Genomic DNA, 56315 nt, shown 5'->3' with positions numbered 1-56315 from the left:
GTGGGTGTGGAAGGCGACCCTGGCGCGCGGCAGCCGCTTGTGCATCTCGGCGTGGATGTAGAACGCGGTTGCCTCGGGCACGCCCTCGCCGTCGAGCACGTTGCCGTGGAAGTCCCAGATCAGCAGCTTTGACGCCGTCAGCTCGCGGAACGCATAGCCGTAGGGATTGACCAGGAAGAGATCGTCATGGCCCGGCACCACGGCCGAGAAGTGGTTGCAGATGCCCTCTTCAAACCCGTTGCGCGCAGCCATGCGGAAGCAGGCGGCGAGATCCTCACGCGCGCTGCGGATCGCATCGGTGGCGAGGTCCGGCCGGTTCGAGCGAAACGGAGTCGGTGTGGATGATGAAGAGTGAAGGCTGTGCGCCATGGCGAAGGACACCTTTGTCGGTCGGGAGCTGCCCGCGTTGTACAGGGCCGACGCCTGCGCGTCAGCCCCTGCGGGCGCCACCCTGCCCTTCGCGACCTGCGCAGCGGCTCATTGCCGCCGTGGCACGGCGCCGGCGTTCATGCCGCCGTCGATGACGAGCTCGCTGCCGGTAACGTAGCGCGAGGCATCGGAGGCCAGATACAGGACGCCACTGGCGATCTCCCCAGCCTGGCCGGCACGGCCGAGCGGCGTTGCGACCTTGGCTCGCTCCTCCGGATCGATCGGCGCGTTCTGGCCCGCGCCGGTCGCGCCGGTCGGGATCTTGCCCCAGATCGGCGTGTCGATGATGCCGGGATGCACGGAGTTGACGCGGATGCCGTCGCCCGCGGCGGCGCACTCCATCGCGATCGATTTGGCGAACAGCCGCACGCCCCCCTTGGTGGCCGAATACGCTGACAGCCCTGCCGCGCCGCGCAGGCCCGCCAGCGAGGACATCATGACGATCGACCCGCCGCCGCTCTTGCGCATCAATGGCAGGCAATGCTTGACGGAGAGAAACACGCCGTCGAGGTTGATCGCGTTCTGCTTGCGCCAGTCAGAGAGCGTCATGTCGACGATCGAAGGCACGGCAATGCCGATGCCGGCATTGGAGACCATGATGTCGAGCCGGCCGTAGCGCTTCGCGATCTCGGCCGTGACCTCGATCCAGCGCTCCTCGCTGGTGACGTCCTGCTCCAGGAAGATCGCCTTGCCGCCGGCCTTGGTGATGCGCCTGGCGAGCTCGGGACCGCGCAGCTCGTCGATGTCGGTGGCAATGACGGTGGCGCCCTCGCGCGCGAACAGCTCGACGATGGCCTCGCCGATGCCCGAGGCGCCGCCGGTCACCAGCGCCACTTTCCCCTCAACCTGCCCTGCCATGTTCACTCCCTTTTTTGTTTTTTACCGGGCCTATCTAATCATGGATGGTCCCTGGTCGGGTAGCGCGACGTCGATGACGCGGAATTGTACCCGCTCGGCACCCTGGTAGCGATCGACCGACAGCGATCCCGCGACATGCAATTGCTGGCCGCGATTGGCCACGAGCGCATTGCCGAGCTTCTGGCCGACCGAGCGGAACGCGATGCCGTTGACGACGGCGCCGTCGCCCGACTTGAAACGCAGGCGCAGATGCGCCTGGCCCACTTCGTCGGCGTAGACGAGCTGATGCGCCGGCAGCGCCAGCACGGCTTCCGGATTGCCGCTGCCGAAGGGACCGGCGCGATTGAGCGTGGTCGCCAGCTCCGTCGTCACCGCGCGCGCGGAGACCGCGCCGTCGATGTAGAGCTCGTTGACGTGGCGTGCCTCGGCGACGTCGCGGGCCAGTGCATTTTCGAGATAGGCGCGAAACTCGGCGAGCTTTTCCTTCCGCAGCGTCACGCCCGCAGCCATCGCGTGGCCGCCGCCCTTGAGCAGAATACCGTCGGTGACCGCCTGCCGCACCGCCTTGCCGATATCGACGCCCGCGATCGAGCGGCCCGAGCCGGTGCCGATGCCGCCGGGTTCGAGCGCGATGGCAAACGCGGGTCGCGAAAACTTCTCCTTCAGGCGAGAGGCGACGAGGCCGACCACGCCGGGGTGCCAGCCTTCGGAGGCCGTGACGATGACGCTGAGCTTGTCCTCCAGCCCGATCGAGGCCAGCGCCTCGGCTTCGGCCTGTGCTTCGGCCGCCTGCTCGATGACGCGGCGCTCGCTGTTGAGCCGGTCGAGTTCGGCGGCGATCCGCGCCGCTTCGACGCTGTCGCCTTCGAGCAGCAGCCGCACGCCGAGGTCGGCGCGGCCGATGCGGCCGCCGGCATTGACGCGCGGCCCCAGCATGAAGCCGAGATGCCAGGCCTCCGGCGGGCCATTGAGCCGCGCCACGTCCATTAGCGCGGTGTGGCCGACATGGTCGCGCCGCCGCATCGCGATCAGCCCCTTGGCCACGAAGGCGCGGTTGAGTCCGATCAGCGGCGCGACGTCGGCGACGGTGCCGAGCGCGACGTGATGCAGCATGCCGAGCAGATCGGGCTCGGGCATCTGCGCATTCCAGAAGCCGCGCTGGCGCAATTCACGATTGACCGCGACCAGGGTCACCAGCACGAGGCCGACGGCGGCGAGATGGCCGAGGCCCGAGAGATCGTCGAGCCGGTTCGGATTGACCAGCGCGTCGACCTCCGGCAGCTCCGTGCCGGCCTGATGGTGGTCGATCACGACGACGGACATGCCGATCCGCTTGGCCTCAGCGAGCGGATCTATGCTGGTGGTGCCGCAATCGACGGTGACGAGCAGCGTGGCGCCCTTCGCGGCCAGGCCACGCACGGCTTCGCTATTCGGGCCATAACCCTCGAAGATGCGATCGGGGATGTGGATCAGCGGATCGAGCCCGCAATGGCGCAGATGCCAGGCCAGCAGCGCGGCCGAGGTGGCGCCGTCGACATCGTAATCGCCGAAGATTGCGACCTTCTCGCCGTTGGCTGCTGCATCCGCGATCCGCTTGGCGGCAGCTTCCATCTCCGTCACCGTGAACGGGTCCGGCAGCAGCTTGCGGATGGTGGGATCGAGGAAATCGGCGACGGCGTCGATATCGACACCACGGCCCGCCAGCACCCGCGCCAGCAGTTCGGGCAGCTGGTGCCGCTGCACGATGGCGAGCGCCTTGGCCGCGCCGCGCGCATCGAGCCGGTCGCGCCAGAGCTTGTCGGTGAGCGAACGCGCGACCCCCAGGAACGCCTGGGGCGCTTCGACGGGCAAGGCGGTGGCGGGCGGCGTCATGACGGGCGGCAATCTGTTGAAAACTCGAGGCTTGGGCGATCACGCTAGGCGCCCGGTCACTGGCTTAGGAGGATTGGCCGGGAAACCCCCGCCATTTGCAACGGCCCGGGGACACAAAGCGGTGGATGGCCGGCCGGCAGGCCGGAGTGACTATCATTTAGGCATTCCGCCGAATAGCAAATTAAGCAGGCGTTAGGCGGAATCTTCGAAAAAGAATCGTATTCGATCTGTAAGCGATTGTTCCGGGTTCATTGCAGATCAGGCCTCATTGCCAAGGGAAGTCCCCCGATGTCTGCTGCGCTGGGTCTGAAAGCCAAGCCGATCACTACCGAACCCGCTGATGACGATTCCGATATCTCGGCTCTGATCAACCGCCTCACCGCGGAGGTCAACCAGATCGCGGTCGACAAGACCAAGTCGATCCAGCAGATCACCAACCAGATGAAGATGCTGGCGCTCAATGCGCTGATCGAAAGCTCGCGCGCCGGCGCCCAAGGCGCGGGCTTTGCGGTGGTGGCGCAGGAGGTGCGCGGCGTCGGCCAGCAGGTCGAGACCATCGCACGCGAGCTCGAAACCCAGCTGACCAAACGCACCGGCGATCTCGTCGCCTCGATCGACCGCATGAGCCAGCGCTCGCGCGGCGAGCGCATGGTCGACCTGTCGCTCAACGCCATCGAGCTGATCGACCGCAACCTCTATGAACGCACCTGCGACGTGCGCTGGTGGGCGACCGATTCCGCCGTGGTCGATTGCGCGGCCTCGCCGAGCGCGGCCGCCGTCTCCCATGCCTCGCAGCGTCTCGGCGTGATCCTCGCGGCCTACACCGTCTATCTCGACCTCTGGCTCTGCGACCTCGACGGCAACGTCATCGCCAACGGCCGCGCCGACCGCTTTCGCGCCGTCGGCCAGAACGTCGCCCATACCAAATGGTTTCGCGAGGCGAAGGCCCTGCGCTCCGGCGACGACTATGTCGCCGGCGACGTCGAGAACCAGCCGCTCCTCGGCAATGCGCAGGTCGCGACCTATTGCGCCAGCGTCCGCGCCGGCGGCCAGGCCAACGGCGCGCCGATCGGCGTGCTCGCCATCCATTTCGACTGGGAGGCGCAGGCCCGCGCCATCGTGCAAGGCGTGCGCGTCGGCGACAGCGACAAGGCCCGCGTGCTGCTGGTCGACTCGAATTTTCGCGTGATCGCAGCCTCCGACGGCCAAGGCATCCTCAGCGAGCGCATCTCGCTCGCGCTGGACGGCCAGCGCTCCGGCTTCTACCAGGACCGTTCCGGCACGCTGGTCGCCTTCCATGCGACGCCGGGCTACGAGACCTATCGGGGCCTGGGCTGGTACGGCGTGATCGTCTGCGGGGCGTGAGACTGGGGCCAGCCGGCCTGTCCAAGACAAAACCGTGAAAACAACCCCATGCACAGTAGCTACAGGATTGTTTCCCGACGTTTTTCGTTCGCCATTTGACGCGTCGGGCAAGACAGCGGCCTCCTGCCGTCATGGCGTCGTTCGCAACCGAGAGCGCTAGGCTCTGGCGAGGTCGTTTCCAGCTGCTTGCAGTGTCGCAATTCCGAGCGTCTGCGACGGACGCTCCCCGAACATCGCAAGGTAGTATTGCGAGAACCGTCCGAGCTCGTAGAAGCCCTGCTGCATCGCGACCGCCGCCACGGTCGTCGAGCCAGGAGCGCTCTCGTGCAGGATCGAATGAACGGCGCATAGCCGCTTGTGCCTGAGGAAGCTGACCGGGCCGAGGCCGAACACCTCTTGAAAGGCGCGATGCAAGGTGCGCCGCGATACGCCCAACGCCGCACAGATCTCCGACACATGTACCGGTCGCGTGCCCGCCTCGTCCAGATACTCCTCAACCCGGCGGATCAGCCGCCTTGCCGAGGGCAGCCAGCCGCCATCGTCGGGCGGCAGTGACGACATGACGTTGGCCGCCATGCACTCGACAATCGATCGCTTCCAGAAGTCGGCGCTCGACGGCGTCAGTCCGTATTTGTTTTCGCGCAGATGCGACATGATCCGGATCAGCCGGCGCGAGGCGATCGCGCCGGTCTCGAGGTCCGCCCGGAAATGACCGCGGCTGCGCCAGCTGTCGGGATCGCTCAGCCTCGCTTCGCCACCGAACAGGGATGCGACCTCCGTGAGGTCGAAGCGCATCGCGGCGTAAGCGGATGGGCCGTGAAAGACACCGTCATGCTCGAGCAGCGGCGGAATCACGAGCACATCGTTGAGCTTCATGTCGAACGACCAATGGGCGACGCGCTCTTCGGCGGCGAGCAGCATCCCGACGATCAGCTTGTCGTCGCTGGCGACGCGCTGCGTGCGCATGCCGACGTTGAAGGCGCCGATGCTGAGCGAGAAATCGCCGATGCCGACATGGGACAACGTCCCGCGCAGCCGACCGCGGCCGAGCTGCATCACGTCGACATGCGAGCCGTGGACGGCCTGGTGAAGTCCTTCGAAACCGTCCAGCTTGCGCGAATCAACCAGAAGGAATTGCCCCATGGCTGTACTCTGTTACTGAAGCGCGACAATTCTGCGGCAGGCGGCAGCCAAATACCACCACAACGCGAAGCGGGTACGACAAGCTGACTTCGCATTTCGAGGCAAACACTGTCGAAATCCGGCAGGTAAAATTCACTGCATTGCATCGCAATTCCGTGGGTTTTTGGCGATGGGTCGTTAAGTCTCACCCATTGCCCCTGCGTACTGGCACAAACTGCACATCACAACCGGCCAATCTTCCGATACCGTTTTCAACCTCAGCGAGATCGATCGAAAGCGCTCTGCGGATGGCGGAGTGCACGCGGCAGGGATTTGCCGCGTGCACAAACTCGTGCTCGCGATAGGAAAGAGACACTGACGCAATGAAGCGTCGTGCTCTCCTCCGAGCGCCAAAAAAGAGGGGACCAGACAATGCGTCCAACATACCGGGCAATGGGCCGTCTCCAGCCTCTGCCAAAATCTACGCCGTAGCGTCAGGTGGAAACGCGAGTATCGGAGTTTCCACCATGCTGCGGGCGGATCTGGATCACTGCGAATGGTTGCCGGATGACGTGAAGACCGGCGAAATGGTCTTCATTCCCGGCGGAACCTTTCGCATGGGATCCGACCATCATTATCCCGAGGAGGCGCCGAGTCATCGCGTCGCTGTCGACGGCTTCTGGATCGACCGTACGCCCATCACCAACCGGCAGTTCAAGCAGTTCGTCAACGCGACCGGTCATGTGACCGAGGCGCAAATCGTTCCCGATCCCAGGGACTACCCCGGCGCACTGAAGGAGATGCTGTACGCGGGATCGCTGGTGTTCTCGCCGCTGCCGCGCATCACCGATCTCGCCGACTGGAGCCAGTGGTGGACTTTCCTGCGCGGCGCCAACTGGCGCCATCCCTATGGTCCCGGCAGCAACATCAAGGACCTCGAGGACCATCCCGTCGTCCACGTCTCCTTCAGCGATGCGGCAGCGTATGCGCGCTGGGCCGGCAAGGACCTGCCGACGGAGGCGGAATGGGAGTTCGCTGCGCGCGGCGGCCTGGAGGCGGAGGAGTTCGCCTGGGGCGACGTGCTGATGCCGGGTGGCAAGCACATGGCCAATATCTGGCAGGGAAACTTTCCCGTCCAGAATCTCGGCGAGGATGGGTATGAGCGTACCTCGCCGGTCATGGCCTTCCCGCCGAACGCTTACGGCCTCTACGACATGATCGGCAATGTCTGGGAATGGACCTCCGACTGGTGGTCGGCGAGGCATCAGGTTGACACTGCGAAGCCCTGCTGCATCCCGAAGAACCCTCGCGGCGGGCGCGAGAGCGCAAGCTACGACCCTGCCCTGCCCGACGTCCGGATTCCCCGCAAGGTCCTCAAGGGCGGCTCGCATCTCTGCGCGCCGAACTATTGCCGCCGTTATCGCCCCGCCGCGCGCCATGCCGAACCGGTGGATACCTCAACCAGCCATGTCGGATTCCGCTGCGTGGTGCGAATGCCGATTGGTGCCGAACGCCAACAAGAAGGACGTACTGCAACCTAGGGAGCATCCATGGCGGATGCCGGTGTCAGCGGCGCGCTCCGCGCGTCGGACTATTTCGATACGCAGCTTTACCTATCGGTCGTTGGATGAAGATCATTCGGCTACGTCTTGAGCATTTTCCGGCAAGGCACGGCGGTTACAGGCAAGAGCCTGCCCCATTTCCTGGGTAAGAGTCGCGCCGCATCACTTTCGCGACGCGCGGCGCGTCGACCCTGAGAAGCTCGCGCCCGCAACGTGCCGAGGAGATAGGCCATGAAGATTGTCGTAATCGGCGGGACCGGCTTGATCGGGTCCAAGCTCGTGGCGAAGCTCAACGACCGCGGCCACGAGGCCGTGGCCGCCTCGCCGAAATCGGGCGTGAACGCCGTCACCGGCGAAGGCCTGGCAGCAGCGCTGAAGGGCGCCGACGTTGTCGTCGATGTTGCCAACGCCCCGTCCTGGGAGCCCGCCGCCGTGCTCGATTTCTTCCAGCGTTCGAGCAAGAACCTCGCCGCGGCCGAGGCGGCAGCGGCCGTGAAACATCACGTGGCGCTGTCGATCGTCGGGACCGAACGGTCGCCAGACAATTCCTATTTTCGCGCCAAGCTGGCGCAGGAGACCATCATCAAGTCGTCTCCGGTCCCCTACTCGATCGTCCGCGCCACCCAGTTCTTCGAATTCCTCGGCGCCATTGCGGAGACGGGGTTGAGCGGCAGCAGGATCGTCGTCCCGTCGGCACTGTTCCAGCCGATCGCGGCCGAGGACGTCGCCGAGCGCCTCGCGGAGGTCGCAACGGACCAGCCCCTCAACGGCACGATCGATATCGCGGGGCCCGAGAAGGCGCCCTTTAACGAATTTATCGCACGCCGCCTGATGGCCTCCGGCGACGCCCGCCCGGTGGTGGGCGATCCGAACGCGCCCTATTACGGCGCGCTCATTGACGACACCTCGCTGAACCCGCTCGGCGAGGCGCGGCTCGGGAAAATCCCGCTCGCCACCTGGCTCGCGAACCTCTGAGGAGGACATCCCCATGCGTAGATTGATGATCGCAACGGCTGTCTATGCCGCCTCTGTCCTGGCCGCCCATGCGGCCGAGCCGGCAGCCCCTTTGGCAAAGGTGTCGGTCGTATTCGACCAGCCGCTGCCCAATGTCCCGGGCAAGAGCATGAAGGGCGTGCTGGTCGAGTATGGTCCTGGAGGCTCCTCGCCGGCCCACATTCATGCACCCTCGGCCTTCATCTATGCCACGGTGCTGGAAGGCGCGATCCGCAGCCAGGTCAATGACGGTCCTGCCAAGGTCTTTCGCAAGGGAGAGAACTTTTCCGAACGGCCGGGCGATCGCCATGCCGTCAGCGCCAATGCCAGCGATACCGAGCCTGCGAAGCTGCTGGCCGTGTTCGTGGTGGATACCGCCGACAAGGAGCTGACGATGCCTCTCCCGAAGTAGCGCCAGATTACGTGGCGCGACGCGCCGCCATTCCCGCCGCGAGCAACACCGCGGCGCGGCTGGCGCCGATCGACGCGATGCCCTGGCCTGCGATGTCGTAGGCGGTGCCGTGCGCGGGCGTGCAGATCGGGAACGGGAAGCCGCCGAGCAAGGTCACGCCGCGATCGAAGCCCATCAGCTTCATCGCGATCTGGCCCTGGTCGTGATACATCGTCAGCACCGCATCGAAGGCGCCGCCCTTGGCACGCAGGAACACCGTGTCGGCGGGAAACGGTCCCTCGACGGCGATGTCCTCGCGCTGGCCGGCCACGACCACCGGCGCGATGATGTCGATCTCTTCGCGGCCGAAATTACCGCCATCGCCGGCGTGCGGATTGAGCCCGGCGACCGCGATCCGCGGCCGCGCGAAACCGGCGTTGCGCATGCAGGCGTCCGTCAGCTTGAGCGCACGGAGGATGCGCTCGCCGGACAGCTTTGCGGCGACATCCCTCAGCGGAATGTGCGAGGTGACACGCGCATTCCAGAGATCGCCGAGCACGTTGAATTCGCTTGCGGGGGTCTTCAATCCGGCCACCTCCGCGGAGAACGCAATCTCGTCGTCATAGCCGGCGCGGGCGAGCCGCATCGCCTGCTTGTTGAACGGCGTGAAGCAGACCGCATCGGCGCGTCCGTCGCGACCAAGCTCGAGCGCGTGCTTGTAATTGGCCATGGCGAATTGTCCACCGGCAAGGGTCGCAGCTTTCGGTTCGACGTCCCCGGCATCGAGATGACCGAGATCGACGAACAACGCCTCCGCCCTCGCCGCCCGAAGGTCGGCCCCCTGCTCCACCATGGTCAGCTCCGGCTTGACGCCGGCGACGCGCGCGCCTTCGTCGAAGATCCGGCGGTCACCGATCACGACGATCCGGCAGCGGGCACGAATATCGTCCTGCACCACCAGCTTCGCGGTCAGCTCCGGGCTGATGCCGGCGGGGTCTCCCATCGCCAGTGCAATGAGCGGCTTTGCGGTCATATGGTCACCTTCTGCCGAGCTGTCGCTTGGGTTGTCGTCTCATCGGTGGACGGCGCGGGCTTGCGAAACAGATGCGCAAGCTGCAGCACCAGCGGAAGCAGCAACAGCGCGATCCCGGCCACCACCAGGCACGTCACCAGCTTGTTCGCAAAGAAGATCCCGAGCGACCCCCTGGACATCAGCATCGATTGCCGGAAGGCGTCCTCGGCCTTGTCGCCGATGACGATCGCGAGCACGAGCGGCGCCAGCGGATAGAACAGCTTCTTGAAGAGATAGCCGACGATCCCGAAGCCGAGCATCATGACGACGTCGAGATAAGAGTTCGACACCGAATAGGCGCCGACGACGCAGATGATCACGATCAGGGGCGCGATGATCACGAACGGAATCCGCATCAGGGCGGCAAAGACCGGCACGGTGAGCAGCACCAGCGCCACCGCGACGATGTTGCCGACATACATCGAGGCGATCAGGCCCCAGACGAAGTCCTTCTGGTCGACGAACAGCATCGGCCCGGGATTGAGGCCCCAGATCATCAGCCCGCCCATCATGACAGCCGCAGTTGCCGAGCCGGGAATGCCGAGCGAGAGCATCGGCAGCAATGCGCTGGTGCCGGCGGCATGATCGGCGGTCTCGGGCGAGATGATGCCCTCGACCTCTCCGGTGCCGAAATAGCGGCCGCGGCGCGAGAAGCGGCGGGCGATGCCATAGCTCATGAAGGACGCGGCGGTCGGGCCGCCCGGCGTGATCCCCATCCAGCACCCGATCGCGGCGCTGCGCAGCAAGGCAATGCTGTGCCGCGGCAGGCGGCCGACCGCGCGAAACACCTCGCGCCAATCGATCTTCGAGGAGACCGCGCGGGCGTGAAACTCCTCCTCGACAGCAACCAGCAGCTCGCCGATGCCGAACAGGCCCATCACGGCGACGACGAAGTTCACGCCCTTGACCAGTTCATCGACGCCCATGGTGAGACGAACGCTGCCGGACACGGTGTCGATGCCGATCGCGGCGATGGCAAAGCCGATCGCCAGCGCCACAACGGTCTTGATCGGCGCGCCGCCGCCCATGCCGACAAAGCTCGCAAAGGCCAGGAAATAGACGGCAAAATACTCCGCCGGCCCGAAGGCAAGCGCGACCTGCGCCACCCAGGATGCGAGGAAGGTGATCAGGATGACGCCAATCAGCGCGCCGAACGCCGCCGAGCCGAACGCGGTGGCGAGCGCCGTCGTCGGCCGGCCGTCGCGGGCCATCGGGTATCCGTCGAAGGTGGTCGCGACGGAGGACGGCTCGCCGGGAATATTGAACAGGATCGAGGTGACGGAGCCGCCGAACAGCGCGCCCCAGTACATGCAGGAGAGCAGGATGATCGCCGACACCGGCTGCATGCCGAAGGTCAGCGGCAGCAGCAGTGACACTCCGTTCGGCGCACCCAGCCCCGGCAGCACGCCGACGAGGATGCCGAGCAGCACGCCGACCACCATCAGCGCCAGATGCGGCAGCGTGACCGCGATGGTGAAGCCGTGCAGAAGTTCCCCGAGATTGTCCATCGCGCGCTCCGTCAGTACCCGAACGCGGCGGCGAGCGCGCCGTGCGGCAACGACACCTGAAACATGCGCTCGAACACGACGTAGAGCGCGAGCGCCGTCGCCGCCGCCATAGCCAGCGCACGGGGTACGGATTGGTGCCTGGGGATTGCCAGCACCGCGAAGACATAGAGGGCGGAGGCGACGTACATCCCGGCCAGCGGGATCGCCGCAACGAAGATCGCGGCCGGTACGAACAGGCCGGCAATCCGGCGCAACTCGATCGGCGTGATCGCGATCGGAACATGCGCCAATGTCGCGACCGGCAGCATGCCCCGCACCAGATTGTAGAGACTGCCGACAACGATGATGATCCCGGTCAGGAACGGGAACGTGCCGGAATCGACGCCCGCACTCGACCAGCCGATACCGTTGTCGAGACTCTGCACGACGACAGCGACACCGAAGCCGCCGGTGAGAACGGCGGTCGCCAGTTCGAGAGCGCGGCGCGATATCATCAGCGGCTCCAACCTAACGCGAGATGACGGGATCTCATGGCCTGGCAGGGCCGGCTCACTTGATGAGCCAACCCTGCTCGGCCGCAACCTGCTTGAGGTGCTCGAGATCGTCCTTGATGAACTTGTCGAGCTCAGCGCCGGTCAGGAACGTATCGACCTGCGAAGTCTTCTCGATGTAGTCCTTCCATTCCGGCGTCGCCTGCACCTTCTTCATGAGATCGACATAGAACGCGGCCTGGTCCGGCGTGACCTTGCCGGGCAGCCACACCGTGCGCGGCTGCTCATATTGCTTGATATCGAGCCCCTGCTCGGCACAGGTCGGAACGTCGCTCCAGCCTTCGGTCGCGGTGATCTTGGGACCCTTCGGCAGCCGCTTCGGGCTGAAAACGCAAAGCGGTCGCTGCGTGCCGCCGCGCCATTGCCCGAGGCTTTCGCTCGGATTATTGACGTGGGAGTCGAGATGTCCGCCGGCAAGCTGCACGGCGGTCTCGGCGCCGCTCTTGAAGGGGATGTAGGTCAGCTTCACGTGACCGGTCTTTTCGATCATGCGGGTCAGGACCTCATCGGTGTCCTTTGACTGTGCCCCGCCCATCTTGAATTCGCCCGATGCGGCCGCCTTCAGATAATCCCCTGCCGTCTTGTAGGGGGCATCCTGCTTGACCCAGAGCAGGAACTCGTCCTGCGCCATCGCCGCGACCGGGGTGAGATCGGTGTAATTGAAGGCGACCTTGGAGACGAGCGGTTGCTGCCAGGCGTTCGACGTTCCGAAGATCACCTTGTAGGGATCGCCGGCGGACGCCTTGCCGTAGACATAGCCTTCGGCGCCGCTGCCGCCGCCCTTGTTGACGACGACGATGGGCTGCTCCGTCAGCTTGTACTTGGTGATGATGTTCTGCACGGCGCGGGCGATATTGTCGGTGCCGCCGCCCGGCCCGGCAGTGGCCACGAACTCGATCGGCTTTTGCGGCTGCCAGGCCGAGAGCGCCGGCATCGTGCCGGCGAGCATCGCTGCGGCCGCGGAGAGTAGAAGTGTTGACGTCCGACCCATGATTTCCTCCAGCTTTTTTATGTTTTGTCTTGTCTTTGTCGTAGCGATGTCCGGTCAGGCGACGCGTTCCTCGCGCCGGTCTGGGGCCAGAACGATTGCGCCTTCTTTTGCGAGAGCATCGATCTGCGTCTGGTCGAACCCGTATTCGGTCAGCACCTCGCCTGTATGCTCACCGTAGAGCGGCGCGCCGATGCGCACTTTGCCTGGGGTCTCCGAAAATTTGACGGGCAGTCCGATGGTCTTCACCGGGCCGAGCGTGGAGTGCTCGACCTCGACGACCATCTCGCGTGCCAGCGTCTGCGGATCGCTCAGCGCCTCCAGCATGTCGTGGACGGGGCCGCAGGGCACGCCCTTCTCGTCCAGCGCCGCAAGCCAATGCGCCCGCGACTTCGTGCGGAAGCGCTCGCTCAAAACCGCATCGAGCTCCTTCAGGTTCGCCATGCGGTCGGCGCCGGTGACGAAGCGCGGATCGGATGCAAGCTCGCTCGCACCGAGTGCTTCCAGCATCAACAGCCAGTGCTTCTTGTTGGCGCCGCCGACCACGAGCCAGCCATCGGAGGCCTCGAAGGCCTGATAAGGCGCGTTGAGCGGATGAGCCGAGCCCATCGCGCGCGGCGCGGTGCCCGCGGCCAACGCGATGGTCGACTGCCAGTAGGTCTGCACCAGAGCTGCTTCAAAAAGCGAGGTCTCGACCCACTGCCCTTCGCCGGTCTTGAGACGATGCGTGTAGGCAGCGAGGATGCCCATGCTCGCGAGCAGCCCGGCAGTGATGTCGGACAGCGGCGGGCCGCATTTGACGGGCGGGCCGTCAGGACGCTCGCCGGTAAAGCTCATGATACCGCTCATGGCCTGGGCGACGAGATCGAATCCCCGGCGGTGCTTGTAGGGACCAGTGCGGCCAAAGCCCGACAGCGAGCAGTAGATCAGCGCCGGGAATTTTGCGTGCAGCGCCTCGTAGCCGAAGCCGAGGCGCTCCATCGCGCCCGGCGCAAAGTTCTCGACCAGCACGTCGGCGCCCGCGATCAGCCGCCGCAGCACCTGTTTGCCGCCCTCGGTCTTGAGATCGAGCACAATGCCGCGCTTGTTGCGGTTCATCATCAGGAAGGAGGCCGCCTCGTCGCCGATCTTCGGCGGCACTGAATGGCGGGTGTCGTCGCCATTCGGCCATTTCTCGATCTTGATGACATCGGCGCCCATGTCCGCGAGCATCAAGGTGCAGGTCGGCCCTGCCATGACATGGGTGAGATCGATGACCTTGAGGCCGGCCAGCGGCCCCGAACGGCCGGAGTTCGATTGCGAACGATCGCTCTGCATCGGCCCGTCCTATTCACCGCGCCATTGCGGCGCGCGCTTGGTGAGGAAAGCATCGAGCCCTTCGCGAAAATCCTGGCTCGTGTAACACATCAGGATGAGGTCTTCGCCCTCGTCCCGCGTCAGCCGCCTTTGCAGGCGGGCCACCGCCTGCTTGGTCGCGTTCAGCGTCAGCGGCGCGTGGCTGGCGAGCAGCCGCGCGACTTCGTCGGCACGGCGCTCGAGCGCCGCGTCATCCTCGACGACCTCGCCGAGCAGCCCGACGCTTGCAGCCTCGGTGGCGTCAATGAGACGCGCGGTGAAGATCAGGTCCTTGACGCGTGCGGCGCCGATCAGCGCCGTGAGACGGCTGACATTGGACATCGACAGGCAATTGCCGAGCGTCCGGGCGACGGGAAATCCGATTTTCGCGCTTCTTGTGCCGATACGGAGGTCACAGGCAGCGGCGATGCCGGCGCCGCCGCCGGTGCAGAACCCGTTGATCGCCGCGATCGTCGGCACCCGGCACTGCTCGAGCGTGCTCAGCACCCGATCGATGCGGTTCTCGTAGTCGATCGCATCCTGCGGCGTCCTGAATTCGCGGAACTGGTTGATGTCGGTGCCCGAGGCGAAAGCCTTGTCGCCGGCTCCGCGCAGCACCAGCACCTTGATCGCATGATCGTCGTTGGCCTCCGCGCAGATCGCGGCGAGCCGCTCGTACATCGCGAAAGTGAAGGCATTGCGGGCCTGCGGGCGGTTGAAGGTGATCCGACCAATGCCGTCCCGGCGCTCGAAAACGAGGTCTTCCGCCCCCACCTGCTGGTCCATTTCCTCACGCCTTTCTGCTTTTTTACATTTTTGAATGCAAAATTATCATTTTTCAAGCTGGAACTTGCAATCTTTCACATATAATCTCAGTTTTGAATGCAAATGGACCTCCGACCCATGCTTCACGAGGAAGTTGTCGGCCGTATCCGGGCCATCCTGCTCGACGGCGAAATTCCGCCGGGGGCGCGAATTCCAGAGCGCGAACTGTGCGAGCGGCTGCAGATCTCGCGCACGCCGCTGCGCGAGGCGCTCAAGGTGCTCGCCGCCGAGGGCCTCGTGCAGCTGCTGCCGCATCGGGGCTCGCGCGCGGCGAAGCTGACCGACAAGGACATGCGCGACCTGTTCGAGGTCTGCCAGGGCCTCGAGGCCCTCGCCGGGGAGCTCGCCTGCGAACGGATCACCGACGCCGGGATCGACGAGATCGCCGCCGCGCACGCGGCCATGGTGCAGCATTATCGCGAGCGTGACCTGATCCAGTACTACCGCGGCAACCGCGCCATTCACGAAGCCATCGTCACTGCAGCCGGAAACCCCGCGCTCGCGGGGCTGTATGCGTCCGTGACCGCGCGCATCCGCCGCGCGCGTTACGTCACGCCGATGACGCCGCAGCGCTGGGCGCTCGCCGTGAAGGAGCATGATGCAATCCTGAACGCGCTCCAGAGGCGCGACGGCGTCGGGCTCGCGCATATCCTGCGCGCGCATCTGCGCCACAAGCGCGAAGAAGTCCTGCAAGCGGGCTTTGCCGAAGCGGAAGGCAACGACCTGACGCTCCGGATCGCGTAAGGCGAAGTTGCCGCGCGGACGCGCGCGCCACCGTGACGTAAAATGATTCCAGCTGCCAGAATATTCCTGCCATCCCGCCGTATCGGGCGCGCCGGCAGACACAATCGCGACACAATCCTTGATTGCGTTGCAGCAACGCTGGTCGATCGTGACGCCGTGAACAACGTCGGCAATGGCGTCTTTGTCGTGCGCCGGAATTGCACGTGCAACTTTGACAAGCCGCGATCATCCGCAAACCAATTCCACTTGCTGGTTTGTCTGAACCGGCGCAGCATCATGGCTGGCCTCAGGCCGAACATGGCGCGCGACAAATTCGCGCAGCTCAAAAGAAAAAGTGGAGGAAGCGAATGACACTCAACGTCTCACGTCGATCCCTGCTCTCGCTCGGCGCCGGCCTCGGTGCCAGTGCAATGCTCGGCACCACCGCAATTGCGCGCGCTCCCAAGCTCGGCACCCAGACGCCGTACTGGCACCGCTTCGTTCTCGGCGATGCCGAGATCACCGTCGTCTCCGACGGACCACTGCCGCTCGGCGATCCCTCCGGGACATTCACCGGCGTTCCCAAGGAGGACGTGAAGAAGATGCTGGCCGACAATTTCCTGTCGCCGGACAATGTCGTGCTCGAGCAGAACTCGCCGATCGTGAACACCGGCGACAAGCTCATCCTGTTCGATACCGGCATGGGCAGCTCCAAGCTGTTCGGCCCCACCACCGGCCGGCAGCAGAAGAGCATGACCGAGGCCGGCATCAAGCCGGGGGATATCGATGCCGTGGTCTGTTCGCATGCCCATATCGATCACATCGGGGGCATCGTGGACGAGGGCGGCAAGCCGCTGTTTCCGAACGCGCAGATCTATATCTCGCAGACCGATTTCGATTTCTGGACCGACGAGGGCAAGCTCGGCAGCCCGGTCAAGGACTTCATCGTCCACGCCCGCAAGAACCTGCTGCCGGTTCGCGACCGCATCGTGTTTTTCAAGGACGGCCAGGAATTCCTGCCGGGCGTCCAGGCGATCGCCGCGCCCGGCCACACCGTCGGCCACCACATCTTCCTGGTCTCGTCGGCCGGCAAGTCCTTCGCCTTCCTCGGCGACCTCTCGCATCATTCGGTGCTGCTGCTCGAGCGGCCGCGGATGGAATTCTCCTATGACACAGACCCGAAGCAGGCGGCTGAATCGCGCGTCAAGCTGCTGACCATGCTTGCGGCCAACAAGACCCCCGTGATGTCCTATCACTTCGCCTGGCCGGGCTACGGCCACGTCGCCAAGGTCGGCGACGGCTTCCACTATTATCCCGAACCGATGCAGATGACGTTGTAATCGCCGGATCTGATCCGGGCGGCGCACGTGCCGCCCGGATCAGTGATCTATTCCGCGGGCTCCGCGGCCGCGAGCGGCTTCGAGGTGGCAGCGTCAGTCCGCGCCGGCCGTCATTCAGATACTGGACGCTCCAAATCAGGCCGCTTCGCGTGAAGAAAAGCGGCGAGAGCGCCGTGGCCCTTGTAGAGAAAGCTCCAATAGACCCGCCTGCCGTCATGGCTCTCGACGAACCAGTAGCCGGTCACAGTCGTTCCGGTTCTCGAAATATCGTCCCACGATAGTCTGGTTCTTCGCAGCCCCAGCGTGGGACCAAACAGGTTCGATGGACCTTCAATCGACTCCTGGTCCCACGTCACCTTGTGGACGGACGTGAGCGACGGCGCCATGAAGCCGGCGGCACCGAGACCCAGGAATGCGACCACCACTCCTCCCCAGCCGACTTCCTGAAACAGGACACCGTACAAGCCGGCCAGCGACATGATGCAACCGCCGACGACGGTGAACCAGGCAGTGCTTTTCTCCGGCTCGATTGCGCCCGCGGTCTCGCTGAGCACGCTCGGCCTGGCCCGCAGAAGCAGCCAAAACATCAGCGCAATCGTCCCAGCGGTCATCCCCACCGTGGCCAGCACTTGCAGGGCCAATAATGAGATGGCCAACGAGCACCTCTTGCTCTTGCCTGCGCTCTTGCCTGCGCTGTTGCCTGCCGGCTCGCCGCGGATCGTCTACGGCGCTGTCAGCAGCCGAGCTTGTCGGCGATGCCGCCAAAATCCCTGGCGACGATGTCCCAGTTGCCGGTGGCTTCGAAATCGGCCTTCTGGAGCGGACCGTACTCGGTCGGCCGCGCCACGAAGGCGGTCTTCAGGCCGTTCTTCTGCGCGGCGGCGAGATCGCCGTTGTGGGCGGCGACCATCATCACCTGCTCCGGCTTGAGGCCGAGCAGGCGAGCGGCGCCGAGATAGGTCTCGGGATCAGGCTTGTAGTGCTCGAACAGCTCGGCCGACATGACGAGGTCCCACGGCAGGCCCGCGAACTTCGCCATGTTGGTGAGCAGCGCGACGTTGCCGTTCGACAGCGGCGAGATCACGAATTTCGTCTTCAGCCGGGTCAGGCCGGCGACGCTGTCGGGCCAGGGTTGCAGGCGGTGCCAGCCCTTGGTGAGGTAATCGAGATCGGCCTCGGTCAGGCCCTTGATCGAAAATTGCTCGACCAGCTTGTCCAGCGAGCGGCGATGCAGATTGTCGAGCATGACATAGCCGCGCTCGGGATGCTTGCGCACGTCGTCCATCGAGGCCATGTACATGCTGCGCCAGCCGTCGACGAGTGCGGTCCAGTCGGCGCTGATGCCGCGCCCCTTCGCCCACCACATGAAGTCGGTGATCAGGCTGGTGCGCCAGTCCACGACCGTGCCGAACACGTCGAAGACCAGGGCTTTGACGGCGGAGAGATCGGACATGGGCGCTTTCCCGTACGTTACTTGTTCTTGGTCATCCCGGGATGCACCACGAGGCGCAGGCCCGGAATGACGGCAGCATGTCGTGGCTTAGTCCAGGTGGAACTTCGCGAGCTCGCGGTGCTCGGCCTTGATGTAGCGCACCGTGCCGGTAACGGAGCGCATCACCACCGTCTCGGTCTCGATCACGCCGTCCTTGCGGAATTTGACGCCCGACAGCAGCGAGCCGGTGGTGACGCCGGTGGCGGCGAAAAGGCAGTCGCCGCGCGCCATGTCCTCGATGCCGTAGATCATCTTGGGATCGTTGACGCCCATCTTGGCGGCGCGCTCGCGCTTCTCGTCGGAGTCGAGGATGAGACGGCACTGCATCTGGCCGCCGATGCAGCGCAGCGCCACCGCCGCGAGCACGCCTTCTGGCGCACCGCCGGTGCCGAGATACATGTCGACGCCGGTGTTGTCGGGGTCGGCGCAGTGGATCACGCCGGCAACGTCGCCGTCGGTGATCAGGCGCACGGCGGCGCCGGTCGAGCGCACGCTCTCGATGATGCTGGCATGGCGCGGACGGTCGAGCACGAGAACGGTGATCCCGTCCGGCTGGACTCCCTTGGCCTTGGCGAGGCGGCGGACGTTCTCGGCCGGTGTCGCATCGAGCTCGACGACGCCCTTGGCGTAGCCGGGACCGATCGCGAGCTTCTGCATGTAGACGTCGGGCGCGTGCAGGAGCGTGCCGCCATCGGCCATCGCCATCGTGGCGATAGAGCCCGGCATGGCCTTGGCGCACAGCGTGGTGCCTTCGAGCGGGTCGACCGCGATGTCGACCTGCGGGCCGGCGTTCATGCCAACCTTCTCGCCGATGAACAGCATCGGCGCCTCGTCGCGCTCGCCCTCGCCGATCACGATGGTGCCCTCGATCGGCAGCTTGTTGAGCTCGCGCCGCATGGCGTCGACGGCGGCCTGGTCGGCCGCCTTCTCGTTGCCGTGCCCGCGCAGCCGCGCCGAAGACACTGCCGCCCGCTCCGTCACGCGCACGATCTCCAGCGTGAGAATGCGCTCGAGCAACGCTTGCGGCGGGACTGAAATATGGGTCGACATCGGCTAACTCCTTCGAAACAGTTTTGGACGGATATTTCCGCCCGCATCAACTCACAACGCCCACGGTTCGTTCGAACCGCCTCATAGTTCGAGCATGCTCTTTCCGGAAAACCGCTTCGCACTTTTCCGGAGCATGCTCAGTTCTTCTCGATCCGGATCACCTGCGGCCGTCCGCTGATCACCTTGTCCTTCTGCACGGCCGCCAGCGCGCGGCGCACGGCGTCCTCATGCGTAGCATAGGTGATCAGGATGACGGGCACGGGCACCGCCTTGCCATCGGTGGGCGCAGCGCCGCCATTGGGATGGCGTTGCACGATCGACTCGATCGAAATCTTCTGTTCCGCGAGCCGGGTCGCGATCGCCGCCGCGGTGCCCGGGAAATCGCGTGCCAGAAGGCGGATGTAGTAGCCGCCCTCGTGGCGCTCCATCGGCGCCTTCTTGGTGTCGCGCAAATGCGAGATCGGCCGGCCGAACGGATTGGCGCGGATGCCGCGCGCGACATCGGCGATGTCGGCAACGACGGCGGATGCGGTCGCAGCACCGCCTGCGCCGGGACCGACCAGCGTGATCGGCGGGATGCCCTCGCCATCGATCGTGACCGCGTTGGTGACACCCATCACCTGCGCGATCGAGGAGGATTTTGGAACCATGGTCGGATGCACACGCTGCTCGATGCCCTTGGCGGTGCGCACCGCAACGCCGAGCAGCTTGAGCCGGTAACCGAGATCGTCAGCCGCACGGAGATCTTCCGGCGCGATGGATGAGATACCTTCGACATACACCGCGCTTTGAGCAACTTTCGTGCCGAATGCGAGGCTGGCGAGAATGGCGAGTTTTTGCGCGGTATCGTGGCCGTCGACGTCGAAGGACGGATTGGCCTCGGCATAGCCGAGCCGCTGCGCATCCTTGAGGCATTCGGCGAAGGACAGGCCCTCCTGCTCCATCCGGGTCAGGATGTAATTGCAGGTGCCGTTGAGGATGCCGTAGACGCGATTGATGCCGGTTCCGGCAAGACCCTCGCGTAACGTCTTGATGACGGGGATCGCGGCGCCGACCGCTGCCTCGAAATTCAGCGCGCCGCCGTGCTTTTCAGCCGCCCTGGCGAGCTTGAGGCCGTGCTTGGCGAGCAGCGCCTTGTTCGCGGTCACGACGGACTTGCCGGCATTCAGCGCAGCCTCCACCGCGGACAGCGCGGGATCGCCGGCGCCGCCCATCAGCTCGACGAAGCAGTCGATGCCGGGATGGGTGGCGAGCGCGATCGGATCCTTGACCCATTCGACGCCGCGCAGGTCGATGCCGCGCTTCTTCGCCTTCGAGCGCGCGGTGACGGCGACGACGCGGATGCCGCGGCCGCTGCGGCCGGCAAGCACGCGGGCTTGCGTTTCAATCAGACGGACAACTTCGGCGCCCACGGTGCCGAGCCCCGCTATGCCCACTTTCAGGGGTGCGACCATGATGCTTTTCGAAAACCTGTCGAAGAGAATTAGCGCCGGTTGGCGAGCGGAACGACGTTGTGCAACGTTTCGATCCCGCTTTCAAGGAAGCGTCGCACGCCGCGCGCGGCCTGCCTGATCCGTTGCTCGTTTTCCACCATCGCGATGCGGACATATCCTTCGCCATGCTCGCCGAAGCCGACGCCGGGCGAGACCGCGACGCCGGATTTCTCCACCATCAGGGTCGCGAACTGCATGCTGCCGACGCTGCGGAAGGCCTCCGGCAGCGGCACCCAGGCGAACATCGAGGCCTCCGGCGGCGGGATCTCCCAGCCGGCACGACCGAACGATTCCACCAGCGCGTCGCGGCGCTTGCGGTAGGTGTCACGCATCTCCTTGATGCAATCGTCCGGGCCGTTCAGCGCGGCGGTCGCGGCGACCTGCACCGGCGTGAAGGCGCCGTAGTCGAGATAGGATTTGACGCGGGCCAGGGCCGCGATCACGCGCTCGTTGCCGACCGCAAAGCCCATGCGCCAGCCGGCCATCGAATAGGTCTTCGACATCGAGGTGAACTCGACGGTGACGTCGATCGCGCCGGGCACCTGCAGCACCGAGGGCGGCGGGTTGTTCTCGTCGAAATAGACCTCGGCATAGGCAAGATCGGACAGGATCAGGATCTCGTGCTTCTTCGCGAATGCGACGAGGTCCTTGTAGAAGTCGAGGCTCGCGACATAGGCGGTCGGGGTCGACGGGTAGCAGACGACGAGCGCGAGCGGCTTCGGGATCGAATGCACGATCGCCCGCTCGACGGCCTCGAAGAATTGCGGCGTCGGCTCGGACGGCACCGAGCGGATCACGCCGCCCGCCATCAAAAAGCCGAAGGCGTGAATCGGATAGCTCGGGTTCGGGCACAGGATGACATCGCCCGGCGCGGTGATGGCCTGGGCCACATTGGCAAAGCCCTCCTTCGAGCCCAGCGTTGCCACGATCTGGGTGTCGGGGTTGAGCTTCACCCCGAAGCGGCGGGCATAGTAGCCGGCCTGGGCCCGGCGCAGGCCGGGGATGCCGCGGGAGGCCGAGTAGCGGTCGGTGCGCGGCTTGCCGAGCGTTTCCTTGAGCTTCTCCAGTACATGCGGCGGTGCCGGCAGGTCCGGATTGCCCATGCCGAGGTCGATGATATCGGCGCCGGCATTCCGCGCGGCCGCCTTGGCCCGGTTGACCTGTTCGAACACGTAAGGCGGAAGGCGGCGGATGCGGTAAAATTCTTCCATGGCTCTCTGGGCTCCGGGCAACCGGTCTGGACAGAATCGACAGGCCATGACGGCCATTCGGAAAGGCGCTCGCTACCTTCGCGAAAATTGCTCAAGATCAGACACTTAGAGCAGTCATCGCCGACGGCGGCTGAAGTCGTTCGCCCTGACTCTCGGCTGAACTGAGGTCTTTTAGCACGGCAAGACGGAGGCGCCAGCGATTACCTTGCGGCGCCTATTTCGCGTCCTTGGCGGCAACAGCCTGGCGGTCGCGCGCGGCGGCAAGCTCGGCCTCGATCTTGGCGCGCTGGTCCGGCGGGATGACCGCCTGATCGCGATCCGGCGGCAGGTCATGCACCGGCAGATAGCTACTCGGCTCCCTGGGATGCGCCTGTGCATCCGCGGGCGTCATATCCGCGAGTTGGCTCGAACAGCCGCCCAGCACAAAGGCCACGCTCAGGAGCGTGCCGCAAATCAGCAGCGACTTTTGCAGGTCCCTCAACGCCAACACTTGGGAAATCCCCACCTCGTCCCAAAGCACGGCCCCGGGCAACCTTACCCAAGTCCGCGCCCAAGCTCAAACCATTGCTGCCCAAATGGTGCGAGCGAGAAAACAGCCCGGCACTACCAAGCCGAGCGGTGCGGCTCGATTGTGACGGAACCAAGAAGATTTGTCGCACTGCAACACATCTTCGAGAGTGTTTAACGCCAAACATGCGAGCTTCGCGGTGACGAATACGGAATGAATCGTTACTGTTCTGCTCATGAGCATGGCCACGACCGACACGCCCAAACCCGAGACGAAGTTTAATGCGGAAGCCTTCGCGATGAATGTCGCGCGGGCGATGGAGAGCGGCGGCAAGGCGCTCGCTGCCTACCTCAAGCCGCGCGAGAGCGGCGAGGTGCAGGACCGCCCGCCGGCCGAACTGACCGAGGTCGTCAAGACCTTCACGACGGTCGCCGAATACTGGCTGTCGGATACGACCCGCGCATCGGATCTCCAGACCAAGCTCGCCAAGGATTATCTCGACCTCTGGGGTTCGGCGGCCCGCCGCATGGCCGGACAGGACGCTGCTCCCGCGATCGCGCCCTCACCGCGCGACAAGCGCTTTGCCGATCCGGAATGGAAGTCGAACCAGTTCTTCGACTTCGTGATGCAGCTCTATCTGCTCACGACCAAATGGGCACACGAGCTTGTGCGCGACGCCGACGGGCTCGATGCGCCGACCCGCCGCAAGGCGGAGTTCTACATCCAGCAGGTCACCAACGCGCTGTCGCCATCCAACTTCGTGCTGACCAATCCGGAGGTGCTGCGCGAGACGGTGGCGAGCAGCGGCGAGAATCTCGCGCGCGGCCTGAAGATGCTGGCCGAGGACATCGCAGCCGGCAAGGGCATGCTGAAGATCCGCCAGTCCAACCCGGACAATCTCGTCGTCGGCGTCAACATGGCGACGACGCCGGGCAAGGTGATCTACCAGAACGAGATGATGCAGCTGATCCAGTATTCGCCGACCACGGAGAACGTGCTGCGCACGCCGCTCCTGATCGTGCCGCCCTGGATCAACAAGTTCTACATCCTCGATCTCAAGCCGGAGAAATCCTACATCAAGTGGTGCGTCGACCAGGGCATCACCGTGTTCGTGATCTCATGGGTCAACCCGGACAAGCGGCTCGGAGCCAAGAGTTGGGAAGACTACATGAAGCAAGGCCCGCTCACGGCGATGGACGTGATCGAGAAGATCACCGGCGAGATGAAGGTGCATACCGCCGGCTATTGCGTCGGCGGCACCATGCTCGCGACGACGCTGGCCTGGCTCGCCGAAAAGCGCCGCCAGCGTGTGTCCTCCGCGACGTTCTTCGCGGCACAGGTCGACTTCACCCACGCCGGCGATCTGCTGGTGTTCGTGGACGAAGAGCAGGTCGCCGCTCTCGAGCAGGACATGAAGGCGGCCGGTGTGCTCGAAGGCTCCAAGATGGCGATGGCCTTCAACATGCTGCGTTCCAACGATCTGATCTGGTCCTACGTCGTCAGCAACTACCTCAAGGGCCAGCAGCCGAGCGCGTTCGACCTGCTGCACTGGAATTCGGATGCGACGCGCATGACGGCATCGAACCATTCCTACTACTTGCGCAATTGCTACCTGGAGAACCGGTTCTCCACCGGCACGATGGTGCTCGACAACACGCTGCTCGACCTGTCCAAGGTCAAGGTGCCCGTCTACAACCTCGCCACCCGCGAGGACCACATCGCGCCGGCGGAATCAGTGCTGTACGGCTCGCAATTCTTCGGCGGTCCGGTGAAATACGTGCTGTCCGGCTCGGGCCACATCGCCGGCGTCGTCAATCCGCCCGCCTCCAACAAGTACCAGTACTGGACCAACGACAACATCAAGGACGTCAACGTCGCCGAGTGGATGAAGGGCGCGGTCGAGCACAAGGGCTCGTGGTGGCCGGACTGGCGCGAATGGCTCGGTACACTCGATCCGGAAGAAGTTCCGGCGCGCAGCGTCGGCAGCGAGGCCCTGCCCCCGATCGAGGACGCGCCCGGCAGCTATGTCAGGGTCCGCGCATAGCGCAATCTTGCGCGCTTGTATAAGCTCGCTCTCAAGACAGAGATGACAGAGGGGACCGGACTATGACGCGCGAATTGTTCTGGCTGACACTGACGGTGATCCTGACTGGAATCCTCTGGATTCCCTACACTATCAACCGCTGCCAGATTCGCGGTCTTGGCGGCGCGATGGCCAATCCTTCGCGCGGCGACAAGCCGCAATCGGAGTGGGCGAACCGCCTGATGTTCGCGCATGACAACGCCGTCGAGAACCTGGTGCTGTTCGCGCCGTTGGTGCTGATCCTGAACGCGATCGATTATTCCTCGAAATGGACGGTGCTCGCCTGCGCCGTCTATTTCTGGTCGCGCGTCGCGCATCTCATCGTCTATGCGATGGGCATCCCGGTGTTCCGCACGCTGGCCTTCTCCGTCGGCTTCCTCGCGCAGGCCGTGCTGGCGCTCGCGATCTTCAAGGCGCTCTGATCGCGCGTCCCGGACGCGTGGCGATGCATCACGAACCCAACCGGGACTTCCTCCAGTTCCAGGACCTGACACGAAGACCTGGACGCGGACACGATCCGCTCCATCATCGGGCGTGCCCAGGTGCCGGCGTCAGCGTGGACCGACCGGGCCATGCCGCCGAAAGGTTGAACCACGCGAAGACCAGCCGCGCTGCCGGTGTTGCCAAAGAATGACAGTGCGACAAAAACAGCGATGCCGACCTTGGGCTGATACGAAGTGTCGTGCATCCACAGGTATATTTGGCCATCGCAATTGATTGATTCGGGGCAGACATGAATTGGAAGATTGTATCCGCGCTCGGCGCCCTGTCGCTGGCAACCGTCGCGACCCAGGCCGGTGCCGCTGATCTCGCCGCCCGTCCCTACACCAAGGCGCCGCCGATGATCGCCGCGATCTATGATTGGAGCGGTTTCTATATCGGCGCCAACGGCGGCTATGGTTCGTCGCGCAAGTGCTGGGACCAGACTGTCGGCTTCGCGCCCGGCGTTGCGGAAGGATGCCATGATGCGACGGGCGCCGTCGCCGGTGGCCAGATCGGCTATCGCTGGCAGAGCAGCGCCTTCGTGTTCGGTCTCGAAGCGCAGGGCGACTGGGCGGACCTCGACGGCCGGAATGCCAGCACCGCGCTCGGCGTCGCTAACCGCACCCACGTCGATGCCTTCGGCCTGTTCACCGGCCAGGTCGGCTACGCCTGGAACAATGCGCTGCTCTACGTGAAGGGGGGCGCGGCCGTCACCAGCGATCGTTACCGCGGCATCGGTACGGGCGGTCTGGCCGGGGCCGAGTTCGATGGTGCCAACGAGACCCGCTGGGGCGGCACGATCGGCGTCGGCCTCGAGTACGGCTTTGCCCCGAACTGGTCGGTCGGCCTCGAATACGACCACATGTTCATGGGTCACCACGACGTCACCCTCACGGCCAACGGCGCGCTGGCGCCTGTCGGCACGTTCTCGCGCACCGATCGCATCGGTCAGGATGTCGACCTGATCACCGCCCGCATCAACTACCGGTTCGGCGGCCCGGTCATCGCGAAATACTGAGGGCCCATGTCCGCGCCGCAACGCATCTGCGTCGCGGCGCGGAGCCGCGATCCGGAGAGCCATACGCGAAGCAAGCCAAGCATGGGCCCCGGCACTGCAGCGCACCGCTGAAGAAGCGCTGCGCTGCGTCCGGGGCACGGAGTCCTACGCCTCCGGCAGGCCCAGCATCAGCCGCATGTTCTGCACGGCTGCACCCGAGGCGCCCTTGCCCAGATTGTCCAGCCGCGCGACCAGCACGGCCTGATGATATTTGTCGCTGGCAAAGACGTAGAGCTCGATCATGTTGGTCTCGTTGAGCGCCTCGGGCTCGAGCTTGCCGCCCTTGGTCGTCTCGTTCTGAAGCGGCATCACCGAGACGTACTTTGATCCGGCGTAGCGTTTTGCCAGTGCGGCCTGGAGATCGGCGCCGCTGGGCTTGCCCGGGAGCGTGTCGAGCTGGAGCGGGACCGAGACCAGCATGCCCTGCCTGTAGTTGGCGACCGACGGGATGAAGATCGGACGTCGCGTCAGGTTCGAATAGAGCTGCATCTCCGGCAGGTGCTTGTGCTCGAAGCCGAGGCCGTAGAGCTCGAAGGACGGCGCGCTGCCGTCTTCGAAGCTCGCGATCATCGACTTGCCGCCACCGGAATAGCCGCTCACCGCATTGACGGTGACGGGATAGTCCTGCGGCAGCAGGCCGGCGTCGACGATCGGCCGCAGCAGCGCGATCGCGCCGGTCGGATAGCAGCCGGGATTGGAGACCTTCTTCGCAGCCTTGATCTTGCCGGCCTGGTCCGGCGTCAGTTCCGGAAAGCCATAGGCCCAGTCGGGCGCGACCCGGTACGCGGTCGAGGCGTCCAGCACCTTCGGACCCGACGGCCCCATGCTATCGATCAGCGCGACCGTTTCCTTCGCGGCATCGTCGGGCAGGCAGAGGATGACGAGATCGACATCCTGCATCAGCGCCTTCTTGGCCGCCGGGTCCTTGCGCTTGTCGTCGGCGATGGTCTTCACCACGACGTCGCTCTGGAGCTTGAGCCGCTCGTTGATGCCGAGGCCGGTGGTGCCGGAGCCGCCATCAACGAAGACGGTGGCGGGCTTCCTGGCAGCGCCGGTGGTCGGGGCTTTCGTGGTTTCAGCGAGACTCATGGCACGCTCCTTTCGAGCTTGTTGGTTTCGTCGGCGAAGGCGTCCGGCCTCACGTCCTGCATCAGTTGCGATATCTTCCTGGCGTCGGCGGCGGGCTGCGCGCCGAGCGCATTGGCAATCGCCGTATAGTCGGCGTCGGACTTGTGCTGGTTGAGCTTGAAGCTGCCCTCGACCTCTTCAACCGTCATGACCAGACCCACGATCGCCTTCTTCATCGCCTCGAGCCGCCCGGCCGTCATCTTACCCGACGTCCATGGCTTCTTCGGCAACAGCCATTTCTCGAACTTGTCGCTGAGCGTGTCGATCTGCACCGACAGCTCGTCGTCCGACAACAGCCGCACCGGCCCGGCCAGATGCACCGACTGGTAGAGCCAGGTCGGCACCTGATCCGGCGAGACGTACCAGTCGGGCGACACATAGGCATCGGGCCCGTTGACCGTGAGCAACCATGCCCCCGAACCGTTAGCCAACTTTAGCAGCGGATTGTGACGGGCGACATGAAAGGCGGCCTGCGGCGTGCCGTCGGCGGCATAGGTCAGGTAGAACGGCAGCGGCGAGGCGACCGGCTTGAGACCGTCGAAGGCGCACATGGTGCCGAAGCCGCGCTCTTCGGCGAATTTCAGGCTCGCGGCGCGGTCCTGCTTGAAAAAGGGTGGCGTGTACATCGTGGTCTCCTGCTGGGCCTCCTCGGGGAGCCGCCGGATCAGATCGCGCTGACAGGAGAGAGAATGCCGCGGATCGGATCCAGCGGCAAAGACGATGATCTCAAACGCGATCGACCGCCCAAACCGCAAGACTGCGGCGGCGGCGACGGGCGAACAAAATGGTCGCGGCGTTGATCATGGCGCGGGGCTATAAGGCCAGCGGGTTCCAGGGTCAAGTCCAAATCGGCGGGCGTGACGGCGGGATGCCGCACCTCGTGACGGCAGGATGCCGCACTGATGTCATCGTGGCGCGGCGGAATTTCCACCAGCAACGGGGGTTCCCGACAAAGACCGACGCGCCACGCCCCGCCGGTCAGTCGCAATCCAGCCCAGGAGATCGCCATGACCGAGATTACTCGTCGCGCAACACTGGCCGGCGCCGCCGCCGCAACGCTCCTGCCATTCATGAAGACGTCGCCCGCGAGCGCCGCAGCGCCGCCCGCCGCAACACAGAATGCGAGCTTCTACCGCTACAATGTAGGCACCCACCAGGTCACGGTGGTCTGCGACGGCGTCACCACCGTCAACCTGCCCGACAATTACGCGGCCGGCGCCAGCAAGGACGACATCAACAAGATCTTCGCCGAGAACCATCTGCCGACCGACAAGGTCACCCACACTTTCAACCCCGTGGTGGTCAACACCGGGTCGAAGCTTGTCGTGATCGACACCGGTCTCGGTCCCGACCAGTTCACGCAGACCAAGGGCAAGGTCGGGCAGTTCCACAACAACCTTGCCGCTGCCAGCATCGACCGCGCCGCGGTCGACACCGTCATCATCTCGCATTTCCACGGCGACCACATCAACGGCCTCCTCGCGGCCGAGAACAAGCCGGCTTTCGCCAATGCCGAGATCATGGTGCCGGCAGTGGAATGGAAATTCTGGATGGACGACGGCGAGATGAGCAAGGGAATGGGCAATCCCATCCTCGAGAGCAATTTCAAGAACATCCGCCGCGTGTTCGATGCACTCGGTCGCAAGGTGACACCCTATGATTCCGGCAAGGAGGTCGCGCCCGGCATCACCGCGGTCGCGAGCCCCGGCCACACGCCGGGCCACAGCTCCTTTATCGTCGCCTCCGGCGCGGAGCAGGTGCTGGTGCAGGTCGATATCACCGCCGGCGCAGCGTTCCTGTTCGTCAGGCATCCCGAGTGGAACATCGCCTCCGACGTCGACAAACCTCTGGCTCAGGAGACGCGGCGCAAGCTCTACGACATGGCGATTGCCGAGAAGATGCCGATCCAGGCCTTCCACGCCGCCTTCCCGGGTCTGGTCCGGGTCGAGAAGGACGGCGCGGGCTATCGCTGGATTCCGTCGATCTGGAACGCCTCGCTCTAGGTCTCGCCGTGCGCACAGCCGGGCGGCGTTGCCGCCCGGTCAGATCACCCGCCAGATCCATTCCATCAACTTGGCGATCACGTCCCCGAACAGAAGCAGTGCCGCCGACCAGATCAGCGCCGAGATGAAATTGGCGGACTGGAAACTCCAATAAGGCATCTCGAAGATGCCGGCTGCGAGCGGCACCGAGGCGCGCAACGGGCCGAAGAACCTGCCGATGAAGATGCTCGGCACGCCCCAACTCCGCACGAAGGCCTCGCCCCTGGGCAGCAGTTCCGGATAGCGCGACAGCGGCCACATCTGCGCGACCTTCTCCTTGTAACGGTAGCCGAACCAGTAGGAGACCCAGTCGCCCAGCGCCGCGCCGAGGCCGCCGGCGATCCAGACCGGATAGAAGCTGATGCCGCTCGCGCCGATCAGCGCGCCGATCGCCACCAGCGCTCCCCAGGCCGGGATCAGCAGCGAGATGAAGGCGAGCGACTCCCCGAAGGCGAGCAGGAACACGATCGGAGCTGCCCACATCTCGTGGGCGCGCACGAAATCGGCCAAGGCGTGCGCAAACTGCTCCATTCAAAAAATTGCCTTCCGCCCTGCCGCAAGGTGCTGCTCGATGAAAAGGACTGGTAAGCCAAGGACTTGTGTGACATCAAGTCATAAAGTCAGATCCAGACTGGACCGGGACGTCAAATTGCCGGGAATTGGAGGGGCTGCGGCGTAAAATCGCCGGGATTGGCTCCCAACGACGCCGCCAGCCCGCCCCTGCGGTAACCTTTCCAGGTCAGAAGTGGCATAGTCACCTGAACCGATTCGCCGCTTCCGCGGCCCCGAAAGCGTATCAAGATATATGTCCAAGCAATTGAAACCCAAAGCAAAAGACGATTTCTTCGGCGGCGAAGAGCCGAAGTCGCGCGCGCCGGTCAAGGCAGCGTCCCGTGGAAGCGGCGGCGAGGCCGACTACACCGCGGCCGACATCGAGGTGCTCGAAGGCCTGGAACCGGTGCGGCGCAGGCCCGGCATGTATATCGGCGGCACCGACGAGAAGGCCCTGCATCACCTGTTCGCCGAGGTCATCGACAACTCGATGGACGAGGCGCTCGCGGGGCATGCGACCTTCATCGGAGTCGATCTGAGCGCGGACGGCTTTTTGACCGTCATCGACAACGGCCGCGGCATTCCGATCGATCCGCATCCGAAATTCCCGAAGAAGTCGGCGCTCGAAGTCATCATGTGCACGCTGCATTCCGGCGGCAAGTTCGACTCCAAGGTCTACGAGACCTCGGGCGGCCTGCACGGCGTCGGCATCTCCGTTGTGAACGCCCTCTCCTCGCTGCTCGAGGTCGAGGTCGCACGCAGCCAGAAGCTCTATCGCATGAGGTTCGAGCGCGGACACCCGAAGGGCAAGCTCGAGGACCTCGGCAAGGTCAACAACCGCCGCGGCACCCGCGTGCGCTTCAAGCCCGACACTGACATCTTCGGTGCCAAGGCCGCGTTCAAGCCGCAGCGCCTGTTCAAGATGACGCGCTCGAAGGCGTATCTGTTCGGCGGCGTCGAGATCCGCTGGAACTGCGCGCCCGAGCTGCTCAAGGGCGTCGAGGACGTGCCGGCGGAAGCGACGTTCCACTTCCCCGGCGGCCTCAAGGATTACCTCGCCGCCGCGATCCACGCCGACACGCTGGTGCATCCCGACATCTTCTCCGGCAAATCGGGCCGCAACGGCGCGCATGGCGCCTGCGAATGGGCCGTGGCCTGGACCGCGGATGCCGACGGCTTCCTGTCGTCCTACACCAACACGGTGCCGACGCCGGATGGCGGCACGCATGAATCGGGCTTGCGCAGCGCGCTCTTGCGCGGCCTGAAGGATCACGCCGAACGTGTCGGCCAGGGCAAGCGCGCCTCGTCCATTACGTCGGAAGACGTGATGGTGGGCGCCGCCGTGATGCTCTCGGTGTTCGTGCGCGAGCCTGAATTCCAGGGCCAGACCAAGGATCGTCTCGCCACCGCCGAAGCGCAGCGCATCGTCGAACAGGCGATGAAGGATCCGTTCGACCATTGGCTCTCGGGCAATCCGAACCAGGCCAACAGGCTGCTCGACTTCGTGGTCGACCGCGCCGAGGAACGGCTGCGCCGCCGCCAGGAAAAGGAGACCGCGCGCAAGACCGCGGGCAAGAAGCTGCGCCTGCCCGGCAAGCTCGCCGATTGCACCGATGCCGGTCTGGATGGCTCGGAACTCTTCATCGTCGAGGGCGACTCGGCAGGCGGCAGCGCCAAGCAGGCGCGCGACCGCAAGAACCAGGCCGTGCTCCCGCTGCGTGGCAAGATCCTCAACGTCGCCTCCGCCGGCAAGGACAAGCTGACGGCGAACACGCAGCTCGCCGACCTCGTGCAGGCGATCGGCTGCGGCATGCTCGCGCAATATCGCGAAGAGGATCTGCGCTATCAGCGCATCATCATCATGACCGACGCCGACGTCGACGGCGCCCACATCGCTTCGCTGCTGATCACCTTCTTCTACCGGCAGATGCCGCGGCTGATCGACGAAGGGCATCTCTTCCTCGCGGTGCCGCCGCTCTACAAGCTGACAGTCGGCACGAAGTCGATCTACGCACGCGACGACGCGCACAAGGAGGCGCTGATCAAAGGCGAGTTCAACGCCAACGCCAAGGTCGAGGTGAACCGCTTCAAAGGCCTCGGCGAGATGATGCCGGCGCAGCTCAAGGAAACCACCATGGATCCGGCCAGGCGAACGCTGCTCAAGGTGGTGCTGCTCGCCGACGACCGCGACACCACGGCGGACTCGGTGGAGCGCCTGATGGGCACCAAGGCCGAGGCACGCTTCGCGTTCATCTCGGACAAGGCCGAATTTGCCAACGAAGAGTTGCTCGACGTCTGAAGCCGCAGGGCATCCCGGCGCCGTGTCCATCAAGAGCCCCGGCATCAAGCCGGGGCTGTTTTATTTTGCGGACAATACCAATTGCCCGCCTCGGCTTCGGTGATTCCCTGCTTCCTCGCCTGGCGACTCGGCCAACGACTCACCGAGCCACGGCTGAGGCAGGGCTGCCGCCATTTCGGACAAAGCCCAATTCCCTAACCAGAAGTTACCTGAATTCGACATCTCAAAAATCGCCTCAACGCATTGAAATTATGTCATTATTCCTGACTTAGGCGCTTGCGCCCCGAATCCCCGCCGAACCGCGTTTTCCGGCGACTGTGCCTGCCCTGCAACAGCATTTCGGCGAGAAGCGGCTATAGTCCGGGCATCAGATCAGAGGACTTCAGTGCGCTCGCGCCTGCCGGACAGACCAAAGCTTGGGGATTTTAAAATGAAGAAGATTTTGCTCGCACTGACCGCGGTTGCCGCGATGACCGGCTCGGCCTCGGCGGCTGACCTGGGTGCCCGCCCCTACGTGAAGGCTCCGATGGCGGCCCCCGTCGCCAACTGGACCGGCTTCTACATCTTCGGCGGCGCCGGCGGCGGGCTTTCTGCTTCCGACCAGCACGTGCAGACCACTGTCGGCGCAATTCCGCTGACGATCGACCAGCGCCAGGGTGGCTCGGGCTGGTTCGGCACCGTCGGTCTCGGCTACGACTGGCAGTTCAACAGCACCTGGGTCGCCGGTGTGTTCGCCGACGGTCAGTTCGGCAGCATCCGCGCTACCGTTCAGGATCCGACCCTCGGCATCACCGGCAACCAGAAGCTGGAAGACTCCTGGGCCGCTGGTGTGCGCCTCGGCTGGCTGGTTGCTCCGAACGTTCTCTCCTACGTCAACGGCGGTTACTCGGGCGCCCACTTCGGCCAGACCAACTTCATGACGCTGGCTGGCGTTCCGAACGGTACCCACCTCAACAGCTATAACCGTAACGGCTGGTTCGTCGGCGGCGGCGTCGAGAACAACCTGAACATCTTCGGCATCCAGTCGCCCGGCTGGTTCATGAAGACCGAATACCGCTCGGCCTTCTACAACGCCAAGACCCAGGACGAGTTGACCGACGTCGGCAACGTGCCGGTCGGCAACAGCATCCGCGCCAACACCTGGAACCAGACGATCTCGACCTCGCTGGTCTACCGCTTCAACTGGACCGGTCCGGTCGTCGCGAAGTACTGAGCTGAACAAGTCCTGATCTGATCTCCCGATCAGACGTCAAGCCCCGGCCTCGGCCGGGGCTTTTTCGTTGGCGAGGTCCTGCGCTGAGCCTGCTGCCCGGCCGCATGCGGTAACGGCCATTGTACCCGAGCCGAAGCTGCGGCTAGTCTGCTTCCCAAGTTCTCGCGGCCTGCGACGATCGTTCATCGCGGGGGCCACGACAGAAGCAGATCGATGGGGAGGAATGCATGCGCAGATTTCTGCTGATCGCAGGCCTGTTTGCCCTCGCCGTCGGGTTGCTCTGGATCGGACAGGGCACGGGCACCGTCGCGTGGCCGCGATCGAGCTTCATGGTCAACCAGCTGCAATGGGCCGGCTATGGCGCAGCCATGGCGGGCTTTGGGCTGGTGCTGATCTGGCAGAGCAACCAATAGAAGAAACCAGGGAATAGCAGCATGACATCCAATCGGTTCGATCTGCGCGGCAAGGTCGCGATTGTCACGGGAGGCAATGGCGGCATCGGGCTCGGCCTCGCCCACGGTCTGGCCGATGCCGGCGCCGACATCGCCGTGGTCGGACGCAACGAAACCAAGTCCGCGGCCGCCGTCGCCGATCTCAGGCAGCGCGGCGTGAAGGCGATCGCCGTCACCACCGACGTGACCGACAAGGCGGCGATCGCCGCGATGGTCGAGCGTGTCGTCAAGGATCTCGGCCGCATCGACATCCTCATCAACAATGCCGGGATGAGCATCCGCAAGCCGCCGCACGAGCTCGAGCTCGACGAGTGGAACAAGGTGATCAACACCAACCTCACCAGCGCCTTCCTGTGCTCGAAGCTGGCCTATCCGGCGCTGAAGGCGTCCGGCAACGGCAAGGTGATCAACATCGGCTCGATGATGTCGATCTTCGGCGCGAGCTTCGCGACCGCCTATGCGGCGAGCAAGGGCGGCATCGTGCAGTACACGCGCGCCTGCGCCAATGCGTGGGCGCCCGACAACATCCAGGTCAACGCCATCCTGCCGGGCTGGATCGACACCGACCTGACCCGCGGCGCACGGCAGCAGGTCTCGGGATTGCACGAGCGGGTGCTGGCACGCACGCCTGCGGGTCGCTGGGGCGACATCGACGACTTCGCCGGCATCGCCGTGTTCCTCGCCTCGGCCGCCTCGAATTTCGTCACGGGCACCGCGATCCCCGTCGACGGCGGGTTCTCGGTGATGGCCTGAGCCCTGCCCCACACGCAAAAAAAGAAGCCCCGGACGAAGCCGGGGCTTTTTAATTCTTGGTCGCGATTTTCTTTTAGGTGCTTGATCGTTCGTTGACGCCCTTAAAACGCGATGAGATTGGGATGAATCGTCATCGCGCCTTAGGTTCTTGTTTGAGCATGATCTTTTCGGAAAACCGCTTCGCGCTTTTCCGGATCATGCTCTAGTAACGCGCGATGACCGGCGCGTCGAACTTGTAGCTCGCGCGGACGACGGCCCACTGGATGTCGCGCGGCTTGGCATCGAAGGTGTAGGTACCCGAGGTGCCGCCGAGCTGATAGGTCTGGCTGCCGAAGGCCGCGTAATTGTACTCGAGGCCGACGATCCAGTTGCGGGTGACGCCGTATTCCCAGCCGGCGCCGACGGTCCAGCCGTTGGCCCAGTGGGTCTGACCGCCAGAACCGGTTACCGGGCCAACCGTATCGGTGACCGACAGGCGGTTGTTCACGCCGGCATAGCCGCCCTTGAAGTAGAACAGGTTGTTCTGCACGGCGAAGCCCGCACGGCCGACGACGGTCGCGAGCACGTTGGCGCGCCAGGAGAACACGTCGTCGCCCGCGCCGAACGCGGTGTTGGTGAACGAGCCCTTGTTGTCGAGGCCTGAGATCGTGCCTTCCATGCCGAACACGTAGTTGTTGGCCTGCCAGTTGTAGCCGATCTGGGCGCCGCCCATGATGCCGGAGTTGCGCTGACGATAACCCTGGCCCGGGACGAGATCGCCGAACGGCGCGCCGGCCCCGCTGTTGATGAACTGCTCGTTGGTCCATGCGCCGCCGATGTGGCCGCCGACGTAGAAACCGGTCCAGTTGAACATCGGCTCGACATAGGCCGGCGCCTTCGTGTAGCGCGCGCCGAGATCGGCGGCGGACGCAGCGCCGGTCGAAACCAGAGCGGTCGTGCAGGCGAAGGCGGCAATCAATTTGTTACGCATGGTACACCCCGTATCCTTTGATGGGTGCACGCTCACACGCAGTTCTTACTCAAATTTGAATCAAGAAAGTTAAGACGCGGGATTGCCGGGCAACGCGCCCTGAATCCGTTTGCGCTGTTGCACGCAGGCAACGCGCCGCGCGCGATTTAACGCCGCGTTATCCCTACCGAATTCCTGCGCTACGATGCCGCGACGTCCTTCGAATGCACGTGCTCGGGCCGCACGCCGAGCGCGAGCAGGCGCGCCGGAATGCCCTGGAGCCATGGCACCGCGGTAATGAGGCGCACGATCAGCGGCACCTTCAGCGGCCGACCGCCGCCCTGCAAGGCGCCGCTGATGATGTTGTTCTGCACGATCACCTGCATCGCTTGCGTCATCTTCACCGGGAACTCGCGGCGACGGCGCACGGCATCGAGCTCGTTCTCCGACGCGCAGCCGTGCTGCATCTTGTCCGCCAGCAGGTTGGCGGTGGCGACCGCATCCTGCACGGCGAGATTGACGCCGACGCCGCCGACCGGCGACATCGCATGCGCGGCATCGCCGATGAGAAGCAGGCCCGGCCGCGTCCAGCGCTTCAGGCGGTTGATCGCGACCGTGAGCAGCTTGACGTCGTCAAAGCTCTTCACCTCGGCAATGCCGCTCTTCAGGATCGGCGCCATGCGCACGACGTCTTCGAGCAGCGCCTGCAATCCCCTCGCCTTCACTGCCTCGAATTGTCCCTTGGCGATGACATAGGCGCATTGCCAATACTCGCCGCGATCGAAGGTGATCATCATCTTGCCGGGTTCGACACGCGCGAACACGTTTTCCGTCTCGTCGGCATTGCGGCCGGCGCGGAACCACAGCACGTCCATCGGCGCGCCGATCTCCTCGACCTCGAAACCCGCGCGTTCGCGCACGGTCGAATGCCGGCCGTCGCAGGCGACGGTGAGATCGGCCTCGATGTCGATCAGCCCCTCCGGCGTCTTCGCCCGCACGCCGGCGATGGTCTCGCCGCGGCGGATCAGATCGACGGCCTCCGTAGTCATCATCACCTTGAGCGAAGCAAAGCGCCGGCCGGACTCCCGCAGGAAATTGAGGAAGTCCCATTGCGGCATGAAGGCGATGAAAGGGTATTTGGTGTGGAGGCGGCCGAGGTCGGCGATGCGCACCGGCGTGCCGCCGAACAGGCCGTCCATCTTCTGCAGGCGCTGATGCGGCAGCTTCAGGAATTCGTCGATGAGGCCGAGCTCGTCCATCACCTCGAGCGTCGAGGGATGCACCGTGTCGCCGCGAAAGTCGCGGAAGAAATCCGCGTGCTTCTCCAGCACCACGACATCGATGCCGGCACGTCCCAGGAGGTAGCCGAGCATCATGCCGGCCGGCCCGCCGCCAACGATGCAACACCGGGCTTTTACGGTGAGACCTTGCGAAGGCTGCGACGCATCTGGTTTCACGGCGCGATCCTCATTTACGACTTAAGTTTTCTGTGCGGTGCAGCAAACAGGATTCATTTGCCGCAATGGCGAATGACCGTTAGCGTCGTCTTTAAATACGATTGATTTCAGGAAATTGCAGTGCGGACTATCCTTATACTGCTCGGCGCCTGGCTCCTGATCAACGTGCTCTTCGTCGTGGTCATGATCCCGCCGCGCAAGCCGCGGAGGCCGCGGCAAACGGGCGCGCTCGCACCCGTGTCGATCGATCAGAATGGCTATCCGTTCGAGGAGCAGGAGAAGCTCCTGCTCCGCCACGTCATCATCTCGATCGCGATGGGCGCATTCTTCTCGCTGGCTCCGCCCTTGATCGAGGCCGTCGAGTCGGTCAAGCGCTTCATCAGCAAGCGGCGCGGATAGCGGACGCGTAGCCTCCGCCCGCGTCGTCAATTGTTGCTGCGGTTCACTGTTCGAAAGCTCTTGATCTCCGACACGCTGCCGTCGCGATAGGTCAATTCCACCGAAACGAATTGCGTCGCCGGCGCGAGCTTCATGTAGAGCGGCATGCCGGCGCTGATCGCGCTGGGGTCGCGCATGTCGCAGCCCGGCATCTTCAGCACCTGGTTCGGAACGGCGGTGTCGATGCCGATGCGTACCTCGCGGATGGCGCAGCGGTAGGACACGAGGTGGGTGTAGTAGACGAGCAGCCCGTTGAATTCGCGGAACGACAGCCAGCTCGTCGCGGTCATGTCGAGGATCTTGCGCTGATCGCGTATCAGCGCGGCTTCGGGATCGAACCTGATCGGGAACGGTCCCTGCATGTCGCCGGATTGATCGACATAGCGAACCTCGATGGTGCCGGCTTGCGCGTCCGGCGGCAATTCGATCGACGGGTTCGGCATCCGCTTGCGTGTGCGCGGATCGAGCGTGTCGATGAAGCCGGTCTCGCGGAAATCGCCGTTGCCGGCCATCCGCCAGGAGATGCCGAGCGTCGGGTCGGCGAACGAGAACACCACGCTCCAGCCGCCATTGTGGCGCGAGAAGCTCGCGATCGGCGCGTTGGTGGTTTCCTCTTTCGGCAGGCGCGGAACCGACACCGGCGGCAGGGCCGCGAGCTTCTGCGCGGGCGGATCGACCGGGCGCGCTGCGGCAGCGCCATCCTTCGCCGTGCCGCTCAAGAAGACGTCGTCGACCATCTGATCGAAATAGACCGGCACCTGCCTGTGCTTGACGGTATCGGCCATCTCGCTCACGAGACGGCGGGTGCGCTGCGCGACCTGCACGAGGTTCTCGCCGGGCTGGAGCAGCTCCTTGGCGAAGGTGCGCGTGAACACCGAATTGGGATTGGCGTCGTCGTTGGAGAGGCGATCGAGCGCGGTCTGGCGGGGACCTGCGGAGAACACCGAGAATACGCCTTCGGGCAGCTGCACCATGGGCGCGAGCCCGCCGCCGCCGGCCACCGCGCGGGTGCCCTTGCGCTCGAACGGATTGTTGCGGCACGCGTCGAACACCAGGATCGAGGTTCGCGCCTTCTTGTTCTGGAGGCGCTCGACGATGCGGTCGGCCAGGATGGAGGCGTCGCGCACCAGCTCTTCCTGTCCTTCCGTGGCCGCCGGCACGTCGGTCGGCAGCAGATAGTTCTGGCCGGCGATCTCGAAGCCGTGGCCGGCATAAAAGAAGAACGCGGTGTCGCCGGGCTCGATCGCCTTGTCGAAGGCGAGCAGCGTCTCGGAGAATTGCTGCCGGCTCTGGTTCTCGGCCACCATCACCGAGAAGCCAAGCTGCTTCAGCGTATCGCCCATGGTGCGGGCGTCGTTGACCGCCTTGAGCAGTTTCGGGACGTTCCTGTAGTCGTTGTTGCCGACCACGAGCGCGACGCGCTTGTCGGCACGGGCCGGGAGCGCGAAACCGCTCAGGCTTGCCGCGAGGCCAAGCGCCGCCAGAATTCTGAAGAGCCGACGCGTCATCGAAAGCTTCCCGTTGCAGAGCGGCCCGCCGCCGATCCCCTCGAACAGTTCATTGGAGCGCTCCGCCGTTGATGTGATAGTCGGCCCAGCCATATGGACGGTTCAACGGCTTCGCGTCTCGGTTCCATCATTTGGCCTATGGCAGATTCCTCTGGAATCTGCTTTTTCTTGAACGATTTCTCGGGCGATTTCTTGGACAATTGCGCTGCAAACGGGGGCTGCCGTGTATCGCTGGTGTACCGACGAGGTGGAGCCGCACGATCGCTTCGACTATTGGCGCGAGGTGCGCGCCAAGGGGCTGTTCGGCGTCACCGCCGAACTCGAGCGCGAACGGCGGGCGGACTTCTTCGGCGAATTCTCCCTGCGCCAGCTCGGGGGCGGCAGTCTCGTCGAGCTGAAGGCCTCGCACTACACGGTCGAGCGCAGCACGACCGACATCGCCCGCGCGCCCGGTGACAGCATCTGCGTCTACCAGCAGCTCGGCAGTGGGGGCTGGTTCGGCGGCATGCGCGGAAGCGACTTCGCGATCGCCAATGGCAGCTTCGCCACCAGCCATACCGACCTGCCCTATCGCACCGCGCCGCTGGGCGCGGGCGGCTTCCACCTGCGGATCCTGAAGATCCCCCTGAGCGGCCTTTCCGTGCAAGACAAGCGCATGCGCGAGCTTGCGCCGCGGACGTTCGACGATCCCGGCCTGGCGCCCCTGCTCGGCGCCTGCTTCGCCGATCTCGGTGAGGCCGCCGCAGGTGATGACGGCGCCGCCGATGCGACCTCCCTCGGCCAGGCCTCCTTGGTTCAAGCCTCCTTGGTTCAAGCCCTCGCCCATCTGGCGCTGATCGAGCGCGGCATCCTGCGGCCCGGCAGCCGCCTCGGGCAGGCCGCGCTGCGGACCGCCCGGCTTTCGCAGGCCCGGCGCCTGATCGGGCGCCACCTGCAAGACCCGAATCTGGCGCCGGCGATGGTAGCCGACCTGCTCGGCGTATCGGTGCGTCACCTGCACATGCTGTTCGAGAGCGCGGCGAGGAGCTTTTCGCAGACCGTCACGGACGAACGCCTGAAACAGAGCCGCCACCTGATGCGCGAAGCCCCGGACCGGCTGATCGCTGACATCGCAACCTCCTGCGGCTTCGACAGCCTGGCGACCTATTATCGGGTCTTCAACGCCGCCTACGGAATGGCCCCCGGCGACTTCCGCGCCCGGGGTCAGGAAGGGCGTTAACTGCCGTTTGGGCAGATGCCGACGGATCACTGGATTTGACGGAAAACCGCAGCCGCGCCCGCTATTTGCGCAAAAACCTCAGGTTTTTTAGGACCTTCCCGCGCCTGCTCCATTGACTTTGGCCGATTCCCGCCTATGTTCCGAGGCGACGCGGCTCAGATCGAAGACCGATTCCTGAGCCTGGCGCTTTGTTCGCGTGAGTCAGCACCCCCAGCTTCTTTGAGAGCGCGCCGTTTCGGGGTGGAACGCGACAGCCTTATTACCCTCGATTCCGAACGGCGGTTTCGACCAGAGGCTCAATGTCTTTCACCAATCTCGGACTATCCGAAAAAGTCCTCGCCGCAGTGGCGGCCACCGGTTACACCACCCCCACCCCCATTCAGGAACAGGCGATCCCCCACGTCCTCGCACGCAAGGACGTGCTCGGCATCGCCCAGACCGGCACCGGCAAGACCGCGGCCTTCGTGCTGCCGATGCTCACCATCCTCGAAAAGGGTCGCGCTCGCGCGCGGATGCCGCGGACCCTGATCCTCGAGCCGACCCGCGAGCTCGCGGCGCAGGTGAAGGAAAACTTCGACCGCTACGGCGCGGGCCAGAAGCTCAACGTTGCGCTCCTGATCGGCGGCGTTTCGTTCGGCGACCAGGATGCCAAGCTGACGCGCGGCGTCGACGTGCTGATCGCCACGCCCGGCCGCCTGCTCGATCACACCGAGCGCGGCGGCCTGCTGCTCACCGGCGTCGAGCTGCTCGTCATCGACGAAGCCGACCGCATGCTGGACATGGGCTTCATCCCCGACATCGAGCGCGTCTGCAAGCTCGTCCCGTTCACGCGGCAGACCCTGTTCTTCACGGCGACGATGCCTCCGGAGATCCGGCGCATCACCGAAACCTTCCTGCACAACCCGCAGAAAATCGAGGTTTCCAAGCCCGCCACCACCGCCGTCACCGTTACGCAGTGCCAGGTGCCCGCCGGGCGCGAGGCGCATGAGAAGCGCGAGCTGCTGCGCCGCCTGCTGCGCGAGGCCAAGGATCTCCAGAACGCGATCATCTTCTGCAATCGCAAGCGTGAGGTCGCCGTCGTTCACAAATCGCTGCAGAAGCACGGCTTCAGCGTCGGCGCCCTGCACGGCGACATGGACCAGTCGGCCCGTACTGCGGCGCTCGAGCAGTTCCGCAAGGGCGAGCTGCCGCTGCTGGTAGCCTCTGACGTCGCCGCCCGCGGCCTCGACATCCCCGAGGTCAGCCACGTCTTCAACTTCGACGTCCCCCATCATCCCGACGACTACGTCCATCGCGTCGGCCGCACCGGCCGCGCCGGCCGGTCCGGCATGGCGATCTCTCTCGTAACGCCGCTCGACCAGAAGTCAATGGTGGCGATCGAGAAGCTGATCGGCCAGAGCATTCCGCGCGCCGAGGGCGATTACGAAGTCAACGCAGAGGCCGGCGATGGAAGCGAGCGCCCGCGCGAGCCGCGCGGCCGCGAACGTTCACGCGGCGGACGCGGCAAGCCGCAGCGCGGTGGCCGCGACCGTGAGCGCAGCCACGAGCCGCGCGAACCGCGTGGCGAGGCAAGGCACGCTTCTGAGACAAGGCCTTCAGCCGAAGCACGGTTCGCCCCCGAGGCAAGGCCTGAGCGCGAAGCAAGACCTGAGCGCGAAGCAAGGCCTGAACGCGAACCAAGGCCTGCGCGCGAGGCCAGGCCGCCGCGCGAAGCCAAGCCGTCATCCGAACCGCGGCACGGCGCGCGCCAGCACGCCAACAATTCGCATGTGCCGTCGATCGGCCGTCCTGAGCCGCGCCGCCAGCGCGAGGCCGACAGCGAACCGGGCGATCACTCGCATCTGCCGGCATTTCTGCTGCGGCCGGTTCGCTCCCCCGCCGGCGCCTGAAGCGCGTTGCGCTCCAGGCCTTGGTTGAACAGATTCGGTCTGCACTTTTTTGGATGGATTCGGGAACGTAGATTTACGGGTCGTTCACGATCGTCCGTTAGCCTGCGAACATAATTTAAGCATTGCTGCGGTCGCGGGCGCACCGACCGCTGTGGGGTATGTTCCGTGGTCAAGGTGCTTGACGAACACGAACGCACGATGGCGTTCGCCGAAGTAGCGCTCGGTCAGATCCGATCGCTTCGACAGACCGCAATTCCTCGCAATTACGAGATCTGGTACGTCTACGCGACCGGCTACAACGCCCCGCTCAACAAGATCATCAACGAGACGCTTGCGCTTAGCGGCAAGCTGACCGAAGCCGATCTCGAGCAGATCTACGAGACCTATCTCTCCCACATCAAGACCACCGACCGCATCGACAAGGTCGGCGCGCGCGTCATCGGCGAGATCGACGACGTCATGAAGGTCCTCGGCGACGCACTCGGAATGTCCGGCTCCTACGATGCCAGCCTGTCGGGCGCGACCGAAAAGCTGTCGGCGGCCAGGAGCCGCGAGCAGATCAAGTCGATCGTCGAGACGCTGCTGCGTTCGACCAGCGAGATGCGCGAGACCAACAAGGCGCTGGAAGACCGGCTGACGCTGTCGAAGAACGAGATCAGCAATCTCCAGCAGAGCCTGGAGGCAATCCGCGCCGAGAGCCTGACCGATCCGCTGACCGGCCTCGGCAACCGCAAATATTTCGACCGCATGATCGATATGGCCGTGCAGAATGCGCTCGCCTCCGGCGAGCCGCTGTCGCTGCTGCTGGTCGACATCGATCACTTCAAGTCGTTCAACGATTCCTACGGCCACCTCACCGGCGACCAGGTGCTGCGGCTCGTCGGTCTGTCCCTGAAGCAGACCATCAAGGGCCAGGACATCACCGCGCGCTATGGCGGCGAGGAATTTGCGGTCGTGCTCCCCAACACCGCGCTGCGCCAGGCCCTCACCGTGGCCGATCACATCCGCCGCGCAGTGATGGCGAAGGAATTGAAGAAGAAGTCCACCGGCGAGATCCTCGGCCGCGTCACCATCTCCGTCGGCGTCTCCATGCTGAAGCAGGGCGACGATCCCGACGCGCTGATCGAACGGGCGGATGCCTGCCTCTACGCGGCCAAGCGCAACGGCCGCAACCGGGTGATCTGCGAAGCCGATCCGGAATTCGCGGTCGAGACGCACAACCGGGTGGCGTGACGCGCAAGCTCGCGCACCACCGCCCGCGCTTGACATTCTGTGCCGACGGCACCTGCGTCTTCACGGCCAAGGACATGAGAGTTGGTCCCCACCATCTTTGCCGGGATCTCAACGGTGGGCACGCTTCGCTTTGCTCACCCTACGAACCGCCTTCTTGGCTGTTCGTTTCTTCGCCGGCGGCTTCGTCGAAATCTTCTTCGCCGTCTTTTTCTTCGGCCGCTTCTTCACCTTGGCGCGCTGGGCGGCGGCGAGCGCCGCCCTCGCCCATTGCGCGAGCTCCCCGGAATCGTCGAACAGGCGCGCCGGCAGCTCCCAGTAGGAGTTCACCACCACGGTCTTGGCGCGCGTCGAATACTGGAACGGCTTTGAACCTTCCGCTTCGAAATCCGGGATGGTGACCTCGTCGGCGCGCAGGAACAGGCCGGCGCGCAGGGCGAGCGCGAAGTTGATGCCGTCGGCGGAGATGCCGTAGCCGGAGAACATCTTTCGGATGGTGACGGGGCCGAAATCGGCGAACAGGTCGATCAGGAATTCGCGGTCCATCGAGGGCTTCCCGGAGCGAGCAGGTCAGCCTTCATACCACCGCCGTCATTGCGAGCGAAGCGAAGCAAGCCAGGCTGTCCCCGCGCAGACAGTCCGGAATGCTTCGTCGCACCAGCGCAAGATTGCTTCGCAATTTTGTCGCGGGCTCCTCGCAATGACTGGGAGAACTACCCGTCGATCTTTGCCGGCCGTAGCTCGACCGACTCGCCGCAGCCGCAGGCCGAGATCTGGTTGGGGTTGTTGAAGACGAACTGGGCCTGCATCTTGTCGGCCTTGTAGTCCATCTCGGTGCCGAGCAGGAACAGCACGGCCTTGGGATCGATCAGGATCTTGACGCCCTTGTCCTCGACGACCTCGTCGGTCGGACGGACATCATGGGCGTATTCCACCGTGTAGGACTGGCCGGCGCAGCCGCCGTTCTTCACGCCGACGCGCAGGCCGACGATCTCGGAATCGGCGCGGCTCGTCAGCTCGCTGATGCGCTGGGCGGCAGCATCCGTCAGCCGCATCACCTGCGGGCGAGGCCGCCGCGGCTTCGGAGGGGATGCTGGTGTTGAGCCGGACGATATCTGTGTCATGTCAGTGATGTGGTCCGTTGCGGGGCGAATTCAATGCCAGGAATGAAAAGCAGAACGTACGCGTCACCACATGTTGAGCACGAGGCGCGCCTCGTCGCTCATGCGCTCCGGCGTCCAGGCCGGCTCCCAGACCACCTTCACGTCGACCACGCCGACGCCGGGGACGCTGGCGACCGCGTTCTCGACCATGGTCGGCAACTCGCCGGCAGCCGGGCAGTTCGGCGTCGTCAGCGTCATCTGGACGTCGACGGAACGGTCGTCCTTGATCTCGACCTTGTAGATCAGGCCGAGCTCGTAGATGTCGGCCGGAATCTCCGGATCGAACACGGTCTTGAGCCCGGCGATGATCTCGGTGGTGAGACGCTCGGTTTCCTCCGGCGGCAGCGCCGATCGGGTTTCCATCGGATTGGCTTTGATTTCGGCCGTGTCACTCATGCGAACAAATCCCGCGCCTTCAACAGCGCCTGTGCCAGATGATCGACTTCTTCCCGCGTATTATACATGCCGAAAGAGGCCCGGCACGTCGCCGTGACGTTGAACCGCTCTAAAAGCGGCATCACGCAATGGGTGCCGGCGCGCACTGCAATGCCCTGGCGGTCGATCACGGTGGCGACGTCGTGGGCATGCGCGCCCTTGAGCTCGAAGGAGATGACAGGGCCCTTGCCCCGCGCCGTGCCGATCAGCCTCAGCGAGTTGATCTCGCGCAGCTTGTCCTGGGCGTAGGTGACGAGATCGTGCTCGTGGGCAGCGATGCGCTCCTTGCCGATCGAATTGACGTAGTCGATGGCCGCGCCAAGGCCGACCGCCTCGACGATCGGGGGCGTGCCGGCCTCGAACTTGTGCGGCGGATCGCCGTATGTGACCACGTCACGCGAGACCTCGCGGATCATCTCGCCGCCGCCATTGTACGGACGCATCGCGACGAGGTGGTCGTACTTGGCCCAGAGCACGCCGATGCCGGTCGGACCGTAGACCTTGTGGCCGGTGAAGACGTAGAAGTCGCAGCCGAGGTCCTGGACGTCGACCGGCAGATGCACCGCGCCCTGGCTGCCGTCGACCAGCACGGGAATGCCGCGGGCATGGGCGATCTTCACCACGTCCTTGATCGGCACGATGGTGCCGAGCGCGTTCGACATCTGCGTGATCGCGACCAGCTTGGTCCTGGCAGTCAGGAGCTTCTCGAACTCGTCGATGAGGAAATTGCCTTCGTCGTCGACCGGCGCCCATTTGATCACGGCACCCTGGCGCTCCCTGAGGAAATGCCAGGGCACGATGTTGGAGTGGTGCTCCATGATCGAGAGGACGATCTCGTCGCCCTCCTTCATATTCGGCCCGCCCCAGGACGAGGCGACCAGGTTGATCGCTTCGGTGGCGTTGCGGGTGAAGATCACTTCCTCTGTGCGCGGCGCGTTGATGAACTGCGCCACCTTGGTGCGGCCGCCCTCATAGGCCTCGGTCGCGGCGTTGGCGAGGTAGTGCAGGCCACGATGCACGTTGGCGTATTCGGACGTATAGGCCTGCGTCATGCGATCGAGCACGGCCTGCGGCTTCTGCGCAGACGCTGCGTTGTCGAGATAGACCAGCGGCTTGCCGTAGACCTGCATGGCGAGCGCAGGGAAGTCCTGGCGCACCCGCGCAACGTCGTAGGACCCGTTCTTGACTGCGGGATGCGTGCTCATTGGCGACGCTCCAGCCAGCGCTCGGCAATGCCGATCACGTGCTCGCGCAAGCCGTCATCGGCGATCTGCTCGATGGCTTCACCGACGAAGGCCTGGATCAGCAGCGCCTGGGCCTGCTTCTCGGGCAGGCCGCGCGCCTTCAGGTAGAACAGCAGGTTGTCGTCCAGCGCGCCGGCGGTGGCACCGTGGCCGCAGGAGACGTCGTCGGCGAAGATCTCGAGCTCGGGCTTGTTGTCGGCTTCGGCTTCGTCCGAGAGCAGCAGCGCGCGAATCATCATCTTGCCGTCGGTCTTCTGCGCGTCCGGACGGACGATGATGCGGCCCTGGAACACCGAATGGGCGCGGTCGTCGATCACGGCGCGGAAGATCTCGCGGCTGACGCAGTTCGGCACGGCATGATCGACCACCAGCGTGGTGTCGCCATGCTCGGTCTTCTGCAACAGGTTCACGCCGTTGACCCCGAGCTCGCTTCCCTCGCCGGCCAGCGTGATGAAGCCCTGCAGGCGGCTCACGGCAGCGCCCGTGGTCATGTTGAAGATATTCAGCTTGGTGTTCGCGCCGACCGTGACGAACTGCGAGGTGATGTTCACCGCGTCGGGCGCATCGTCCATCAGGCGGATATAAGCGACGTCGGCGTTGTCGCCGATCGTGACGATCACGGCATCGCTGACCTGGTAGGCCTTGGCACCGGCGGCGACGAAGCTTTCGATGATGGTGGCGCGAGCCCCCTTCCCGACCACCACCTCTGAACGGGTGAAGGCCGAGGCGGAAGGCGCGATCGCGACGTGGATGATCTGGATCGGTGCGGACAGCTGCGCGCCATCGGCGATCGACAGCACCACGCCGTCGGTCGCCATCGCGGCATTCAGCGCGATCACGGCATCGTTGGACGCGGTCTTCAGGAGACCGGCATCCGTCTCCAGCGTCTCACGCGACGTCCTGAAGCCCGCCTCGGAGGCGAGCGCCTTGACGTCGGAGAGATCGGGGACGAACACGCCATCGACCAGCACCAGCTTGCGCGCGCCTGCGATCGCATTGGCCTGCACCGCATCCGCAGCTCGCTTCAGGGCAGCCGCATCGGGGCTGGCTGCGAGCGGCAGCACCTCGCCGACCAGCGCGCGCAGGTCGGTGTATTTCCACTCCTCGATCCGGCGGTGCGGCAGGCCGAGACGCTCATAGGTCTCGAACGCCTCGCGGCGTACCGCGATCACGGAAGGCGAACCCGGCAGCCGGCCTTCGGCGCTGGTGAAGAGATCGCTCACCGCGCGGCCCTTTCCGGTCTTTGCCACAGCAACGTTCATCGCAAAATTCCTTACGCAGCGTCCTCGAACTGGGCGTAGCCGGACGCCTCCAGCTCTAGCGCCAGTTCCTTGCCGCCGCTCTTCACGACACGGCCCTTCGACATCACGTGCACGATATCGGGCACGATGTAGTTGAGCAGCCGCTGATAGTGGGTGATGACGACCATCGCACGCTTGGGCGAGTGCAGCGCGTTGACGCCGTCGGCTGCGATGCGCAGCGCGTCGATGTCGAGGCCGGAATCCATCTCGTCGAGGATGCACAGGCTCGGTTCGAACAGCGCCATCTGCAGCACCTCGTTGCGCTTCTTCTCGCCGCCGGAGAAGCCGACATTGACGCCGCGCTTGAGCATGTCCTGCGGGATGTTCAGCGACTTCGAGACCTCGCGGACCTTCTTGAGGAAGTCCGGCGTCGAATATTCGCTTTCGCCGCGCGCCTTGCGCTGCGCGTTCAGCGCGGTGCGCAGGAAGGTCATGGTGGCGACGCCGGGAATCTCGACCGGATACTGGAACGCCAGGAAGACGCCCTTGGCGGCACGCTCCTCGGGGGCCATCTCGAGCAGGTCTTCGCCCTTGAACAGGATCTGGCCGTGGGTGACCTCATAGCCGGGCTTGCCGGCGATGACGTGGGAGAGCGTCGACTTGCCGGAGCCGTTCGGCCCCATGATGGCGTGGATCTCGCCCTCGTTCACGGTCAACGTCAGCCCGTGGAGGATCTCACGTTCCTCGACACGAACCTTCAGGTCTTTCACTTCAAGCAAAGCCATCTTGGTATCCAGTTTATTCAATTGATGCATGGTGCGTCCAAGCGCACCGCGAGGGTCGGCAATCAGCCGACCGACCCTTCGAGCGAGATCGAGATCAGCTTCTGCGCTTCCACCGCGAACTCCATCGGGAGCTGCTGAAGCACGTCCTTGACGAAGCCGTTGACGACGAGGCCGACCGCCTCCTCCTGCGTGAGGCCGCGCTGGATGCAGTAGAACAGCACGTCCTCGGAGATCTTCGAGGTCGTCGCCTCGTGCTCGAACGTCGCCGACGAGTTCTTGGCCTCGATGTACGGCACGGTGTGCGCGCCGCATTTGTCGCCGATCAGCAGCGAATCACAGGCGGTGAAGTTGCGCGCGCCGGTCGCCTTGCGATGGGCGGTGACGAGGCCGCGATAGGTGTTCTGCGACTTGCCGGCCGCGATGCCCTTGGAGATGATCCGGCTCGACGTGTTCTTGCCGAGATGGATCATCTTGGTGCCGCTGTCGACCTGCTGATAGCCGTTCGAGATCGCGATCGAATAGAACTCGCCGCGAGAATTATCGCCGCGCAGAATGCAGCTCGGATATTTCCAGGTGATCGCCGAACCGGTCTCGACCTGGGTCCAGGAGATCTTGGAATTGTTGCCGCGGCAGTCGCCACGCTTGGTGACGAAATTGTAGATGCCGCCCTTGCCTTCCGAATTGCCGGGATACCAGTTCTGCACCGTCGAATATTTGATCTCGGCGTCGTCATGCGCGACGAGCTCGACCACGGCGGCATGCAACTGGTTCTCGTCACGCTGCGGCGCGGTGCAGCCTTCGAGATAGGAGACGTAGGAGCCCTTGTCGGCGATGATCAGGGTGCGCTCGAACTGGCCGGTGTTGCGCTCGTTGATGCGGAAATAGGTCGACAGCTCCATCGGGCAGCGCACGCCCGGCGGCACGTAGACGAACGAGCCGTCGGAGAACACCGCAGAGTTCAGCGTCGCGTAGAAATTGTCCGAGGTCGGAACCACCGAGCCCAGATATTTCTGCACCAGTTCGGGATGCTCGCGGATTGCCTCCGAGATCGGCATGAAGATCACGCCGGCCTTCTTCAGCTCCGCCTTGAAGGTGGTCGCGACCGAGACCGAATCGAACACGGCATCGACCGCGATCTTGCGGCGGGCCGGGTCTTCCTCGCCGGGCTTGGGCTCGACGCCTTCGAGCATGGCGACTTCGCGCAAGGGAATGCCGAGCTTCTCGTAGGTCTTCAGGATCTCCGGATCGATCTCGTCGAGCGAGGTGATCGTCTTCTTCGGCTTCGGCGCCGAATAGTAATAAAGGTCCTGGAAGTCGATCTTCGGGTAGTCGACGCGGGCCCAGGTCGGCTCGGTCATGGTCAGCCAGCGCCGATAGGCTTCGAGGCGCCACTGGAGCATCCAGGCGGGCTCGTTCTTCTTCTCGGAGATGAACTTGACGGTCCCTTCCGACAGCCCCTTGGGGGCCTTGTCGGACTCGATCAGGGTCTCAAACCCATAACGATACTGGTCGACGTCGATGCGCTTCACGCGCTCGACCGTCTCTTGCACGGCTGGCATTCTATCCTCCGCTCGCGGTTTCAAGGACCGCGGTGGATCAAACTCGGTCGAGTATTACGATGTTTTTTGGCGGAAAGCACGGGCTTAGAACCGTTCAACCCGTGTTTCATCGCTTAGACTCTAAGTAGGGTATTACCGAGCTTTCGCCAAGCCTCTAACGCCCTATTGATGTCATGCGGCTCCGTGGACCAGCCCAGACTGAGGCGCACCGCTCCCTGGGCAACGGTGGCATCATACCCCATCGCGGACAGGACGTGAGAGGGCTGCACCTTGCCGGAGGAACAGGCCGAGCCTGAGGACACGGCCACGCCTTCGAGGTCGAAGCCAATCACCGCGGTCTCAGCCTTCAGGCCGGGCGCGGTGAACAAGACGGTATTTGGCAACCGCTTCACGTCGTCCGCGAAGATCGTCGCGCCGGCAATGGCGCGAATGCCATTTTCCAAATGATGCCTGAGGGTTGCCATCCGCTCCGCATCCTCCGGCAGAGCCTGAAGCGCCGCCTTGATCGCCGCGCCGAAGCCGGCGATGCCGGCGACGTTCTCGGTTCCCGCGCGCCGGTTCAGCTCCTGCCCCCCGCCCCGCAGCACCGGTTCCAATCCGGCAATCCCGTCCGCGACGACCAGCGCGCCGACGCCCTTGGGGCCGCCGATCTTGTGTGCGGAAAAGGTCGCAAGGTCAGCGCGCACCGACTTGATATCGAACTGGATTTTTCCAAGCGACTGGATCGCATCGACATGCAGGAGGCCGCCGGCCTCGTGAACCATGCGGGCGGCTTCCGCGACCGGCTGCAGCGCGCCCGTCTCGTTATTGGCGGCCATGATGGAGACCAGCGCCGGTGGGCCATCGCCAAGCATTGCCTTCAGCTGGGCGAGATCGATCACACCGGAGCGCGTCACCGGGATCAAACCTATCCTGTCCGCCGGAAACCGGCCGCCGGCCAGCACCGAGGCATGCTCGACGGCCGAAACCAGGAGCCGTTCGACAGGCTTGCCGGACGGGCCCCGCAGGCCGGGCGACAGCGCCAGCGTGTTGGCCTCGGTTCCCGCGGAGGTGAAGACGACGTTCCGCGGCAGCGCCCCGACCGCTTCGGCAAGCGTCGACCGGGCCCCCTCGACGAGCCGCCGCGCCTCCCGCCCCTCGGCATGGACCGAGGACGGATTGCCGACCAGTTCCCAGGCGGCGAGCATCGCATCCCGCGCCTGCGCGCGGAGCGGCGTGGTCGCATTCCAGTCGAGGTAGACGCGGCTCGGCATAGGCTCTCTTAGCAGCTTTTGCGGCGAGACAAGTCGCCACCGGCGGCATCAGGCCGGCTGCTGCCGGGCCGCTCGCGCCGTTCCACCGCGGGCCATACGCAACCCGAACAACGGCCGCAGCAGGTTGATCCGCCGGACAATTTCATAGGTCGCCGCGCAGGTGAGCACGGTGCCGCCGATCACGATGGAGGCCTCGACCCCCGCGGGAAGGCCGCGATCCCGCAGCGCGTGCGCAATCATGATAATCGTGGTCTGATGCACGATGTAGTAGGGGAAAATCGCTTCCGTAAGGTAGCGCCGCAACGGTCCATCGGCCGTGAGCCAGCGCCTGGCGTGCCCGAGGACCGCGGCCATGGCGAGCCATTGATAGCAACCATAGGCAGCGCTGACGCTCCACTTCGGCGGCAGCCAGGACGCGACGCCGAAGCCGCCGCGAAACAGCATGAAAGTCGCAAACAAGCCGATCGCAGCCGCGAAGGCCAACCAGCGTTGACGCTCCAACTCGCTCCAGACGCGCGGCTGCTTCGCCAGCAGAAGTCCGATCAGAAAGGCCGTCGCGTAGTCCGCATGGTTGTACCAGTCGCCGAACAGCGCGTGGGTCGACGGAAAAGCCGGGAACAGAAAAACGCGCCAGCTGACGAACAGGACGCAGGGCAGGACCAGAATTCCAGGACCTGCAAGGGCCGTCGCAAGCTTCGATCCCAACCGGTCGGCAGCGGCCGGCCAGAGCCAGAGCACGACGGCCAGCGCCATCGTGTAGACCCACAGATAGACCACGAACCAAAGATGATTCCAGGTCGGCAGCACGATGCAGGGCTGCGGGCAAAACTCCGAACCGAACGCGAGATAGTGCCGGACGTAGAAATCCAGAAAGCCCGCCGGATAACCAAGGCTCTCGCGGATCTGGTCGTAGGATTGAGGGGGCACGATCACGAGCATGCCGAATATCAAGGGCACAAGCAGCCTTGCCGTCCGCGCGCCGGCGAACGCCGGCAGCGTGAACTTGTCGAGCATGAACCGGGTGGCCACGCCCGACACCAGGAACAGCAACGACAGCCGCCAGGGGTTGAGCACCAGCATCAACGGCTCGAGCCAGGTCAGCCTGTGCTCGCTCTTGATGTGGAACCCCCAGGACACGTAGAGCATGCCGACATGGTAGAAGATCAAAAGACCGAAGGCGCCAATCCGCACCCAGTCGAGGTCGATGCGCCGTTCCGGCGTCGGAAATATCTCTGGTTTTGACATGATGGTCTGCTCCTTCAAGGGACCCCAAGCACGGTTCTCAGGTCATGGCTGACGCCGAAAATGCCCGCGAACGGGACCATGTCGAGCCGCCGCGGGATCAAGATCGGACCGCCCGGGACGAGATGCAGCCGGTCGGGACGAGTGGCGGAATTCTCGGGATCAGCGGCGGCGACTGGGCGATGTTTGGCGCGATCGCAGCCATCTCGATGGCCACGGGAATCGTGAACGCGCTGTCGGGCGCGCAGGATTCTGCCTGGCGTAACGGCAGCTACGATGTCGGCCGTCGTCTATTCTGGGAGTTGTCGAGCATCGTCGTCATCCTGCTCCTGGTTCCGCTTTTGATGGCGGCAGTCCGGCGGATGCGGCATACGGCTGGCCTCGTCGGCCAGGCCGGCATTGGCGCGATGGCGCTGGTCGGGTTCTCAGTCCTTCATGTCGCCGGGATGGTGGGGATCCGAAAATTCGTGCTGTGGCTTGCCGGCAGTTCCTACGATTTCAACTTGTCCGTCGCGACACTGCTCTACGAATTCCGCAAGGACGTCCTGACCTCCGTCCTGATTGCGGGCGTGATCTGGTTGTTCGATAGCCGCCGCGAGTTGAGGCAGGCTGCGGCGGCCGGCGCGCGCCTCTCCACCCCGCAACAGCCGCTTCCCGAGCTGATCTGGCTGCGCGATGGTACAAGCCGGGTTCGCGTTGCGCCGCGCGAGATCCTTTGGATCGCCTCCGCCGGCAACTACATCGAATACAGTCTTGCCGACGGCACCCAGCACCTGATCCGGGGGACGCTGGCGGCGGCCGAAGCCGAGCTGGCGCGTTTCCGCATCGTTCGGATTCACCGCACGAAGCTCGCCAATCTGGATCGGGTGGCCGGGGTGGACCTCAAGCCGTCCGGCGATTTCGAACTCACGTTCGACACCGGGCAGACGCTGCAAGGGAGCCGGCGCTACCGATTCTCGATCGGCTCGCTGGATCATCCCGCGACGCCCGCGTGATTGCCGATAGAATCGAGCAAGCACCGATAAATCGGCGTGTTTTCAATAAGTTGGCGAGCCACATTTGGATTTTGCAAGCCCGGTCGCCCCCACGTCAGCGGCCGACTGCGACGGAAAAACCGCAGCAGGCCGCGACCATGATGCCGCGATGACCACCTAACCTCTTGAGGTCATTGCCGTATGTTCAAGATGCTTGCTTTTTGACCCTCGCCTCATGTTAGAACGCCCGCGTCAGTTCACCGCGCGCCGCTCGCGCATCATCCGAGGGCGCCGGCCCACCCTTCCATTCGCGGCTTGATCGGCGCAGCAGCCGGTGAAGTCCGCACAATCGGTTGATTGTTGAAGAGCGTCTTCAAGGGATCAATCAAGAGATCATCATGCCTGAAGTTATTTTCACTGGCCCCGCCGGCCGTCTCGAAGGGCGCTATCACCCGGCCAAGCAGAAGAACGCGCCGATCGCGATGGTCCTGCATCCGCATCCGCAGTTCCACGGCACGATGAATCATCAGATCATCTACCAGTGCTACTACGCGTTTGCGCATCGCGGCTTCTCGGTGCTGCGCTTCAATTTCCGTGGCGTCGGACGCAGCCAGGGTTCGTTCGACCACGGCACCGGCGAGCTGTCGGACGCGGCCGCCGCGCTCGACTGGGCGCAGACCATCAATCCCGAAGCGCGCGCCTGCTGGGTCGCCGGCTTCTCCTTCGGCGCATGGATCGGAATGCAGCTGCTGATGCGCCGTCCCGAGGTCGAAGGCTTCATCTCGATCGCGCCGCCGGCCAACCTCTACGACTTCTCGTTCCTCGCGCCCTGCCCCTCCTCGGGCCTGATCGTGCATGGCGAGAAGGACGCGGTGGTGCCACCCAAGGACGTCAACACGCTGGTCGAGAAGCTGAAGACGCAGAAGGGCATCGTGATCGACCAGCAGGTCATCCCCGGCGCCAACCATTTCTTCGACGCCAAGCTCGAGCCGCTGATGGAAACCATCACCGCCTATCTCGACATGCGCCTCGCCAACGTGCGCTGAGACCTTCCCGCGTTGACGGGTTCGTGGCATGGCTGCGAACCGTCAATGACGGGGATCAAGCCATGAAGGCCTATCTGGTGCTCGACCTGTCGGTGAACGATTTCGCCGGCTTCAAGCCATACATCGCTGAAATTCCCGCCTTCATCGCCAGGCATTCCGGGCGGTACATCGTTAGCGGCGTGCAGCCGACCACGATCGAAGGCGATTGGGCGCCCGAGCGCCTCGTCATCATCGAATTCCCGGGACGCGAGAAGGCGCAAGCCTTCCTGAACGATCCCGACGCTCAAGATCTGTTCAAGCTGCGCCACGCCACGACGACGAGTAAGCTGCTGCTTGCCGACGGCTGCACCTGAGCGCCGCTAGGTCCATGACGGCGCGCCTGCGCTCAAGCCGCAAGCTTGAGGAGATGCGCGTCGTGCCGCACGAGGAAGGCGCGCAGCAATTGTGGATAGTCCGCGCCGGCCGCAGCGCGCACGCTCGGACGCTTCGCCAGCTCGACGCGCCATGCGCGGACCTTCGGCAGATCCCTGAAGATGCCGTGCTCGGTCAGTTTGTCGAACAGATCGAAATAACGAAAGATCGGCGCGAACACCGCGTCGACCAGGCTGAACGCCTCGCCTGCGAAATAGGGCCCTGCGCCGAGCGCGGCTTCCACACGCGCGAATTTCGCGACAAGCGCCTGACGCTTGCTCTCGAACGTCGCCGGATCCGTCGTCGTCTCCAGGCCCCAGAGATCGCCCAGGATCGCCGAGCCGAATTCCATCCAGGCACGATGCTCGGCCCGCTTCAGCGCATCCACCGGATGCAGTCTTGTGCCGCCTTGCGTCTCCTCGATGTACTCGCAGATCACGTTGCTTTCGAACAGAGCGACCTCACCCTTGTCGGTCGTCACCACCAGCACCGGCACCTTGCCGAGCGGCGAGAGTTTCAGGAACCAGTCGGGCTTGTTGGCGAGATCGATGTCGACCCGCTCGAACGGCACGCCCTTCTCCTCGAGCGCGATGACCGCGCGTTGCACGTAAGGGCAAAGCTTGTGGCTGATCAGTTTGAGCGAAGTGGTCATGGCCAATCCCGGCGTTTTAATGCAACTGCATGCACTATAGATGCACTTGCATGCACCGTCAAGATCCATGCACCTGCATCAACTGACAGTGAGGTCAGGGCCGCACGATCACCCCGCCCGTCATCGGCATCGGCACACCCGTGGTAGCCGGATAGGAGAGCGGCAGGCCCTTCAGGCCGCGCGCGGCGAGGAAGCCGAAGGCCTGCGCCTCGATGGCGTCGGAGGCCCAGCCGAGCGCCTCGGCGGCCTCGACGGTGGCCGATCCCACCCGCTCGCGCAGCATGCGCAGCATGGTGAGGTTGCGCGCCCCGCCGCCACAGACGATCCAGCTCCGCGGCCGCCGCGGCAATAGGGGGATGATGCGGGCGATGGCCGCCGCGGTAAAGGCGGTCAGCGTCGCGGCGCCGTCGGCCGGCTGGACATCGCCGAGCTTCAGCGCGGCAAAATCGTTGCGGTCGAGCGATTTCGGCGGTGGGCTTGCGAAGAACGGCAGTTCCAGCGCCCGCGCGATCCAGGCCTCGTCGACCTTGCCGAGGGCTGCGAATTTTCCCTCCGTGTCGAACGCCTGATTCATGGTGCGGTACATGAAATCGTCGAGCAGCGCGTTGCCGGGCCCGGTGTCGCAGGCGATCAACGTGTCGTTGCCGTCGATATAGGTGATGTTGGAGACGCCACCGATATTGACCACGACGATCGGCCCCTCACGCTCCAGCGACTGGACGAGCGCCCGGTGGTAGACCGGCACGAGGGGCGCGCCCTGCCCGCCGGCCTCGACATCGGCGGCGCGGAAATCATGCATCACGGGGATATGGATCGCCCTGGCGAGCGCCGGCGCATCACCGATCTGCACCGTCAGCCGCTTCTCGGGGC

General features: G+C 64.6%; 55 protein-coding genes (2 of these 55 only partly in view). 22 read left to right on the top strand and 33 right to left on the bottom strand.

What is annotated here, in order from left to right:
- The 3 genes from OC450_RS13780 to recJ all read right to left on the bottom strand — a co-directional run.
- Nucleotides 1-369, bottom strand: partial view of an aldolase gene (locus tag OC450_RS13780; RefSeq protein WP_262048060.1) — the start only. Its footprint begins 429 nt before the window's first position; the window shows 369 of its 798 coding nt (coding positions 1-369); the start codon lies at nt 367-369; its stop codon lies beyond the left edge, outside the window.
- A 108-nt stretch (nt 370-477) separates the two neighbouring features.
- The gene (locus OC450_RS13775; RefSeq protein ID WP_211385685.1) at nt 478-1287 is read right to left on the bottom strand and encodes an SDR family NAD(P)-dependent oxidoreductase; all 810 of its coding nucleotides are present in this window, start codon (nt 1285-1287) and stop codon (nt 478-480) included.
- Between the two features lie 30 nt (nt 1288-1317).
- Nucleotides 1318-3159: a single-stranded-DNA-specific exonuclease RecJ gene (gene recJ, locus OC450_RS13770; RefSeq protein ID WP_211385684.1), complete on the bottom strand. Its 1842-nt coding sequence runs from the start codon at nt 3157-3159 to the stop codon at nt 1318-1320.
- 288 nt (nt 3160-3447) lie between these two features.
- On the opposite strand from recJ, the gene OC450_RS13765 reads away from it, so the two are divergent.
- The gene (locus tag OC450_RS13765) at nt 3448-4524 is read left to right on the top strand and encodes a methyl-accepting chemotaxis protein (RefSeq protein WP_211385683.1); all 1077 of its coding nucleotides are present in this window, start codon (nt 3448-3450) and stop codon (nt 4522-4524) included.
- Between the two features lie 156 nt (nt 4525-4680).
- Here the strand turns inward: OC450_RS13765 and OC450_RS13760 are convergent, their stop codons facing one another.
- The gene (locus tag OC450_RS13760) at nt 4681-5667 is read right to left on the bottom strand and encodes a helix-turn-helix domain-containing protein (RefSeq protein WP_256808086.1); all 987 of its coding nucleotides are present in this window, start codon (nt 5665-5667) and stop codon (nt 4681-4683) included.
- 506 nt (nt 5668-6173) lie between these two features.
- Here OC450_RS13760 and OC450_RS13755 point away from each other — a divergent pair.
- From OC450_RS13755 to OC450_RS13745, 3 genes are all read left to right on the top strand, one after another.
- Nucleotides 6174-7187, top strand: coding sequence for a formylglycine-generating enzyme family protein (locus OC450_RS13755; protein ID WP_262048059.1), 1014 nt, complete (start codon nt 6174-6176; stop codon nt 7185-7187).
- Between the two features lie 252 nt (nt 7188-7439).
- The gene (locus OC450_RS13750; protein ID WP_262048058.1) at nt 7440-8183 is read left to right on the top strand and encodes an SDR family oxidoreductase; all 744 of its coding nucleotides are present in this window, start codon (nt 7440-7442) and stop codon (nt 8181-8183) included.
- A 13-nt stretch (nt 8184-8196) separates the two neighbouring features.
- On the top strand, nt 8197-8613 hold the full coding sequence (locus OC450_RS13745; RefSeq protein WP_211385673.1) for a cupin domain-containing protein: 417 nt from the start codon (nt 8197-8199) through the stop codon (nt 8611-8613).
- Nucleotides 8614-8620: 7 nt separating this feature from the next.
- On the opposite strand, the gene OC450_RS13740 is transcribed toward OC450_RS13745, so the two are convergent.
- Genes OC450_RS13740 through OC450_RS13715 form a run of 6 tightly spaced genes read right to left on the bottom strand, consistent with a single transcriptional unit; the run spans nt 8621 to nt 14832 of the window.
- Entirely contained in the window at nt 8621-9625 is a 1005-nt protein-coding gene (locus OC450_RS13740; protein WP_211385672.1) for a 4-hydroxythreonine-4-phosphate dehydrogenase PdxA, read from the bottom strand.
- Nucleotides 9622-11172: a tripartite tricarboxylate transporter permease gene (locus OC450_RS13735; protein ID WP_262048057.1), complete on the bottom strand. Its 1551-nt coding sequence runs from the start codon at nt 11170-11172 to the stop codon at nt 9622-9624. Before OC450_RS13735 ends, OC450_RS13740 begins: the two co-directional genes overlap by 4 nt.
- An 11-nt stretch (nt 11173-11183) precedes the next feature.
- Nucleotides 11184-11666 carry a tripartite tricarboxylate transporter TctB family protein gene (locus tag OC450_RS13730; RefSeq protein WP_211385669.1) on the bottom strand — a complete coding sequence of 161 codons (483 nt, stop codon included), beginning with the start codon at nt 11664-11666 and terminating at the stop codon, nt 11184-11186.
- Nucleotides 11667-11721: 55 nt separating this feature from the next.
- Nucleotides 11722-12714 (bottom strand): tripartite tricarboxylate transporter substrate binding protein, encoded by a 993-nt coding sequence (locus OC450_RS13725; RefSeq protein WP_211385667.1) that lies wholly within the window; start codon nt 12712-12714, stop codon nt 11722-11724.
- A gap of 54 nt (nt 12715-12768) precedes the next feature.
- Complete coding sequence (locus tag OC450_RS13720; RefSeq protein ID WP_211385665.1) at nt 12769-14028, bottom strand: CaiB/BaiF CoA transferase family protein; 1260 nt, start codon at nt 14026-14028, stop codon at nt 12769-12771.
- A gap of 9 nt (nt 14029-14037) precedes the next feature.
- Nucleotides 14038-14832 (bottom strand): enoyl-CoA hydratase/isomerase family protein, encoded by a 795-nt coding sequence (locus OC450_RS13715; protein WP_211385663.1) that lies wholly within the window; start codon nt 14830-14832, stop codon nt 14038-14040.
- A gap of 117 nt (nt 14833-14949) precedes the next feature.
- Here OC450_RS13715 and OC450_RS13710 point away from each other — a divergent pair, with 117 nt between their 5' ends.
- From OC450_RS13710 to OC450_RS13700, 3 genes are read left to right on the top strand one after another with little or no spacing between them, the layout of a single operon-like run.
- On the top strand, nt 14950-15615 hold the full coding sequence (locus OC450_RS13710) for a GntR family transcriptional regulator (RefSeq protein WP_249129333.1): 666 nt from the start codon (nt 14950-14952) through the stop codon (nt 15613-15615).
- Between the two features lie 42 nt (nt 15616-15657).
- Nucleotides 15658-15966: a hypothetical protein gene (locus tag OC450_RS13705; RefSeq protein ID WP_211385660.1), complete on the top strand. Its 309-nt coding sequence runs from the start codon at nt 15658-15660 to the stop codon at nt 15964-15966.
- The gene (locus tag OC450_RS13700) at nt 15963-16934 is read left to right on the top strand and encodes an MBL fold metallo-hydrolase (RefSeq protein WP_211385659.1); all 972 of its coding nucleotides are present in this window, start codon (nt 15963-15965) and stop codon (nt 16932-16934) included. The genes OC450_RS13705 and OC450_RS13700 overlap by 4 nt, the downstream gene beginning before the upstream one ends.
- 110 nt (nt 16935-17044) lie before the next feature.
- Here OC450_RS13700 and OC450_RS13695 read toward each other — a convergent pair whose 3' ends face one another.
- From OC450_RS13695 to OC450_RS13670, 6 genes are all read right to left on the bottom strand, one after another.
- On the bottom strand, nt 17045-17590 hold the full coding sequence (locus OC450_RS13695; protein ID WP_262048056.1) for a hypothetical protein: 546 nt from the start codon (nt 17588-17590) through the stop codon (nt 17045-17047).
- 77 nt (nt 17591-17667) lie between these two features.
- A complete protein-coding gene (locus tag OC450_RS13690) occupies nt 17668-18387 on the bottom strand; it encodes a haloacid dehalogenase type II (RefSeq protein ID WP_262048055.1) in 720 nt (239 codons plus the stop codon).
- A gap of 87 nt (nt 18388-18474) precedes the next feature.
- Nucleotides 18475-19476 (bottom strand): class II fructose-bisphosphatase, encoded by a 1002-nt coding sequence (gene glpX, locus OC450_RS13685; RefSeq protein WP_211385654.1) that lies wholly within the window; start codon nt 19474-19476, stop codon nt 18475-18477.
- A 137-nt stretch (nt 19477-19613) separates the two neighbouring features.
- A complete protein-coding gene (locus tag OC450_RS13680) occupies nt 19614-20930 on the bottom strand; it encodes a homoserine dehydrogenase (protein ID WP_262048054.1) in 1317 nt (438 codons plus the stop codon).
- 29 nt (nt 20931-20959) lie between these two features.
- On the bottom strand, nt 20960-22180 hold the full coding sequence (locus OC450_RS13675; RefSeq protein WP_262048053.1) for an LL-diaminopimelate aminotransferase: 1221 nt from the start codon (nt 22178-22180) through the stop codon (nt 20960-20962).
- A 214-nt stretch (nt 22181-22394) separates the two neighbouring features.
- The gene (locus OC450_RS13670) at nt 22395-22670 is read right to left on the bottom strand and encodes a hypothetical protein (protein ID WP_211385817.1); all 276 of its coding nucleotides are present in this window, start codon (nt 22668-22670) and stop codon (nt 22395-22397) included.
- A 253-nt stretch (nt 22671-22923) separates the two neighbouring features.
- Here OC450_RS13670 and OC450_RS13665 point away from each other — a divergent pair, with 253 nt between their 5' ends.
- From OC450_RS13665 to OC450_RS13655, 3 genes are all read left to right on the top strand, one after another.
- Nucleotides 22924-24732 (top strand): PHA/PHB synthase family protein, encoded by a 1809-nt coding sequence (locus tag OC450_RS13665; protein WP_256808063.1) that lies wholly within the window; start codon nt 22924-22926, stop codon nt 24730-24732.
- 62 nt (nt 24733-24794) lie between these two features.
- A complete protein-coding gene (locus OC450_RS13660; protein ID WP_211385647.1) occupies nt 24795-25193 on the top strand; it encodes an MAPEG family protein in 399 nt (132 codons plus the stop codon).
- Nucleotides 25194-25504: 311 nt separating this feature from the next.
- A complete protein-coding gene (locus OC450_RS13655) occupies nt 25505-26272 on the top strand; it encodes an outer membrane protein (RefSeq protein WP_262048052.1) in 768 nt (255 codons plus the stop codon).
- Between the two features lie 144 nt (nt 26273-26416).
- Here OC450_RS13655 and argC read toward each other — a convergent pair whose 3' ends face one another.
- Together argC and OC450_RS13645 are read right to left on the bottom strand one after the other, a co-directional pair.
- Nucleotides 26417-27400 carry an N-acetyl-gamma-glutamyl-phosphate reductase gene (gene argC / locus OC450_RS13650; RefSeq protein ID WP_262048051.1) on the bottom strand — a complete coding sequence of 328 codons (984 nt, stop codon included), beginning with the start codon at nt 27398-27400 and terminating at the stop codon, nt 26417-26419.
- Nucleotides 27397-28065 carry an FMN-binding negative transcriptional regulator gene (locus OC450_RS13645; RefSeq protein ID WP_262048050.1) on the bottom strand — a complete coding sequence of 223 codons (669 nt, stop codon included), beginning with the start codon at nt 28063-28065 and terminating at the stop codon, nt 27397-27399. Before OC450_RS13645 ends, argC begins: the two co-directional genes overlap by 4 nt.
- 381 nt (nt 28066-28446) lie before the next feature.
- Here OC450_RS13645 and OC450_RS13640 point away from each other — a divergent pair, with 381 nt between their 5' ends.
- Nucleotides 28447-29442 carry an MBL fold metallo-hydrolase gene (locus OC450_RS13640; RefSeq protein WP_256808061.1) on the top strand — a complete coding sequence of 332 codons (996 nt, stop codon included), beginning with the start codon at nt 28447-28449 and terminating at the stop codon, nt 29440-29442.
- 39 nt (nt 29443-29481) lie between these two features.
- Here OC450_RS13640 and OC450_RS13635 read toward each other — a convergent pair whose 3' ends face one another.
- The gene (locus tag OC450_RS13635) at nt 29482-30012 is read right to left on the bottom strand and encodes a DedA family protein (RefSeq protein WP_211385637.1); all 531 of its coding nucleotides are present in this window, start codon (nt 30010-30012) and stop codon (nt 29482-29484) included.
- A 274-nt stretch (nt 30013-30286) separates the two neighbouring features.
- Between OC450_RS13635 and parE the strand changes: the two genes are divergently transcribed.
- The 4 genes from parE to OC450_RS13615 all read left to right on the top strand — a co-directional run bounded on the left by parE (nt 30287) and on the right by OC450_RS13615 (nt 34750).
- Entirely contained in the window at nt 30287-32332 is a 2046-nt protein-coding gene (gene parE, locus OC450_RS13630) for a DNA topoisomerase IV subunit B (RefSeq protein WP_262048049.1), read from the top strand.
- 430 nt (nt 32333-32762) lie between these two features.
- Entirely contained in the window at nt 32763-33545 is a 783-nt protein-coding gene (locus OC450_RS13625) for an outer membrane protein (protein WP_211385635.1), read from the top strand.
- A 227-nt stretch (nt 33546-33772) separates the two neighbouring features.
- Nucleotides 33773-33958 carry a hypothetical protein gene (locus OC450_RS13620; protein ID WP_007609848.1) on the top strand — a complete coding sequence of 62 codons (186 nt, stop codon included), beginning with the start codon at nt 33773-33775 and terminating at the stop codon, nt 33956-33958.
- A gap of 21 nt (nt 33959-33979) precedes the next feature.
- The gene (locus OC450_RS13615) at nt 33980-34750 is read left to right on the top strand and encodes an SDR family NAD(P)-dependent oxidoreductase (protein ID WP_211385633.1); all 771 of its coding nucleotides are present in this window, start codon (nt 33980-33982) and stop codon (nt 34748-34750) included.
- 202 nt (nt 34751-34952) lie between these two features.
- Here the strand turns inward: OC450_RS13615 and OC450_RS13610 are convergent, their stop codons facing one another.
- Complete coding sequence (locus OC450_RS13610; protein WP_211385632.1) at nt 34953-35720, bottom strand: outer membrane protein; 768 nt, start codon at nt 35718-35720, stop codon at nt 34953-34955.
- A 179-nt stretch (nt 35721-35899) separates the two neighbouring features.
- Nucleotides 35900-37156, bottom strand: coding sequence for an FAD-dependent oxidoreductase (locus tag OC450_RS13605; RefSeq protein ID WP_262048048.1), 1257 nt, complete (start codon nt 37154-37156; stop codon nt 35900-35902).
- 120 nt (nt 37157-37276) lie between these two features.
- Between OC450_RS13605 and OC450_RS13600 the strand changes: the two genes are divergently transcribed.
- Nucleotides 37277-37555: a hypothetical protein gene (locus OC450_RS13600; protein ID WP_211385630.1), complete on the top strand. Its 279-nt coding sequence runs from the start codon at nt 37277-37279 to the stop codon at nt 37553-37555.
- A gap of 26 nt (nt 37556-37581) precedes the next feature.
- On the opposite strand, the gene OC450_RS13595 is transcribed toward OC450_RS13600, so the two are convergent.
- Entirely contained in the window at nt 37582-39102 is a 1521-nt protein-coding gene (locus OC450_RS13595) for a caspase domain-containing protein (protein WP_211385629.1), read from the bottom strand.
- A 223-nt stretch (nt 39103-39325) separates the two neighbouring features.
- Here OC450_RS13595 and OC450_RS13590 point away from each other — a divergent pair, with 223 nt between their 5' ends.
- From OC450_RS13590 to OC450_RS13580, 3 genes are all read left to right on the top strand, one after another.
- Nucleotides 39326-40321, top strand: coding sequence for a helix-turn-helix transcriptional regulator (locus tag OC450_RS13590; protein ID WP_262048047.1), 996 nt, complete (start codon nt 39326-39328; stop codon nt 40319-40321).
- 299 nt (nt 40322-40620) lie between these two features.
- Nucleotides 40621-42210 (top strand): DEAD/DEAH box helicase, encoded by a 1590-nt coding sequence (locus tag OC450_RS13585; protein WP_256808055.1) that lies wholly within the window; start codon nt 40621-40623, stop codon nt 42208-42210.
- 165 nt (nt 42211-42375) lie between these two features.
- Nucleotides 42376-43443 carry a GGDEF domain-containing protein gene (locus OC450_RS13580; protein WP_256808054.1) on the top strand — a complete coding sequence of 356 codons (1068 nt, stop codon included), beginning with the start codon at nt 42376-42378 and terminating at the stop codon, nt 43441-43443.
- 108 nt (nt 43444-43551) lie between these two features.
- On the opposite strand, the gene OC450_RS13575 is transcribed toward OC450_RS13580, so the two are convergent.
- From OC450_RS13575 to OC450_RS13535, 9 genes are all read right to left on the bottom strand, one after another.
- Nucleotides 43552-43986, bottom strand: coding sequence for a TfoX/Sxy family protein (locus OC450_RS13575; RefSeq protein ID WP_211385626.1), 435 nt, complete (start codon nt 43984-43986; stop codon nt 43552-43554).
- A gap of 167 nt (nt 43987-44153) precedes the next feature.
- Nucleotides 44154-44564 (bottom strand): HesB/IscA family protein, encoded by a 411-nt coding sequence (locus OC450_RS13570; protein ID WP_211385625.1) that lies wholly within the window; start codon nt 44562-44564, stop codon nt 44154-44156.
- Nucleotides 44565-44627: 63 nt separating this feature from the next.
- Complete coding sequence (locus OC450_RS13565; protein ID WP_007609827.1) at nt 44628-44999, bottom strand: SUF system Fe-S cluster assembly protein; 372 nt, start codon at nt 44997-44999, stop codon at nt 44628-44630.
- Nucleotides 44996-46243: a cysteine desulfurase gene (locus OC450_RS13560; protein WP_211385624.1), complete on the bottom strand. Its 1248-nt coding sequence runs from the start codon at nt 46241-46243 to the stop codon at nt 44996-44998. The genes OC450_RS13565 and OC450_RS13560 overlap by 4 nt, the downstream gene beginning before the upstream one ends.
- Nucleotides 46240-47544, bottom strand: a complete 1305-nt coding sequence (gene sufD, locus OC450_RS13555) for a Fe-S cluster assembly protein SufD (protein WP_211385623.1) — start codon at nt 47542-47544, stop codon at nt 46240-46242. The genes OC450_RS13560 and sufD overlap by 4 nt, the downstream gene beginning before the upstream one ends.
- 11 nt (nt 47545-47555) lie before the next feature.
- Nucleotides 47556-48308, bottom strand: a complete 753-nt coding sequence (gene sufC, locus OC450_RS13550) for a Fe-S cluster assembly ATPase SufC (RefSeq protein ID WP_262048046.1) — start codon at nt 48306-48308, stop codon at nt 47556-47558.
- A gap of 62 nt (nt 48309-48370) precedes the next feature.
- On the bottom strand, nt 48371-49867 hold the full coding sequence (sufB, locus tag OC450_RS13545; protein WP_262048045.1) for a Fe-S cluster assembly protein SufB: 1497 nt from the start codon (nt 49865-49867) through the stop codon (nt 48371-48373).
- A 113-nt stretch (nt 49868-49980) separates the two neighbouring features.
- Complete coding sequence (locus tag OC450_RS13540) at nt 49981-51120, bottom strand: cysteine desulfurase family protein (RefSeq protein WP_211385620.1); 1140 nt, start codon at nt 51118-51120, stop codon at nt 49981-49983.
- 48 nt (nt 51121-51168) lie between these two features.
- Nucleotides 51169-52365, bottom strand: coding sequence for an acyltransferase family protein (locus OC450_RS13535; RefSeq protein WP_211385619.1), 1197 nt, complete (start codon nt 52363-52365; stop codon nt 51169-51171).
- Between the two features lie 44 nt (nt 52366-52409).
- On the opposite strand from OC450_RS13535, the gene OC450_RS13530 reads away from it, so the two are divergent.
- The 3 genes from OC450_RS13530 (at nt 52410) to OC450_RS13520 (ending at nt 54735) form a co-directional block, all read left to right on the top strand.
- Nucleotides 52410-53357 carry a LytTR family DNA-binding domain-containing protein gene (locus OC450_RS13530; RefSeq protein ID WP_211385618.1) on the top strand — a complete coding sequence of 316 codons (948 nt, stop codon included), beginning with the start codon at nt 52410-52412 and terminating at the stop codon, nt 53355-53357.
- Nucleotides 53358-53734: 377 nt separating this feature from the next.
- Nucleotides 53735-54382, top strand: a complete 648-nt coding sequence (locus OC450_RS13525) for an alpha/beta hydrolase (protein WP_007591562.1) — start codon at nt 53735-53737, stop codon at nt 54380-54382.
- A gap of 62 nt (nt 54383-54444) precedes the next feature.
- Complete coding sequence (locus OC450_RS13520; protein ID WP_211385617.1) at nt 54445-54735, top strand: DUF1330 domain-containing protein; 291 nt, start codon at nt 54445-54447, stop codon at nt 54733-54735.
- Between the two features lie 32 nt (nt 54736-54767).
- Here the strand turns inward: OC450_RS13520 and OC450_RS13515 are convergent, their stop codons facing one another.
- Entirely contained in the window at nt 54768-55445 is a 678-nt protein-coding gene (locus tag OC450_RS13515; RefSeq protein WP_262048044.1) for a glutathione S-transferase family protein, read from the bottom strand.
- A gap of 94 nt (nt 55446-55539) precedes the next feature.
- Nucleotides 55540-56315 carry the 3' portion of an anhydro-N-acetylmuramic acid kinase gene (locus tag OC450_RS13510; protein ID WP_211385615.1) on the bottom strand. Its footprint extends 328 nt past the window's final position, so the window shows 776 of its 1104 coding nt (coding positions 329-1104); its start codon lies off the right edge, out of view; its stop codon occupies nt 55540-55542.

Origin of the sequence: Bradyrhizobium sp. Bra78 (genome assembly GCF_024519855.1) — a bacterium.
In the GTDB taxonomy this organism is placed as follows: domain Bacteria; phylum Pseudomonadota; class Alphaproteobacteria; order Rhizobiales; family Xanthobacteraceae; genus Bradyrhizobium; species Bradyrhizobium japonicum_G.
The sequence above is the reverse complement of the archived record's forward strand: the minus strand, read 5'-3'. Positions and strand labels throughout refer to the sequence as shown.

Bases quoted from the DNA above. Each gene is read 5' to 3' on its own strand.
- OC450_RS13560 (WP_211385624.1), bottom strand. From the start codon at position 46,243: ATGAGCACGCATCCCGCAGTCAAGAACGGGTCCTACGACGTTGCGCGG.
- OC450_RS13595 (WP_211385629.1), bottom strand. From the start codon at position 39,102: ATGACGCGTCGGCTCTTCAGAATTCTGGCGGCGCTTGGCCTCGCGGCA.
- OC450_RS13610 (WP_211385632.1), bottom strand. From the start codon at position 35,720: ATGCGTAACAAATTGATTGCCGCCTTCGCCTGCACGACCGCTCTGGTT.
- OC450_RS13700 (WP_211385659.1), top strand. From the start codon at position 15,963: ATGACACTCAACGTCTCACGTCGATCCCTGCTCTCGCTCGGCGCCGGC.
- OC450_RS13565 (WP_007609827.1), bottom strand. From the start codon at position 44,999: ATGAGTGACACGGCCGAAATCAAAGCCAATCCGATGGAAACCCGATCG.
- OC450_RS13740 (WP_211385672.1), bottom strand. From the start codon at position 9,625: ATGACCGCAAAGCCGCTCATTGCACTGGCGATGGGAGACCCCGCCGGC.
- argC (WP_262048051.1), bottom strand. From the start codon at position 27,400: ATGAGTCTCGCTGAAACCACGAAAGCCCCGACCACCGGCGCTGCCAGG.
- OC450_RS13640 (WP_256808061.1), top strand. From the start codon at position 28,447: ATGACCGAGATTACTCGTCGCGCAACACTGGCCGGCGCCGCCGCCGCA.
- sufD (WP_211385623.1), bottom strand. From the start codon at position 47,544: ATGAACGTTGCTGTGGCAAAGACCGGAAAGGGCCGCGCGGTGAGCGAT.
- OC450_RS13775 (WP_211385685.1), bottom strand. From the start codon at position 1,287: ATGGCAGGGCAGGTTGAGGGGAAAGTGGCGCTGGTGACCGGCGGCGCC.
- OC450_RS13710 (WP_249129333.1), top strand. From the start codon at position 14,950: ATGCTTCACGAGGAAGTTGTCGGCCGTATCCGGGCCATCCTGCTCGAC.
- OC450_RS13715 (WP_211385663.1), bottom strand. From the start codon at position 14,832: ATGGACCAGCAGGTGGGGGCGGAAGACCTCGTTTTCGAGCGCCGGGAC.
- OC450_RS13735 (WP_262048057.1), bottom strand. From the start codon at position 11,172: ATGGACAATCTCGGGGAACTTCTGCACGGCTTCACCATCGCGGTCACG.
- glpX (WP_211385654.1), bottom strand. From the start codon at position 19,476: ATGTCGACCCATATTTCAGTCCCGCCGCAAGCGTTGCTCGAGCGCATT.
- OC450_RS13615 (WP_211385633.1), top strand. From the start codon at position 33,980: ATGACATCCAATCGGTTCGATCTGCGCGGCAAGGTCGCGATTGTCACG.
- OC450_RS13570 (WP_211385625.1), bottom strand. From the start codon at position 44,564: ATGACACAGATATCGTCCGGCTCAACACCAGCATCCCCTCCGAAGCCG.
- OC450_RS13720 (WP_211385665.1), bottom strand. From the start codon at position 14,028: ATGCAGAGCGATCGTTCGCAATCGAACTCCGGCCGTTCGGGGCCGCTG.
- OC450_RS13705 (WP_211385660.1), top strand. From the start codon at position 15,658: ATGATTCCAGCTGCCAGAATATTCCTGCCATCCCGCCGTATCGGGCGC.
- OC450_RS13540 (WP_211385620.1), bottom strand. From the start codon at position 51,120: ATGCCGAGCCGCGTCTACCTCGACTGGAATGCGACCACGCCGCTCCGC.
- OC450_RS13625 (WP_211385635.1), top strand. From the start codon at position 32,763: ATGAAGAAGATTTTGCTCGCACTGACCGCGGTTGCCGCGATGACCGGC.
- OC450_RS13730 (WP_211385669.1), bottom strand. From the start codon at position 11,666: ATGATATCGCGCCGCGCTCTCGAACTGGCGACCGCCGTTCTCACCGGC.
- OC450_RS13535 (WP_211385619.1), bottom strand. From the start codon at position 52,365: ATGTCAAAACCAGAGATATTTCCGACGCCGGAACGGCGCATCGACCTC.
- OC450_RS13655 (WP_262048052.1), top strand. From the start codon at position 25,505: ATGAATTGGAAGATTGTATCCGCGCTCGGCGCCCTGTCGCTGGCAACC.
- OC450_RS13690 (WP_262048055.1), bottom strand. From the start codon at position 18,387: ATGTCCGATCTCTCCGCCGTCAAAGCCCTGGTCTTCGACGTGTTCGGC.
- OC450_RS13530 (WP_211385618.1), top strand. From the start codon at position 52,410: ATGGCTGACGCCGAAAATGCCCGCGAACGGGACCATGTCGAGCCGCCG.
- parE (WP_262048049.1), top strand. From the start codon at position 30,287: ATGTCCAAGCAATTGAAACCCAAAGCAAAAGACGATTTCTTCGGCGGC.
- OC450_RS13760 (WP_256808086.1), bottom strand. From the start codon at position 5,667: ATGGGGCAATTCCTTCTGGTTGATTCGCGCAAGCTGGACGGTTTCGAA.
- OC450_RS13515 (WP_262048044.1), bottom strand. From the start codon at position 55,445: ATGACCACTTCGCTCAAACTGATCAGCCACAAGCTTTGCCCTTACGTG.
- OC450_RS13645 (WP_262048050.1), bottom strand. From the start codon at position 28,065: ATGTACACGCCACCCTTTTTCAAGCAGGACCGCGCCGCGAGCCTGAAA.
- OC450_RS13755 (WP_262048059.1), top strand. From the start codon at position 6,174: ATGCTGCGGGCGGATCTGGATCACTGCGAATGGTTGCCGGATGACGTG.
- OC450_RS13525 (WP_007591562.1), top strand. From the start codon at position 53,735: ATGCCTGAAGTTATTTTCACTGGCCCCGCCGGCCGTCTCGAAGGGCGC.
- sufB (WP_262048045.1), bottom strand. From the start codon at position 49,867: ATGCCAGCCGTGCAAGAGACGGTCGAGCGCGTGAAGCGCATCGACGTC.
- OC450_RS13660 (WP_211385647.1), top strand. From the start codon at position 24,795: ATGACGCGCGAATTGTTCTGGCTGACACTGACGGTGATCCTGACTGGA.
- OC450_RS13675 (WP_262048053.1), bottom strand. From the start codon at position 22,180: ATGGAAGAATTTTACCGCATCCGCCGCCTTCCGCCTTACGTGTTCGAA.
- recJ (WP_211385684.1), bottom strand. From the start codon at position 3,159: ATGACGCCGCCCGCCACCGCCTTGCCCGTCGAAGCGCCCCAGGCGTTC.
- OC450_RS13665 (WP_256808063.1), top strand. From the start codon at position 22,924: ATGAGCATGGCCACGACCGACACGCCCAAACCCGAGACGAAGTTTAAT.
- sufC (WP_262048046.1), bottom strand. From the start codon at position 48,308: ATGGCTTTGCTTGAAGTGAAAGACCTGAAGGTTCGTGTCGAGGAACGT.
- OC450_RS13765 (WP_211385683.1), top strand. From the start codon at position 3,448: ATGTCTGCTGCGCTGGGTCTGAAAGCCAAGCCGATCACTACCGAACCC.
- OC450_RS13575 (WP_211385626.1), bottom strand. From the start codon at position 43,986: ATGGACCGCGAATTCCTGATCGACCTGTTCGCCGATTTCGGCCCCGTC.
- OC450_RS13520 (WP_211385617.1), top strand. From the start codon at position 54,445: ATGAAGGCCTATCTGGTGCTCGACCTGTCGGTGAACGATTTCGCCGGC.
- OC450_RS13585 (WP_256808055.1), top strand. From the start codon at position 40,621: ATGTCTTTCACCAATCTCGGACTATCCGAAAAAGTCCTCGCCGCAGTG.
- OC450_RS13725 (WP_211385667.1), bottom strand. From the start codon at position 12,714: ATGGGTCGGACGTCAACACTTCTACTCTCCGCGGCCGCAGCGATGCTC.
- OC450_RS13620 (WP_007609848.1), top strand. From the start codon at position 33,773: ATGCGCAGATTTCTGCTGATCGCAGGCCTGTTTGCCCTCGCCGTCGGG.
- OC450_RS13750 (WP_262048058.1), top strand. From the start codon at position 7,440: ATGAAGATTGTCGTAATCGGCGGGACCGGCTTGATCGGGTCCAAGCTC.
- OC450_RS13680 (WP_262048054.1), bottom strand. From the start codon at position 20,930: ATGGTCGCACCCCTGAAAGTGGGCATAGCGGGGCTCGGCACCGTGGGC.
- OC450_RS13635 (WP_211385637.1), bottom strand. From the start codon at position 30,012: ATGGAGCAGTTTGCGCACGCCTTGGCCGATTTCGTGCGCGCCCACGAG.
- OC450_RS13745 (WP_211385673.1), top strand. From the start codon at position 8,197: ATGCGTAGATTGATGATCGCAACGGCTGTCTATGCCGCCTCTGTCCTG.